Annotated in this window: 61 protein-coding genes (2 of these 61 cut by a window edge); 31 read left to right on the forward strand and 30 right to left on the reverse strand. The window is 68.6% G+C overall.

All coding sequences use genetic code 11. From position 1 onward, the window contains the following. Positions 1-949 carry the 3' portion of an ABC transporter ATP-binding protein gene (locus ACFQ4H_RS12370; protein ID WP_377570248.1) on the forward strand. Its footprint begins 866 nt before the window's first position, so the window shows 949 of its 1815 coding nt (coding positions 867-1815); the start codon falls outside the window, past its left edge; its stop codon occupies positions 947-949. 31 nt (positions 950-980) lie between these two features. Here ACFQ4H_RS12370 and ACFQ4H_RS12375 read toward each other — a convergent pair whose 3' ends face one another. Both ACFQ4H_RS12375 and ACFQ4H_RS12380 read right to left on the reverse strand, forming a co-directional pair. Then, the gene (locus ACFQ4H_RS12375) at positions 981-1613 is read right to left on the reverse strand and encodes an alpha-ketoglutarate-dependent dioxygenase AlkB (RefSeq protein WP_377570249.1); all 633 of its coding nucleotides are present in this window, start codon (positions 1611-1613) and stop codon (positions 981-983) included. Positions 1614-1784: 171 nt separating this feature from the next. Continuing rightward, positions 1785-3950: a carbohydrate-binding module family 20 domain-containing protein gene (locus tag ACFQ4H_RS12380; RefSeq protein ID WP_377570251.1), complete on the reverse strand. Its 2166-nt coding sequence runs from the start codon at positions 3948-3950 to the stop codon at positions 1785-1787. Between the two features lie 311 nt (positions 3951-4261). Here ACFQ4H_RS12380 and ACFQ4H_RS12385 point away from each other — a divergent pair, with 311 nt between their 5' ends. The 5 genes from ACFQ4H_RS12385 to ACFQ4H_RS12405 all read left to right on the forward strand — a co-directional run bounded on the left by ACFQ4H_RS12385 (position 4262) and on the right by ACFQ4H_RS12405 (position 7971). After that, on the forward strand, positions 4262-4768 hold the full coding sequence (locus tag ACFQ4H_RS12385; RefSeq protein ID WP_377570253.1) for a hypothetical protein: 507 nt from the start codon (positions 4262-4264) through the stop codon (positions 4766-4768). Between the two features lie 245 nt (positions 4769-5013). Then, positions 5014-5262, forward strand: a complete 249-nt coding sequence (locus ACFQ4H_RS12390) for a hypothetical protein (RefSeq protein ID WP_377570256.1) — start codon at positions 5014-5016, stop codon at positions 5260-5262. Further along, complete coding sequence (locus ACFQ4H_RS12395; RefSeq protein ID WP_377570258.1) at positions 5259-6218, forward strand: SPFH domain-containing protein; 960 nt, start codon at positions 5259-5261, stop codon at positions 6216-6218. Before ACFQ4H_RS12390 ends, ACFQ4H_RS12395 begins: the two co-directional genes overlap by 4 nt. 234 nt (positions 6219-6452) lie before the next feature. Further along, entirely contained in the window at positions 6453-7058 is a 606-nt protein-coding gene (locus ACFQ4H_RS12400; protein ID WP_377570260.1) for a cysteine hydrolase family protein, read from the forward strand. A 7-nt stretch (positions 7059-7065) separates the two neighbouring features. Beyond that, complete coding sequence (locus tag ACFQ4H_RS12405; RefSeq protein WP_377570262.1) at positions 7066-7971, forward strand: GlxA family transcriptional regulator; 906 nt, start codon at positions 7066-7068, stop codon at positions 7969-7971. 18 nt (positions 7972-7989) lie between these two features. Here the strand turns inward: ACFQ4H_RS12405 and ACFQ4H_RS12410 are convergent, their stop codons facing one another. From ACFQ4H_RS12410 to ACFQ4H_RS12420, 3 genes are all read right to left on the reverse strand, one after another. Beyond that, on the reverse strand, positions 7990-8781 hold the full coding sequence (locus ACFQ4H_RS12410; protein ID WP_377570264.1) for a lysophospholipid acyltransferase family protein: 792 nt from the start codon (positions 8779-8781) through the stop codon (positions 7990-7992). Positions 8782-8867: 86 nt separating this feature from the next. Next, positions 8868-9794, reverse strand: a complete 927-nt coding sequence (locus ACFQ4H_RS12415) for an alpha/beta fold hydrolase (protein ID WP_377570266.1) — start codon at positions 9792-9794, stop codon at positions 8868-8870. Beyond that, positions 9787-10260: a hypothetical protein gene (locus tag ACFQ4H_RS12420; protein ID WP_377570268.1), complete on the reverse strand. Its 474-nt coding sequence runs from the start codon at positions 10258-10260 to the stop codon at positions 9787-9789. Before ACFQ4H_RS12420 ends, ACFQ4H_RS12415 begins: the two co-directional genes overlap by 8 nt. A gap of 202 nt (positions 10261-10462) precedes the next feature. Between ACFQ4H_RS12420 and ACFQ4H_RS12425 the strand changes: the two genes are divergently transcribed. Together ACFQ4H_RS12425 and ACFQ4H_RS12430 are read left to right on the forward strand one after the other, a co-directional pair. After that, the gene (locus ACFQ4H_RS12425; protein WP_377570269.1) at positions 10463-10909 is read left to right on the forward strand and encodes a VOC family protein; all 447 of its coding nucleotides are present in this window, start codon (positions 10463-10465) and stop codon (positions 10907-10909) included. A 73-nt stretch (positions 10910-10982) separates the two neighbouring features. Continuing rightward, positions 10983-11873, forward strand: a complete 891-nt coding sequence (locus ACFQ4H_RS12430; RefSeq protein WP_377570270.1) for a pyridoxamine 5'-phosphate oxidase family protein — start codon at positions 10983-10985, stop codon at positions 11871-11873. A 48-nt stretch (positions 11874-11921) separates the two neighbouring features. Here the strand turns inward: ACFQ4H_RS12430 and ACFQ4H_RS12435 are convergent, their stop codons facing one another. Together ACFQ4H_RS12435 and ACFQ4H_RS12440 are read right to left on the reverse strand one after the other, a co-directional pair. Beyond that, positions 11922-12587, reverse strand: coding sequence for a response regulator transcription factor (locus tag ACFQ4H_RS12435; RefSeq protein WP_377570271.1), 666 nt, complete (start codon positions 12585-12587; stop codon positions 11922-11924). Next, the gene (locus tag ACFQ4H_RS12440) at positions 12584-13756 is read right to left on the reverse strand and encodes a sensor histidine kinase (RefSeq protein ID WP_377570272.1); all 1173 of its coding nucleotides are present in this window, start codon (positions 13754-13756) and stop codon (positions 12584-12586) included. Before ACFQ4H_RS12440 ends, ACFQ4H_RS12435 begins: the two co-directional genes overlap by 4 nt. A gap of 242 nt (positions 13757-13998) precedes the next feature. On the opposite strand from ACFQ4H_RS12440, the gene ACFQ4H_RS12445 reads away from it, so the two are divergent. Together ACFQ4H_RS12445 and ACFQ4H_RS12450 are read left to right on the forward strand one after the other, a co-directional pair. Further along, complete coding sequence (locus ACFQ4H_RS12445; RefSeq protein ID WP_377570274.1) at positions 13999-14937, forward strand: ABC transporter ATP-binding protein; 939 nt, start codon at positions 13999-14001, stop codon at positions 14935-14937. Then, positions 14934-15809, forward strand: coding sequence for an ABC transporter permease (locus tag ACFQ4H_RS12450; RefSeq protein ID WP_377570275.1), 876 nt, complete (start codon positions 14934-14936; stop codon positions 15807-15809). The genes ACFQ4H_RS12445 and ACFQ4H_RS12450 overlap by 4 nt, the downstream gene beginning before the upstream one ends. A gap of 3 nt (positions 15810-15812) precedes the next feature. Here ACFQ4H_RS12450 and ACFQ4H_RS12455 read toward each other — a convergent pair whose 3' ends face one another. After that, entirely contained in the window at positions 15813-16412 is a 600-nt protein-coding gene (locus ACFQ4H_RS12455) for a CGNR zinc finger domain-containing protein (protein ID WP_377570277.1), read from the reverse strand. A gap of 260 nt (positions 16413-16672) precedes the next feature. On the opposite strand from ACFQ4H_RS12455, the gene ACFQ4H_RS12460 reads away from it, so the two are divergent. Together ACFQ4H_RS12460 and ACFQ4H_RS12465 are read left to right on the forward strand one after the other, a co-directional pair. Next, positions 16673-17878: an MFS transporter gene (locus tag ACFQ4H_RS12460; protein ID WP_377570280.1), complete on the forward strand. Its 1206-nt coding sequence runs from the start codon at positions 16673-16675 to the stop codon at positions 17876-17878. A gap of 13 nt (positions 17879-17891) precedes the next feature. After that, the gene (locus ACFQ4H_RS12465; RefSeq protein ID WP_377570282.1) at positions 17892-18983 is read left to right on the forward strand and encodes a winged helix DNA-binding domain-containing protein; all 1092 of its coding nucleotides are present in this window, start codon (positions 17892-17894) and stop codon (positions 18981-18983) included. Between the two features lie 117 nt (positions 18984-19100). On the opposite strand, the gene ACFQ4H_RS12470 is transcribed toward ACFQ4H_RS12465, so the two are convergent. The 4 genes from ACFQ4H_RS12470 to ACFQ4H_RS12485 all read right to left on the reverse strand — a co-directional run bounded on the left by ACFQ4H_RS12470 (position 19101) and on the right by ACFQ4H_RS12485 (position 22871). Then, positions 19101-19517, reverse strand: a complete 417-nt coding sequence (locus ACFQ4H_RS12470; protein ID WP_377570283.1) for a CBS domain-containing protein — start codon at positions 19515-19517, stop codon at positions 19101-19103. 113 nt (positions 19518-19630) lie between these two features. Then, positions 19631-21202 (reverse strand): TfuA-like protein, encoded by a 1572-nt coding sequence (locus tag ACFQ4H_RS12475; RefSeq protein ID WP_377570285.1) that lies wholly within the window; start codon positions 21200-21202, stop codon positions 19631-19633. After that, on the reverse strand, positions 21181-22539 hold the full coding sequence (locus ACFQ4H_RS12480; protein WP_377570288.1) for a YcaO-like family protein: 1359 nt from the start codon (positions 22537-22539) through the stop codon (positions 21181-21183). The genes ACFQ4H_RS12475 and ACFQ4H_RS12480 overlap by 22 nt, the downstream gene beginning before the upstream one ends. Beyond that, positions 22536-22871, reverse strand: a complete 336-nt coding sequence (locus tag ACFQ4H_RS12485; protein ID WP_377570289.1) for a hypothetical protein — start codon at positions 22869-22871, stop codon at positions 22536-22538. The genes ACFQ4H_RS12480 and ACFQ4H_RS12485 overlap by 4 nt, the downstream gene beginning before the upstream one ends. A gap of 336 nt (positions 22872-23207) precedes the next feature. On the opposite strand from ACFQ4H_RS12485, the gene ACFQ4H_RS12490 reads away from it, so the two are divergent. Beyond that, positions 23208-24059 (forward strand): SDR family oxidoreductase, encoded by an 852-nt coding sequence (locus tag ACFQ4H_RS12490; RefSeq protein WP_377570291.1) that lies wholly within the window; start codon positions 23208-23210, stop codon positions 24057-24059. Between the two features lie 79 nt (positions 24060-24138). Here the strand turns inward: ACFQ4H_RS12490 and ACFQ4H_RS12495 are convergent, their stop codons facing one another. The 5 genes from ACFQ4H_RS12495 to ACFQ4H_RS12515 form a co-directional block, all read right to left on the reverse strand. Further along, positions 24139-24579 carry a PPOX class F420-dependent oxidoreductase gene (locus ACFQ4H_RS12495; protein ID WP_377570292.1) on the reverse strand — a complete coding sequence of 147 codons (441 nt, stop codon included), beginning with the start codon at positions 24577-24579 and terminating at the stop codon, positions 24139-24141. Positions 24580-24706: 127 nt separating this feature from the next. Beyond that, positions 24707-25732, reverse strand: coding sequence for an aspartate-semialdehyde dehydrogenase (locus tag ACFQ4H_RS12500; RefSeq protein WP_377570295.1), 1026 nt, complete (start codon positions 25730-25732; stop codon positions 24707-24709). A gap of 169 nt (positions 25733-25901) precedes the next feature. Next, positions 25902-27248, reverse strand: a complete 1347-nt coding sequence (locus ACFQ4H_RS12505) for a M16 family metallopeptidase (RefSeq protein ID WP_377570297.1) — start codon at positions 27246-27248, stop codon at positions 25902-25904. Between the two features lie 114 nt (positions 27249-27362). Beyond that, complete coding sequence (locus tag ACFQ4H_RS12510) at positions 27363-28673, reverse strand: M16 family metallopeptidase (RefSeq protein WP_377570299.1); 1311 nt, start codon at positions 28671-28673, stop codon at positions 27363-27365. A gap of 45 nt (positions 28674-28718) precedes the next feature. After that, a complete protein-coding gene (locus ACFQ4H_RS12515) occupies positions 28719-28949 on the reverse strand; it encodes a hypothetical protein (RefSeq protein ID WP_377570300.1) in 231 nt (76 codons plus the stop codon). Between the two features lie 276 nt (positions 28950-29225). Between ACFQ4H_RS12515 and ACFQ4H_RS12520 the strand changes: the two genes are divergently transcribed. From ACFQ4H_RS12520 to ACFQ4H_RS12530, 3 genes are all read left to right on the forward strand, one after another. Next, positions 29226-30320 carry a 3-deoxy-7-phosphoheptulonate synthase gene (locus tag ACFQ4H_RS12520; protein ID WP_377570303.1) on the forward strand — a complete coding sequence of 365 codons (1095 nt, stop codon included), beginning with the start codon at positions 29226-29228 and terminating at the stop codon, positions 30318-30320. A 336-nt stretch (positions 30321-30656) separates the two neighbouring features. Continuing rightward, complete coding sequence (locus tag ACFQ4H_RS12525) at positions 30657-30875, forward strand: hypothetical protein (protein WP_377570387.1); 219 nt, start codon at positions 30657-30659, stop codon at positions 30873-30875. Positions 30876-30896: 21 nt separating this feature from the next. After that, complete coding sequence (locus tag ACFQ4H_RS12530) at positions 30897-31100, forward strand: hypothetical protein (protein ID WP_377570304.1); 204 nt, start codon at positions 30897-30899, stop codon at positions 31098-31100. Positions 31101-31142: 42 nt separating this feature from the next. Here the strand turns inward: ACFQ4H_RS12530 and ACFQ4H_RS12535 are convergent, their stop codons facing one another. The 3 genes from ACFQ4H_RS12535 to ACFQ4H_RS12545 are packed head-to-tail and all read right to left on the reverse strand — an operon-like array spanning position 31143 to position 32431. Continuing rightward, positions 31143-31697, reverse strand: a complete 555-nt coding sequence (locus tag ACFQ4H_RS12535) for a DUF1360 domain-containing protein (RefSeq protein ID WP_377570305.1) — start codon at positions 31695-31697, stop codon at positions 31143-31145. Positions 31698-31713: 16 nt separating this feature from the next. Next, positions 31714-32028, reverse strand: a complete 315-nt coding sequence (locus ACFQ4H_RS12540; RefSeq protein ID WP_377570389.1) for a hypothetical protein — start codon at positions 32026-32028, stop codon at positions 31714-31716. A 25-nt stretch (positions 32029-32053) separates the two neighbouring features. After that, positions 32054-32431 carry a DUF6158 family protein gene (locus ACFQ4H_RS12545; protein ID WP_377570307.1) on the reverse strand — a complete coding sequence of 126 codons (378 nt, stop codon included), beginning with the start codon at positions 32429-32431 and terminating at the stop codon, positions 32054-32056. Positions 32432-32610: 179 nt separating this feature from the next. On the opposite strand from ACFQ4H_RS12545, the gene ACFQ4H_RS12550 reads away from it, so the two are divergent. Both ACFQ4H_RS12550 and ACFQ4H_RS12555 read left to right on the forward strand, forming a co-directional pair. Next, on the forward strand, positions 32611-33027 hold the full coding sequence (locus ACFQ4H_RS12550; RefSeq protein ID WP_377570309.1) for a hypothetical protein: 417 nt from the start codon (positions 32611-32613) through the stop codon (positions 33025-33027). Between the two features lie 27 nt (positions 33028-33054). Continuing rightward, the gene (locus tag ACFQ4H_RS12555; RefSeq protein WP_377570310.1) at positions 33055-33396 is read left to right on the forward strand and encodes a DUF3817 domain-containing protein; all 342 of its coding nucleotides are present in this window, start codon (positions 33055-33057) and stop codon (positions 33394-33396) included. 35 nt (positions 33397-33431) lie between these two features. Here the strand turns inward: ACFQ4H_RS12555 and ACFQ4H_RS12560 are convergent, their stop codons facing one another. Then, positions 33432-33626 (reverse strand): DUF397 domain-containing protein, encoded by a 195-nt coding sequence (locus ACFQ4H_RS12560; protein ID WP_377570312.1) that lies wholly within the window; start codon positions 33624-33626, stop codon positions 33432-33434. A 314-nt stretch (positions 33627-33940) separates the two neighbouring features. Then, positions 33941-34141 carry a DUF397 domain-containing protein gene (locus ACFQ4H_RS12565; protein ID WP_377570313.1) on the reverse strand — a complete coding sequence of 67 codons (201 nt, stop codon included), beginning with the start codon at positions 34139-34141 and terminating at the stop codon, positions 33941-33943. A 306-nt stretch (positions 34142-34447) separates the two neighbouring features. Here ACFQ4H_RS12565 and ACFQ4H_RS12570 point away from each other — a divergent pair, with 306 nt between their 5' ends. Beyond that, positions 34448-35311, forward strand: coding sequence for a helix-turn-helix domain-containing protein (locus ACFQ4H_RS12570; RefSeq protein ID WP_377570314.1), 864 nt, complete (start codon positions 34448-34450; stop codon positions 35309-35311). Between the two features lie 23 nt (positions 35312-35334). On the opposite strand, the gene ACFQ4H_RS12575 is transcribed toward ACFQ4H_RS12570, so the two are convergent. Then, positions 35335-35814: a DUF6232 family protein gene (locus tag ACFQ4H_RS12575; protein ID WP_377570317.1), complete on the reverse strand. Its 480-nt coding sequence runs from the start codon at positions 35812-35814 to the stop codon at positions 35335-35337. 626 nt (positions 35815-36440) lie between these two features. On the opposite strand from ACFQ4H_RS12575, the gene ACFQ4H_RS12580 reads away from it, so the two are divergent. Beyond that, complete coding sequence (locus tag ACFQ4H_RS12580) at positions 36441-37409, forward strand: C40 family peptidase (protein ID WP_377570319.1); 969 nt, start codon at positions 36441-36443, stop codon at positions 37407-37409. Positions 37410-37570: 161 nt separating this feature from the next. Here ACFQ4H_RS12580 and ACFQ4H_RS12585 read toward each other — a convergent pair whose 3' ends face one another. From ACFQ4H_RS12585 to ACFQ4H_RS12595, 3 genes are all read right to left on the reverse strand, one after another. Further along, positions 37571-38572: a sigma-70 family RNA polymerase sigma factor gene (locus tag ACFQ4H_RS12585; protein WP_377570320.1), complete on the reverse strand. Its 1002-nt coding sequence runs from the start codon at positions 38570-38572 to the stop codon at positions 37571-37573. A gap of 493 nt (positions 38573-39065) precedes the next feature. After that, entirely contained in the window at positions 39066-40010 is a 945-nt protein-coding gene (murQ, locus tag ACFQ4H_RS12590) for an N-acetylmuramic acid 6-phosphate etherase (protein ID WP_377570321.1), read from the reverse strand. Continuing rightward, entirely contained in the window at positions 40007-40927 is a 921-nt protein-coding gene (locus tag ACFQ4H_RS12595) for a MurR/RpiR family transcriptional regulator (RefSeq protein WP_377570323.1), read from the reverse strand. Before ACFQ4H_RS12595 ends, murQ begins: the two co-directional genes overlap by 4 nt. A gap of 230 nt (positions 40928-41157) precedes the next feature. On the opposite strand from ACFQ4H_RS12595, the gene ACFQ4H_RS12600 reads away from it, so the two are divergent. Continuing rightward, positions 41158-41850: an SDR family NAD(P)-dependent oxidoreductase gene (locus tag ACFQ4H_RS12600; protein WP_377570326.1), complete on the forward strand. Its 693-nt coding sequence runs from the start codon at positions 41158-41160 to the stop codon at positions 41848-41850. On the opposite strand, the gene ACFQ4H_RS12605 is transcribed toward ACFQ4H_RS12600, so the two are convergent. Beyond that, positions 41847-42545, reverse strand: coding sequence for a dTMP kinase (locus ACFQ4H_RS12605; RefSeq protein WP_377570328.1), 699 nt, complete (start codon positions 42543-42545; stop codon positions 41847-41849). The two genes, ACFQ4H_RS12600 and ACFQ4H_RS12605, sit on opposite strands and share 4 nt — an antisense overlap. A 167-nt stretch (positions 42546-42712) precedes the next feature. Here ACFQ4H_RS12605 and ACFQ4H_RS12610 point away from each other — a divergent pair, with 167 nt between their 5' ends. Genes ACFQ4H_RS12610 through ACFQ4H_RS12625 form a run of 4 tightly spaced genes read left to right on the forward strand, consistent with a single transcriptional unit; the run spans position 42713 to position 44488 of the window. After that, entirely contained in the window at positions 42713-43285 is a 573-nt protein-coding gene (locus tag ACFQ4H_RS12610) for a nucleotidyltransferase family protein (RefSeq protein WP_377570330.1), read from the forward strand. A gap of 13 nt (positions 43286-43298) precedes the next feature. Continuing rightward, positions 43299-43568 carry a BON domain-containing protein gene (locus ACFQ4H_RS12615; RefSeq protein WP_377570332.1) on the forward strand — a complete coding sequence of 90 codons (270 nt, stop codon included), beginning with the start codon at positions 43299-43301 and terminating at the stop codon, positions 43566-43568. Positions 43569-43578: 10 nt separating this feature from the next. Next, on the forward strand, positions 43579-44307 hold the full coding sequence (locus ACFQ4H_RS12620) for a metallophosphoesterase family protein (protein WP_377570334.1): 729 nt from the start codon (positions 43579-43581) through the stop codon (positions 44305-44307). Positions 44308-44344: 37 nt separating this feature from the next. Further along, positions 44345-44488 (forward strand): GPGG-motif small membrane protein, encoded by a 144-nt coding sequence (locus tag ACFQ4H_RS12625; RefSeq protein ID WP_165823086.1) that lies wholly within the window; start codon positions 44345-44347, stop codon positions 44486-44488. 156 nt (positions 44489-44644) lie between these two features. Here ACFQ4H_RS12625 and ACFQ4H_RS12630 read toward each other — a convergent pair whose 3' ends face one another. Further along, on the reverse strand, positions 44645-45430 hold the full coding sequence (locus ACFQ4H_RS12630; RefSeq protein ID WP_377570336.1) for a M23 family metallopeptidase: 786 nt from the start codon (positions 45428-45430) through the stop codon (positions 44645-44647). A gap of 306 nt (positions 45431-45736) precedes the next feature. Here ACFQ4H_RS12630 and ACFQ4H_RS12635 point away from each other — a divergent pair, with 306 nt between their 5' ends. The 5 genes from ACFQ4H_RS12635 to ACFQ4H_RS12655 all read left to right on the forward strand — a co-directional run bounded on the left by ACFQ4H_RS12635 (position 45737) and on the right by ACFQ4H_RS12655 (position 51968). Then, positions 45737-47080, forward strand: coding sequence for an ABC transporter substrate-binding protein (locus tag ACFQ4H_RS12635; RefSeq protein ID WP_377570338.1), 1344 nt, complete (start codon positions 45737-45739; stop codon positions 47078-47080). A 76-nt stretch (positions 47081-47156) separates the two neighbouring features. Further along, the gene (locus tag ACFQ4H_RS12640) at positions 47157-48209 is read left to right on the forward strand and encodes a carbohydrate ABC transporter permease (RefSeq protein WP_377570340.1); all 1053 of its coding nucleotides are present in this window, start codon (positions 47157-47159) and stop codon (positions 48207-48209) included. Position 48210: 1 nt separating this feature from the next. After that, a complete protein-coding gene (locus tag ACFQ4H_RS12645; RefSeq protein ID WP_377570342.1) occupies positions 48211-49173 on the forward strand; it encodes a carbohydrate ABC transporter permease in 963 nt (320 codons plus the stop codon). 57 nt (positions 49174-49230) lie between these two features. Then, the gene (locus tag ACFQ4H_RS12650; protein ID WP_377570343.1) at positions 49231-50292 is read left to right on the forward strand and encodes a LacI family DNA-binding transcriptional regulator; all 1062 of its coding nucleotides are present in this window, start codon (positions 49231-49233) and stop codon (positions 50290-50292) included. Between the two features lie 2 nt (positions 50293-50294). Continuing rightward, entirely contained in the window at positions 50295-51968 is a 1674-nt protein-coding gene (locus ACFQ4H_RS12655; protein ID WP_377570345.1) for a glycoside hydrolase family 13 protein, read from the forward strand. A 31-nt stretch (positions 51969-51999) separates the two neighbouring features. Here ACFQ4H_RS12655 and ACFQ4H_RS12660 read toward each other — a convergent pair whose 3' ends face one another. After that, positions 52000-53463: an MFS transporter gene (locus ACFQ4H_RS12660; RefSeq protein ID WP_377570347.1), complete on the reverse strand. Its 1464-nt coding sequence runs from the start codon at positions 53461-53463 to the stop codon at positions 52000-52002. Between the two features lie 167 nt (positions 53464-53630). On the opposite strand from ACFQ4H_RS12660, the gene ACFQ4H_RS12665 reads away from it, so the two are divergent. After that, complete coding sequence (locus ACFQ4H_RS12665; RefSeq protein ID WP_377570350.1) at positions 53631-54374, forward strand: SDR family NAD(P)-dependent oxidoreductase; 744 nt, start codon at positions 53631-53633, stop codon at positions 54372-54374. An 80-nt stretch (positions 54375-54454) separates the two neighbouring features. On the opposite strand, the gene xylB is transcribed toward ACFQ4H_RS12665, so the two are convergent. Beyond that, positions 54455-54524, reverse strand: partial view of a xylulokinase gene (xylB, locus tag ACFQ4H_RS12670; protein WP_377570353.1) — the final stretch only. The gene runs 1391 nt beyond the window's last position; 70 of the gene's 1461 nt are visible here — the last part of the coding sequence; its start codon lies beyond the right edge, outside the window — the gene reads right to left on this strand; it ends in the stop codon at positions 54455-54457.

Raw genomic sequence — 54524 nt, forward strand, 5'->3', positions numbered from 1 at the left:
GCTGATGGGCCCGATCAGCGAGCTGACCCAGAACGTCACCGCCCTACAGGCCGGCATCGCGGCCGCGTCACGGATCCGGGAGATCGAGGCCATCGACGTCGAGCCGCGCCAGCCGGCCACGCCCACGGACACCTCCGCCACCGGGCCGGCCCGGACCGACGACCTGCCGGTGCTGGTCTTCCGCAACGTCACCGCCCGGTACGCACCGGACACCCCACCCGCCGTACGGGGCATCAACCTGGAGATCCCGCGACGTGGGCACACCGCGATCGTCGGCCCCTCCGGCGCCGGCAAGACGACGCTCTTCTCACTCATCCTGCGGTTCCTCGAACCCCGGGACGGTGAGCTGCTGCTCGACGGCCGGCCGTACTCGACCTACACGCACGACGAGATCCGGGCCAGGTTGGCGTACGTCGAACAGGAGACGCCGGTCGTACCCGGCACCATCCGCGACAACCTGCTCTTCACCCATCCGGACGCCACCGACGACGAACTGCGTACGGTTCTGACAGCGGTCCGGCTGGACGAGAAGATCGACTCCCTCGACGAGGGCCTGGACACGTCGCTCTCCTCCAGCGAGGTCTCCGGCGGTCAGCGGCAGCGGATCGCCCTGGCCCGCGCGATCCTGCGTACTCCGGACGTGTTGCTACTGGACGAGGCGACCGCGCAGGTCGACGGGCTCACCGAGGCCGCCCTGCACGACTGCATCCGCCAGCGTGCCGCCACGGGTGCCGTCGTCACCATCGCCCACCGGCTCTCCACCGTGCTCGACGCGGACAGCATCGCGGTCATGGAGGACGGACGGATCCGCGCCCAGGGCACCCATTCCGAACTGCTGGCCAGCGACGAGCTCTACCGCCAGCTCATCGAGGCGCTGCGGATCGCGGACTCCCGGGAGCCGGACCAGCAGTCGACGGACGACCTCGCGATGGCGGCTGCCCGACGCTGACCACTGACGACACCGGCCGCCCGGCTGGGGGTCAGGCGACCCCGGCCGGGCGGAACTGAACGCTGACCCGCGGTCCGACCGGCCGGGCGGTCTTCGGAACGGCGTGCTCCCACGTACGCTGACAGGAACCGCCCATCACGACGAGGTCGCCGTGCCCCAGCGGAAAACGCACACTCGCGCCGCCGTCCCTGGGGCGTAGCAGCAGCGGCCGGGGCGACCCGAACGAGACGATCGCCACCATCGTGTCGACCGTCGACGACCGGCCCCGGGTGTCGCCGTGCCAGGCGACGCTGTCCCGTCCGTCGCGGTACAGACACATGCCGGCGGTGACGAACGGCTCGCCCAGCTCAGCGGCGTAGTGGTCGGTGAGCTGCCGACGCGCCCGGGTCAGCAGTTCGTGGGGCAGCGGCTCGTGCCCGGCGTACCAACGCAGCAGGCGGGGTACGTCGACCTCCCGCTCGTACATCTCCCGGCGTTCGGCCCGCCAGTCGACGTCCCGCAGCAACGTCCGGAGCACGGTGTCGGAGCCGCTCACCCAGCCGGGCAGGTGGTCCACCCAGGCACCACGGGTCAGTTCGTGGCGTCGGACGCGTCCGGCCAGCCGACCCAGTGTGGGTTCGTCTGCCAGATCCAGCATCGAGGGCTGGTACACGACGTCGGCCATCCAGACAGCCTACGCCCGTCTCGAACACGCGTTCGAGACGGGGCGACCGGACAACGGGAGCGCAGCCGGGGCAGCTCGACAGCCTGGACGACGCACCCATGTCGTGGCCGGCACGGCAGAACCCCGCCGGCGCGTACGGGTCGGTACGCACCGGCGGGGCCGGCCGCTCGGTCAGCGCCAGTTGTCGCTGAGGGTCACCGCACCGGTGGGGGTGTAGTGGCGGTTATCGCCGGACTCCCAGGTCACGGTGCCGTTCGGGTCCTTCTTGAGGAACTTGTACTCGAACTGCTGGCCCATCGGCAGGTCGACGGTGCCCTTCCAGATCGGGTAACTGCTCGCGTCGGTGGTCAGGCGAACCGCGTTGGCCGGGTTCCACGAGCCCAACTCCGGGGTCGAACCGACCACGTACACCTCCTGGCCGTACCAGGTGGTCACGTTGGCATGGAAGGAGACCGGCACGACACCGGTACCGCCGCCTGGCTGGTTCCAGGTGACGTTGAAGGAGCTGCCCCCCGTACCGGTCCGGTTCGGGTCGTTCTCCCACTGGGCCGAGCCGTCCGGCGAGACCTTGACGAGCTTCCACTCGAAGGACGTCTCCGCCGGGATGTCGACCGAGCCGGACCAGGCGGGGTAGGTGGTCGCGTCGGTGGTCAGGTGCAGGCCGTTGACGGGGTTCCACGAGCCCAGCTCCGGGATCGAACCAACCACGTACACCCCCTGGCCGTAGGAGGTCTCCACGGTGGCGGCGAAGGAGGTGTCCCCCACCGGCTGCTCGCCCGGGTCGCACCCCTCGGGGTCGTCGCACTCGGTCATCGCCTCGACGTGCAGGGCGACGCCCCGGTTGGCCGGGATACTGGTGGTGAAGCTGCCGCCGGTCACCGCGATCACGCCACCGGTGCACTCGTCGGTGTCCGCGCGGTACGTGCCCCGGGCGACGTTGCAGTATTCACCGTCGGGCAGGTTGGTGGTGAAGGTCCTGCTCCACGCGCTACCGGTGGCGTTGAAGGCCGCGTAGCCCCGGCTGCCCCGGGCGAAGCCGAGCCGACCGTTGCCCTCGGTGACGGTGTTGCCGATGCCGGTGCCCTCGGTGGCGTTACGGAAGCTCGGCATGCCGGCCACCTGCTCGTTACGGTGCTCGCAGATCCACGCGGCACTGGCACAGTCGGTGGCGTTGGTGGTGCCGTTGGCCGAGCTGGGCGGCCCCTGCGCCACCACCGAACCGAAGGCGTAGCTGGACATCAGCTGTGGCGTGCCGTACGGGTGCGCCATCATGAACGCGTCCGCCAGGTAGTAACGGTCGCCGTTCTTGTAGGTCAGCGTCGGCGTCGACCGCTGGGTGTCGTGGTTGTCGACGAAGACCACGGCTTTGGCACTGGTCAACCCCCCGTAGTTGGGCATGTTGGCGAACTGGGCGATGTTGCCGTCCTTGAAGCCCGAGGAGACCGCGCGCTGGTAGTCGAAGTTGGTGACTCCGCCGTACGGGGCATAGGCCGTGTACGGAACGGTCGCATCGCCGTAGACCTCGTGGAACAGGTCGGGCTTTCCACCGAAGCCGGGTACGTCGTGCAGCTTGGCGATGATGTCGGCCAGGTGTGCCTCCTGGACGTGCTTGGCGGCGTCCACCCGGAACCCGGCGACGCCCAGGTCGATCACCGAGTTCATGTACTTGGCGATCTTGCGACGGACGTCGGGGTCGGCGGTGTTGAGGTCGGCCAGGTCGAGCAGTTCGCAGTCCTGGACCTCGCTCTTGCTGTTCCAGTTGCTGATTTTGCGGTAACAGGGGCCGAAGTCGGCGTAACCGTAGCTGTCCCCGGAGCCGTCGTTGAACAGGTTGGGGTAGCTGTACTTGCTGAAGACGGTTCCCGCGCTACCCGGTCCACTGCCGACCGAACCGGTCCCACTCATGTGGTTCAGCACGACGTCGACGTAGATCTTCACCCCGACGTTGCGGCAGCGCTCCACCATGTCGACGAACTCGGCGCGGGTGCCGCGCCGGGTCTGGTCCAACCGGTACGACACCGGCTGGTAGTCCTGCCACCAGGGGTACGTCGCACCTTCGGCACTGGGCAGGACCACGTGTTCCTGCGGCGGCGAGACCTGGACCCCGCCCCAGCCGTTCGGACCGAGGTTGGTCTCACACTCCTGGGCGACCGAGCTCCAGCGCCACTGGAACAGGTGGACGATCGAGTTTCCGTTGCTCTCGACCACCGCCGTCGTGGTCGTCGGTTCGGGAAGTGGTGCGGCGCTGGCGGTGGGGGTGGCCATCAGCGAGACGAGGGACAGGGGGAATCCGATCACGGCCGCCAATGTGGCGGCCAACGGTCTACGGACGGTCATCGCGCTCTCCAAAGCGGGGCGGGGGAACTCCCGGGTGGACGGACGCCGCAGGACTTGCAAATTTCTTGCATGTTTCGCAAGTGCTTCCACGGTGAGACGAGGGTAACAACTCACGGTCGGACTGGGAACCACGTACTTCGATGCTCCACTGCCCAATGAAGACAGATTATTTACCGCTATCTCTATATTTTTCGACCGGCAACCTCGGCAGCTACCAAGAAAAATCTGCAAAGCCTTTCAGTCGATTGGCCGATGTAGCCGATCGCTAAAGTTGTCGATGCGTACCCCTAACAACCGAAGGGACCCTTTTGATGAGTTCGGTAGCTGGCCTTCGAACCGGCGCGACGGTGAGCCTGGCTGCGTTGCTGGCCTTCGGCATCGGCGCCTGCGGATCCTCCGAGGCTCCCCGCGCGAAGTCGCCCACGCCGGAGGCCACCACCAGCGCCACGGCTTCCGCGAGCCCGATCCCGAGCCCGATCCCGAGCCCGACCCCGAGCAGCAACCCGATCCTGCTGTTGAAGGGAAGGTGGGAATCCGTCGGCGAGTTCCCGACCGACGTGTCCTCGGTGAAGGTGGAGGCCGACGGTTCCGCGGTCTACTTCGCCGAAGGCGACCCCCGCACCTACCGGGGCAAGCTCGAGTACACCGGCACCGGCGGCACCCACCGCTACCGGCTCGCCCTGACCGGCAGGGAGGACGGGTCGACCGAGAAGGAACAGAAGTTCACGATGCAGATCGAGCTACTCGAAGGCGGACAGAAGTTCGCCGCCCTGGCCGAGGGCAGCTTCCCGAAGCGGATCTTCCGTAAGAAGTCGTAGCCGGACGTCGGCGCGGCCGGGTGGCCGGCGGATCCCGTACCAGCCGGCCGCCCGACGCATCGACAGTCACCGAATACCAGCGGGCACCAGAGGTTGACGGTGGCGACTATGGTCGTGGGCGTGTCGCTCAGGGTCCGCCGGCAGCGTGACGCCACATCGGACGGTCCCCCCTGTCCCTCCCGGGATCGTGGAGCGGATGCAGCGGCACGACCCATGGGACGCACGCCTCGGACGGAGCCGGGCCGATGATCAAAGGAATTGTCACCGTCACAGTCGTCGCCCTGATCGTGCTCGGCGTCGTGTTGATCGCCGCGTTCTTCCGGCCCCGCCAGCGGGTGCCCCGCAACGCGGGCGAGTTGTGCGACCGCGCCGCCCGGATCATGACTCAACTTCGCAATCCCACTGATCTGGACCAGGTCACGGTGTTGCCACCACAAGCCAACGAGGCCATCCGCCGGTGGCTGGACGACTACCGCAAGGAGTTCAAGCAATGAGCACCAGACGCTCGCGCCCGGCGCGGGCCCTCGCCGGGCTGCTGGCTCTCGCCGCTGCGGCGTCGACCCTGTCGGCCTGCGCCACCCGCTCCGATCCGGACCAGATCATCCTGTACTACAAGTCCGGCGTCGGCGACAACAGGGAGTTCGTCGAGTGCATCGAGCCGGGCGGCTCCGGCTCCTACCCGATCGACGACGTGACCTATCCCCTACCGACCTCCCTACGGACCTGGAACATCCGCCCGGACGGCGGGGACACCGACCAGCCGATCCGGTCTTCGTCGAAGCCCGGCCCCGACGGTCAACCCGGCCCCGACGTGATCGTGCACGCCACGGCCGAGTTCTATCTGAACACCAACTGCGACGACGGTAAGGACTCACCGATCGTGCAGTTCTGGGAGAAGACCGGACGCCGGTACGAGGTGGCGACCGACGGCGAGTTCTCCGACGAGAACTGGCGCAAGATGCTGCTGAACACGTTGGTCCCGGCTGAGGAGAAGGCGATCCGGGAGGCGACGAGGACCTACTCCGCCGACGATCTGGATGCCAACGCCAACGGCATCTGGAAGCAGATCGAGGAGCAGCTCGGGCAGTCGTTCCTGGCCGAGCTGAGGACCAAGACCGGTGGTGACTACTTCTGCGGTCCGACCTTCGACCGTACGAACGGAAGCTGCCCGCCGATCCGGATCTCGATCACCGACATCGGTTTCGCCGACCCCAAGATCGCTGAGGCGCGGGCTGCCGTGTTCGCCGCCCGGCAACAGGCCGCGGCCGACCTGATCAGGGCGGAGGCGAAGGTACGCGAGGCCCAACTGCTGGCCCAGGCGAACAAGACCCCCGGCTACCTGGAGTTGGAGAAGGCCAAGTTGCAGTTGCAGGCCGCCCAGGCCTGCGCGGCGAACCCCAACTGCACCCTCATCGTCGGCGGCGCCGGCGTGAACGTGAACACCAAGTAGTCCCTGGCTCTCCCTCGCCGCCTCCCTGGGGCCGGCGATCTGGCTGGTGGCCGGTCTCGGGTGGCGGTGGCTGGGTGCCGCCGTCGCGTGGGTGGTGCTGGCCGCGCTTGCGGCGTACGGCTGGTCGACAACGGCGAACGACCTGCCCGGCACCGAACCTCGGTGACCGGATCGGTCCGGGTCGGGGCATGATGGTGCCTTACCTCCGGGTAGTCGCCGGACCAGGATCGGAGCATGACCAAAGCACTTGTCGTCATCGACGTCCAGGAGTCCTTCCGGCAACAGCCGATCTGGTCGGCCATCTCCAACCCCGACCTCGTCACCCAGGTGGACCGCCTCGTGACCGCGGCCCGGGACTCGGGTGACCTCGTCGTCTGGGTTCTGCACACCGCACCGGGCAGCAACACCCCCTTCGACCCGACCAGCGGCTACGTCCGCTTGATCGACGGGCTGGTACCGGCCGAGGACGAACCGGTCATCACCAAGACCTCGCGCAATTCCTTCACCACCACCAACCTGCAACAACTGCTCACCGCCCGGGGTATCCGCGAGTTGGTCGTCTGCGGTATCCAGACCGAACAGTGCTGTGAGACGACCGCCCGGGTGGCCGCTGATCTCGGCTTCGACGTCACCTTCGTGACCGACGCGACCGCGACCTTCCCCATCCCGCACCGGGACGCGCCGCAGGGGCTCACCCCGGCCGAGATCCTGGCCGATCCGAGGACGTTGCAGACCACCGACATCGTCACCCGGACCGAGTACGCCCTGGCCGGTCGGTTCGCGACGATCCGTACCGTCGCGGAACTCACCAGTCAGCTGGCCGCACCGGTGAACGGCTGACCACAACGTGCTCCAGGTCGTCTTCCTGCTCGTCCCGCAACTGCACCTGCTGGACCTCGCCGGGCCCGCCCAGGTGTTCTACACCGCTGCGGAGTTCGGGTACGACTACCGGCTCGTCTACGTGGCCGAACAGGAGGAGGTGCCGACCGCCCAGGGCCTACCGGTGCGGGCCACGCTGAACTGGCCGGACCTCGCACCGGGGGACCTCGTCGTCGTACCCGGTTGGCGGGCGCCGAGTCTCGCCCGCACCGGGCCTCTCGGCGCGGACAGCCTGCGCCGGTTGGCCGTCCACCACGCGGCCGGGGGCACGGTGGCCAGCGTGTGTGCCGGCGCGGACGTGCTGGGCCGGGCCGGTCTGCTCGACGGCCGGCGGTGCACCACCCACCACGGGGTGCAGAACGAGTTGGCCCGGCGCTACCCGAGGGCGACCGTGGTGCGCGACATGTTGTACGTCGTGGACGACCGGGTGGTCACCTCGGCCGGCATCGCCAGCGGCATCGACCTCGCGTTGCACCTCGTCGCGGTCCGGCACGGGCCTGCCGTCGCCGCCCGGATCGCCCGGGCGATGGTCGTCTACGCCCGCCGCAACGGCGACGAGCAGCAGGCCAGCGCCATGCTGTGGCACCGGGCGCACCTGCATGACGTGGTGCACCGGGTTCAGGATCTGATCGACGCGCGGTTCACCGAGCGGCTGCCGCTGAGCCGGCTGGCGGCAGCCGGTGGGGTGAGCCAGCGGACCCTGACCCGGCTGTTCGGCAGGGCGACCGGCATGACACCGCTGCGTTACCAGCACCTGCTCCGGGTCGAGCGCGCCGAACACCTGATCGGGCACGGTACGACGGTGGAGTCGGCCGCCCGGGCGGTCGGCTTCGAGGACGCCCGGATGCTCCGCCGGCTCCGATCCCGTTCCTGACCGTCAGGCTCGGGTTCGCTACGGATTCGCCTCGGGATGCGCCTCGGAGTTCGTCTCGGTCCGCTCCGAGGTGGCCGGGGTACGCCGTCCCCGGCCGTCCAGGATCGCCGCCTCTTCCGGGGTGGGAGCCGATCCGCCGAGGTGCGCCGGCTGCCACCAGTCGTCGTCCGGTCCGGCGGGCTGGTCGGGGTATTCCTGCTGGGCCTGGTCGACCAGCGCGGACAACCGGCGTCGCAGCTCGATCGTGGTTCTGCCGGCCTTGTCCGTCGCCTCGAGCGGTTCACCGACCAGGATGGTGATCGGGGTGTGCCGGCGGGTCAGCGTGCGGGGCCGACCCTTGGTCCAGAGTCGCTGGGTGCCCCAGAGCGCAACCGGGATGATCGGCAGGCTGGCCTCCCGGGCCATCCGGGCCGCACCGAGCTTGAGTTCCTTGACCGTGAACGACCGACTGATCGTGGCCTCGGGGAAGATGCCGACAACCTCGCCCCGGCGCAACGCGTCGACCGCAGTCACGAACGCCTTCGCGCCGTCCTGGCGGTCCACCGGGATGTGCCGCATCCCGCGCATCAGCGGCCCGGAGATCCGGTGGGTGAAGACCTCCTTCTTGGCCATGAACCGGACCAGCCTCCGCGACTCGTGCGCGCCGAGGCCGGCGAAGATGAAGTCGAGATAGCTGATGTGGTTGCTGGCCAGCACGGCGCCGCCGCTGGTCGGAACGTGTTCTCCACCGACCACCTTCAGGCGCAGGTCCAGCACTCGAAACATGGTCTTGGCCGCGGCGATGACGGGTGGATACACGATCTCTGGCACGTCCGGACTCTACCCAGTGCCCGGGGTGCCTTAACGGCCACCGTCGGTGTTTCTCCCCGGCCGAGCGAGTCCGCTTCGACTGCCGCTTACCGGTCGGCAGTGAGTGGGGTGGCGAAGAACCCGGTGACGAGTTCGGCGAGCTGCTCCGGCCGCTCCGCGACCATGGCGTGGCTGGCCCCCGCCAACTCCACCACGCGCAGGTGCGGGTTCTCCGCCCGGACCTCGTTGATCCGGGCGAACAGCCCTCGCCGGTACGCCTCGTACAGCTCGTGGAAGGGTTGCTGCTCCGGCAGGTTCTCGGTGGCGAGCACCAGCAGCAGTGGGCAGCGGGTCGCCCGGTAGTCCGGGATCAGATCGAGCGCCGCCATGGCCACCCGCAACTGCTCGGTGGTTTCGGGGCGTGGGCGCAGCAGGGTCCCATCGTCGCGGACGTGCAGGTTCCGCTCGAAGGTCGCCACCCAGGCCTGGCCGGACGGCCCGCCGTAGCGCTCGGCCATCATGCGCTGCCCGGACCGTGCCGCGGTGAGCTGTTCTGTGCTAAGCGGCTCCGCCATCGCCCCGGCCATCATCGCAAAGAGCGTGTGTAGCCGGTCCAGTTCGGCGACCGCCCGTTCGTGGTCCATTCCGGCCAGTTGCTCGGGCCGACTGGGGGGCGGGTTGCCGTCCAGGCTCACCGCTCCCGGACCCTCCGGGTGCCGCTGCGCCCACTGGGCAGCGATCATGCCGCCGAGGGAGACCCCCACCACGGCGGGCGTACCGAGTCCGAGTCCGTCGGCCACGGCATCGAGGTCTCCGAGTACGTCGTCCCAGTTCCAGGGCCCGTCGCCGGACCGGCCGTGGCCGCGCAGGTCGACGGTGACCACCCGGTGTGCTGGCCGCAGCGCCTCGGCCAGCACCTGCATGCTTTCGAGGTTGGCACCGGCACCATGGATCAGCAGCATCGGCGCTCCGTCGCCGCCGAGGTCACGGGCCGCGATCGGGACAGTTGTCGAGTCGATCAGCAGGTCAGGCACGTTTCGACGCTCCCTTGAGTTGGACGAGGCGGTCACGGACCGAGGCCGGCACGACGCCGCCGTCCGGGTGGCGGGCCAGTTTTCCCCGGTTGACCAGGTCGTGGACCCCCTGCCGGGTGATGCCGAGCATCGCTCCGGCCACCGCGTACGACACCGACTCGGCGGTGGGGTGGCCGACCCGCCACGCCACGGCCTGCCCCAGCGGGGTCCCCCACCAGTCGGCGGGTGGCTCGAACGGACCGTCGCCGGGGTACAGCGTGGACATCATCCGGATGATCGTCATGGTCGCTTCCCGCTCGTCGCCGTCGACGATCCGGGCCGCCCACGTCCTGGCCCGGTTCCGGACGACCGTACGCAGCGCGTCGACCGCATCGTCGCCGTCGAGCAGGATCTCCATCGGGTCGAGCAACCGGATGTCGACGAGTCGGATCAGGTGTTCGGTGAGCTGGTCCCGGCTTGGCAGCATCGGCCGACCTCCTCTACTTGACAGCAAGTATCAAGTACTTGACGTCGAGCGTCAAGGAGCAATCGGTACCGCTCATGGCCACCCGACGCGACCAACGCCACCCGAGCCCCTTCTAACGGCAATCGCACTTGCTTCCATGAGAAGTCGTATCCTAATCTTCTCACGACTAAGGGCCGTTTCATCCATTAGAAATGGGGCAACCGTGACCACCTTCCAGACTGGACACGTCGGGCTGAACGTGACCGACCTCGACCGCTCGATCGCCTTCTATCGCCGGGTCTTCGACTTCGAGACCCTCGGCGAATCACGTGACGGCGACCGACGGTTCGCCCTCCTCGGCCTCGACGGCAAGCTGGTGCTCACCCTCTGGCAGCAGAGCACCGGCGAGTTCGCCACCAACCTGCCCGGTCTGCACCACCTCTCGTTCCAGGTGCCCGACATCGACGCGGTACGCCGGGCCGAGACGGTCCTGCGCGAGATCGGCGCCCCCCTGGCGTACGACGGGGTCGTCTCACACGGCGAGGGTGCCTCCTCGGGTGGCGTCTTCTTCACCGACCCCGACGGCATCCGCCTGGAGATCTACGCCCCGTCGGGCGCGCAGGACGCCCCCGCCCCCACCCAGGCCGCGCCCACCTGCGGCTTCTTCTGAGCCGACCCGCCACCGCTGCGGGCCACGGTCGGTGCGCCCGCAGCGGGACCACCCGACACATCGGAGGGAACTGATGAACCACGAAGGCGAACGCGCGGTGCAACGCCGAGCCGGAGTGGCCGCCAAGAACTGGGGCTCGGCCAGGGTGAACGCCACCATTCCCCCGGTGGCGATGGACTTCCTTCGCCAACAGCGGATGCTCATGATCGGCGCGGCGGACGACACGGGTGCGGTATGGGCGAGCCTGCTGGCCGGCGCACCGGGATTCGCCGAGCCGGTGACCGAGCGCAGCATCGTGATCAGCAGTCGACCGACCCCTCAGGACCCCCTGGCCGGCCTCTTCGAGACCGGGCGGGACCTCGGCATGCTCGCGATCGAGCCGCAGAGCCGCCGCCGGATGCGGGTCAACGGCCGGGCCGTCCGGGACGGTGACCGACTCGTGGTCCATACCGAGCAGGTCTACGCCAACTGTCCGAAGTACATCCAGACCCGCGACGTACTGGCCGACGCGCCGGCATCCCCGGGTGGACAGGCCCGTACCGCACCGGAACTCAACGACCGGCAGCGTCGCTGGATCGCCGACGCGGACACCTTCTTCGTGGCCAGTCACTCCCGGCACGGCACCGACACGTCCCACCGGGGTGGCAATCCCGGCTTCGTCACGGTCACCGGTCCCCGCGGTCTCACCTGGCCCGACTACGTCGGCAACTCCATGTACATGACCCTGGGCAACCTCGAACTCGACCCGCGCTGCGGGCTGCTCTTCCTGGACTGGGAACGGGGTCACACCCTGCACCTGACCGGCCGGGCCCGTACCGACTGGGACCCGGACCGGGCCGCGCGGATACCCGGCGCCCGACGGGTGGTCGACTTCGAGGTCGACCGGGTGGTCCAGGTCGACCAGGCCAGTCCGCTGCGATGGACGTTCGGGGGCTACTCCCGCTTCAACCCCCCGGTGTCCTGAACTGCCGCGCACGGTGCAGGGCAGCCCGGCTGACTGGCGGACATCCGGTCAGCCGGGCCCGGGCCGGGTCAGTCCGGACTGGACGGCGATGACGACCAGTTGGGCACGGCTGCGGGCATTGAGCTTCACCATCGCACGGCTCACGTGGGTCCGTACGGTCGCCGGGCTGACCACCAGCTCTGCGGCGATCTCGTCGTTGGAGCGGCCGGTGGCCACCCAACCGACGATCTCACGTTCCCGGTCGGTGAGCCGTTCCAGCTCCGGCTGGGATACGCCGGACGGCGTACCACGGGCGCTGAACTGTTGGATGACCCGACGGGTGACCGAGGGTGACAGCAACGATGCGCCGCCGGCGACCACCCGCACCGCCTGCAGCAGTTCGTCGGGTGGGGAGTCCTTGAGCACGAATCCGCTGGCCCCGTCGCGCAGTGCCGCGAAGATGTACTCGTCCAGTTCGAACGTCGTAAGCATGACGATACGGACCATGGCGAGCGCCGGGTCCGAGGTGATCTCGCGTAGGGCGGCCAGCCCGTCGGAACGCGGCATCCGGATGTCCATCAGCACCACGTCCGGCAGGGTGCTCCGGACCAGTTGCACAGCGGCCCACCCGTCGGCGGCCTCGCCCACGAACTCGGTGTCGTCTTCGCTCTCCAGTAACGTACGCAACCCCATCCGGACCAGGGCCTGGTCGTCGACGACCACGACCCGGATCATGACCGCTGTCCCGGTACGTCGGCGGCACCGGATCGGTCAGTCAGCGGCAGCCGGGCCCGAACGGCGAATCCGCCCCGGGGTCGTGGACCCGCGTCGAGCCGGCCACCGAGGGCCTCCGCACGGGCCCGCATTCCGGCGATGCCACTGCCCGGACGGCTGTCGTCCCCCTGCCCCGTACCGGTGCCGCCGGCGCGACCGTCGTCGGTGACCTCCAGTACCAGGTCGCCAGCGTCCCGGCTGGCCCGCACCCGAGCCCGCGTCGCGCCAGCGTGTCGCAGCACGTTCGTCAGTGACTCCTGCATGATGCGGTACGCGGCGACGTCGACCTCGGGCGGCAGGTCACCGGCCCGGAGATCGGCGGCCACCACCAGTCCGCCGCCACGGATCCGGCGCAGTAGCCGCTCCGCGTCGGCCAGGCCGGGGGCCGGCTCCCGGGGAGCGTCCCCGCCCTCGGGTCCACGTAACACACCGAGTTGGGCCCGCAGCCCGTGCAACGACTCACGGCTCGCTGCCTGGATCGCCTCCAGCGACTCGCGAACCCGGTCTGGACTACGCTCCAGCACGTGCAACGCGACTCCGGCCTGCATCGCGATCACCGCAAGACCGTGTCCCACCGAGTCGTGCAGTTCCTGCGCCATCCGTAGCCGCTCCTCCGAGACCGCCTGACGCGCCTGCGCCACCCGCACGCTGGCCTCCGACTCCCGGCGGATCCGGACCGCCGCGCCGATGGCGGTGAACACGGCCACCAACGTGAACGAGGTCGCCAGCCAGTCCAGATCCGGCTTCCCGCCGAACCGTATGCCGCCGGCCAGGTACACCGCCACCCCCAACCCGCCGGTCCAGGTCAACGCCCGGCGCAGCGGCCACGCCGCAGCGACCCCGGCGGCGGCGACCGGAACCGCGATGAGGATCGGCCCGACGGGGTACCCGACGGCCAGATAGGTCACGACCGCCCCGGCGCAGCAGGCGAACGTGACCAGTGGAAACCTCCACAGCACGGCTGCGGAGAGCGCCGCGGACACGACCAGGGAGTACGCGAACAGGTCCGGCTCCCGGCTCCATCCGACCTCGTCCGCGCCGGCCGAACCGGTACCCACCAGTCCGGGGATCATGATGAGCAGCACCGGCCAGGTGTTGCCCCAGTGACGTTTCAGGTCGTCGGAACGCACCCGCCCACTCCCATGTCCCCTTGGTGACCCAACCGGACGGTTGATGCGGCACCGCTCCCGGTGGACGCCACGTACCGGGGCGGTACGTGCTGCAAGGGAGCGGTACGTGCTGCAGAGGATAGGCGTTGCCGGCGAGGTACCGGATCGGTTCGCCGACGCACCCGCGGTACGTCGTTCTACGTACGCGAGGGACCGTACCGGGCCGACGCGTGACAGCCCCGTCGGCTGTGACTCTGTCCGGCATGACCGAACCAATCGTGACCACCGATGGGCTGACCAAGCGGTACGGCACGCGCGTCGCTGTCGACGGTGTCGGCCTGACTGTCCACCGGGGAGAGGTGTACGGGTTCCTCGGTCCCAACGGCGCAGGCAAGACGACGACACTGCGCATGCTCCTCGGCTTGACCCGGCCGACCAGCGGGACCGCACGCGTCCTGGGATGCCGGCCCGGTGACCCAGCCGCGACCGCCCGAACCGGTGCTCTCATCGAGGCTCCCGGCTTCTACCCTTACCTGTCCGGGCGGAACAACCTGCGGGTGATGGCTCGGTACCAGGGGCTCACGGATACCGCAGCGGACGTGGCGCTCACCCGGGTCGGGCTGGGTGACCGTGGCGGACATGCCTTCCGTTCCTACTCGCTGGGCATGAAGCAGCGTCTGGGTGTGGCATCCGCCCTGCTCGGCGATCCGGACCTGTTGGTACTCGACGAGCCGACCAACGGCCTGGATCCGGCGGGTATGGCCGACATGCGGCAGTTGCTCGTCGACCTCGCCGGGCAGGGGCAGACCGTGCTCCTCTCCAGCCATCTGCTCAGCGAGGTGCAGGAGGTCTGCGACCGGGTAGCGGTGATCTCGCAGGGACGGTTGATCACGGAGAGCACCGTCGCCGACATCCGGGGCAGCAGTTCGCTGTGGGTCCGCGCCGAGCCGGTCGACGTCGCCCTGGCCATCGCGATGGGAATCGCCGGCGACGACCTGGTGCGACTCACCGGCGGGGGTGTCCAGATCGACGCGGACGCTGGTGTTGCTCCGGAACTCGCCCGGGCGCTCGTCGAGGCGGGGGTTCTTCTCCACGAGCTCCGTGTCCGCGAGCGCTCCCTCGAAGAGGTCTTCTTCGAGATCACCTCCCCGGAACCGGCTACCGGATCAGGCCCGGCCAGTGAAAGGACCAGACAACCATGAACGCCCGGTACGGACCGGTGCCGCTGTACCGCAGCACCCGGGCCGAGCTGTTCCGGCTACTTCGGTGGCCAGCAATGTGGGTGATGCTGGGGGTCGGAATGACCCTCAACATCTTGTTCGGTTACGTCTTCGACTACCTCGGCTACCGCACCGAGAGCGGTTCGGCGATCAACGAGGGCTTGCCACCCGAGCAGCTACTCGATGGGCTGCTGCCGGTCGGCGTACCGGAGACCACCGTGCAGGGGATGCCCATGTTCGGTGGGGCGATCCTGCTGATTCTCGGTGCGCTGGCGACCGGCAGTGGGTACGGCTGGGGAACGTTGAAGACCGTCTTCACCCAGGGCCCGTCCCGGGCATCGACCTACGGCGGTACGCTGACCGCCCTCGCCGTGGTGGTCGTCGCCCTGGTCACCGCCACGTTCCTGGTCAACTTCGGGATCGCCGCACTCGTCTGTGCCGTCGAGTCCGTACCGCTCGGTTGGCCTCCGGTGGCCGAGGTCGCACGGGCGTTCGGCGGCGGGCTCCTGATCCACGGAATGTGGACCGCTGGCGGGGTCATGGTCGGGGCTCTGGCCCGTAGCCCGGCGCTCGCCGTCGGTCTCGGCCTGGTGTGGGCACTCGCGGTCGAGAACCTGTTGCGGGGAGTCGCGAATGTGTTCGAACCGCTCGAAGCCGTGACCAGACTGCTGCCCGGCACGGCAGCCGGCTCGCTCGCCGGTGCGATGGGCGCACGTGTCTTCAGCACCGAGGGTGGCACGCCAGGGGTACTGACCACGCTCGACGGTGGCCCGGCTGCGTTGCTGCTCGTCGCCTACCTGGCGGTGTTCGCCGTCACCGCCGGCCTACTGGTCACCCGGCGGGACACCGTCTGACGGCTATCCGGCCCGGGCCTTCGTCCGTTCGTAGTAACGGGCGGCCCGGGCCCGGTTGCCGCAGCCACCGGAGCACCACTCCCGTCGGGGGTGGTGCTTGACGAAGTAGAGCACACAGCCGGGGCCGTGGCAGATCCGCAGGGCGGCCAGGTCCGGGCCGGTGAAGAGGTCGACGGCGGCCATCGCGATCTCGGCCAGGGCGGTGGCCACCAACGGATGGCCGCTCACCGTGACTGTCGACGGTCCGGCCGCCCAACGCAGTTCCCGCCACGGAGGTGCGGTACGGATCACCCGGTTGACCGTGTCGATCGCGGCCGAGGGCGGCTGATCGCCGATCACCACCGCCTGCGCGATCAGCCGTACCGCCTGGCGGAGATCCCGGGCGGCGGCCAGGTCGAGTGGACCCGCCTGGGCCAGGTCGGCGTCACGCAACGGCGTACCGAGTCGCTCCCGCACGTCACGCAACCAGCCGACCAACTGCTCGACCGTCTCCAGACCGTCGCGCAACTGGCCCCGTACGGCATAGGTCGTGTTGGCAAGTTCCACCGGCAGCGGCTCACCGAGCATCGGGGCACCGCCCGCAGAGAACCGCACCGAATCCACGTTTCTAATGCTATCGCGCGATCTTCCCTGGCAGCTCTCGCCAAAGATCCGGGTTTGTCCAGGCGCGCCGTCCGGCTCCCCCGTCGTAGGGTGGCGCTGTGATCCCGGTGGAGGCGGTTGCCGTCGCGTACGGCCAGTGGATCACGCCTGACCTACCGCTCTACGGCAACGATCACGAACGCTCCGACTTCGCTCCCTGACCAGCCCGGGTTCCCTCCGCCGGTCCGGTCCTCTTCCCCCACCACTGGGAGCGTTCTTCAATGTCCGAAATCTCCACAACTCCCCCTGATTCCAGCACGCAGTCCGGTACCGGCGCGTTGGCCGTACTCCGGGCACCGCAGACCGCCCGGGTACTGGTCGCCGCCCTGCTCGGCCGCCTTCCGCAGGGATCGGCTCCGCTGGCCCTGCTGATCTTCGCGCGGGAGACGATGACCCTCGCCGCAGCGGGTCTGCTGGTGGCGGCCTACACCGCAGGCATGGCCGTGGGCCAGCCGCTGCTCGCCCGGATCGCCGACCGGTGGCGGCAGCCGCCGGTGATGTGGGGCGGCGTCGCAATCTCCACCGTCGGGTTCGCCCTGGCCGCCGCCCAGTTCGGGCTGCCGGTCACCCTGCTGGCCGCCGCCCTGGCCGGGCTCGGCGCACCACCGTTCGAGGCCGGTCTGCGGGTGCTCTGGCGCGACCTGCTCCCGGAGCACCAGGTGCACACCGCGTACACACTGGACACCGCGACCCAGGAGATCATCTTCGTGGCCGGTCCGGTGGTGACCCTGGCCGCGACCCAGGTCGCCGGGCCGACCGGCGGCCTGGCCGCCGCCGCGCTGTTCCAGGCGCTGGGCACCGCGTTGTTCGCGACCGCGCCGGTGGTCCGACGTTGGCGTGGTGAGCCAGCCGTACGCCACTGGGCCGGCCCCCTGCGCGCCAGCCGACTCCGGCTGATCCTGGTTGCGCTGCTCCTCGTCGGATCCGGAGTGGGCAGTGTCGCCGTGGCGGCGACCAGCTACGCCGAGGCGGCCGGTGCCCGGTCGCTGGCAGGCTGGCTGCTGGCTGCCCAGGCCGGCGGAGCACTGATCGGTGGCCTGCTCTACATCCGCTTCTCCGGTCTCCGTAGCCGCAACACGCTGCCCCGGGCACTCGGCGTCTACGCCCTGGGATTCCTGCCGCTGGTGCTCACCCCCGCGCTACCCGGCATGTTGGCGCTGATGGTGGTCAGCGGTCTGGCGCTGTCGCCGCTACTGACGGTCGCGTTCGTCTCGATCGACGAGGTCGCCCCGGCTGGTACGGTCGCTGAGGGCTTCGCCTGGGCGGCAACCGCCTTCTCGGTCGGCAGCGCGATCGGGTCGGCGGTCAACGGCGTACTGCTGGACACCACCGGACACGTCTTCGTCGGATTCCTGTTGGCTCCGGTCGCCGTGGCGCTGGCCTGCGTACCGTTCCTGTTCAGCCCCGCTCGACGCGGCTCTTCGTAAGGGGATCGTCCGAATGGATGTCGACCGGAGCCAGGTTCTGGCCTACCGGGTGGCGGCACATCAACTCGACCGGGTCGAGCAGGCCCCCGTCGATCTCGCCGTCCTCGACCTGGGTGTGCCGGACACCCCGTACGGCTCGGCCCGGCTGGCGCTCGCCGCCCGTACCTCGGCGTCGCTGGACGACGACTCGCTGGCCCTGGTCTGGGCGGCCCGGGGTGCGCCGCACCTGCACCGCCGGGACGACCTGCCCCGACTGGCCGCTGCACTGTGGCCGCTCAGTGACGCCGACGCGACGAAGCGGTTCGTCAGCACGCAGATACGGGACGCCGCGAAGCTCGGAACGGGGGCGTTCGCAGCGACCGCCGAGGCCTTCGCGGCCGTGGTGACCGGGCCGCTGCCCAAGGGCGAGGTGAGCGGCGCGGTCAGCGCGCGGGTGCCGGCCGAGGTCACCTACCCGTGCCGGACCTGCCGGTCCACCCACATCTCGGGCAGCCTGTTCCAACAGGCCGGGCTGGCCGGCGGGGTGGAGTTGTCCGTCGTCGGTGGGAAGACCGTCATCGGACCCGTCGACGGCTGGCCCGGCCGCCCGGAGGCCGCCTCGGGCACCGACTCGCTGATACGGACGTACCTGCGGCTGCTCGGCCCGGCCACGCCAGCGGAGGCGGCCAGATACGTCGGCACGAACCAGGCCGAGCTACGCCGGGTCTGGCCGGACGGACTGGCCGAGGTACGCCTCGACGGCCGGGCCGTGTGGCTTCCCGCAGACCAGGTCGACGCGTTGCAGGCCACGGCACCGCCCCGACTGGTTCGGCTGCTGCCGCCGTCGGACCCGTACCTCCAGGCCCGCGACCGTGACCTCCTCGTGCCCGACCGGACCCGACAGGCGCAGGTGTGGCGGGTCCTCGGCAACCCCGGTGCACTGCTGGTGGATGGTGAGATCCTCGGCGTCTGGCGGGCCAAGATGGCCGGACGGTCCCGGCTGCAGATCACGGTGACGCCGTTCGAGCCGTTGAACGCCCGCATCCGGTCGGCCGTCGCCGACGAGGCACAACTTGTCGCCACCGCGCGGGGTGCCACCGACGTACGCGTCGACGTGGAGGCGTAGACCGTACGGACCCGGCGTCGGGGCATGGACGTGGACCCGGCCTCGACTGCGTCGAGCACGGCAGACAGACTCGCGCCGGCCCCGTTCGGGGCCGGCGCGAGCACAGCGGTCGCTGGATCAGTTGTTCGGCTCGTCCGCGCTGATGTCGGCCAGCACGGACTGCGGTTCCCGCTCGACGGCGAGGTCACCCAGTGATACGAGGCCCACCAGTCGTCCGTCCTCCAGGACCGGCAGCCGCCGGACGCCGTACGTCCGCATCAGGTCCGCCGCTGCCACCGCGTCGTCGTACTGCGTCACGGTCACGACGTCCTGACTGATGACCTGGTTGAGCGAGGTACTGTCGACGTCCAGTCCCTCTGCGACGCCGCGTACCGTAATGTCCCGGTCGGTAACGATACCCAGCACACTGTCACCTTCAGTGACAATCACGTCGCCAATGGCCCGGTCGCGCATCTCCTGCGCGGCGGCGGTGAGCGTGTCGGTGCCGTTCATGGTCACCAACCGGGTCGTCATGAACTCTCCGACGGTCGTCATCCTGCTCCCCTCTCGTGTCGGGCACCCTGCGTCTACCCGAGCCGGCCGGGAAGGTAACCGCGCCGGGCAGTCGGGTGACCGGGCAATGCCGACGGGGTGACCGGGCAGGTGGCCTAGCTGGAAACGACCGGCGGTTCAGTTACCGGACGGGACTGCTCGGCCGGACGGGACAGCTCGGCCGGACGCGACAGCTCGGCCGCACGGGACTGCTCGGCCGGACGCGACAGCTCGGCCGGACGGGACAGCTCAGGACAGGCCTGCTCCACCGGGCGGGACGGCTCGGCCGGGTACGACCGGGACAGACGGAGCAGAACGTCCTCGACCCGGCGTTGCACCCGTCGGTAGAGATGGGCCCGGAGCAGTTCCAATTCGAGGTCCTGCGCGGTGTGGAAGCCGAAGTCCTCACACCAGGAGACCAGATCGGTGTGCTCGGCCCACTCCGTATGGGCCAGGTGCTCCCTGATCAACTCGGCCAGCGGCGGAGTATCCCCGACGCCGTCCGGAAACTCCGGGTAGTGACGCTGGATGGTCAGCTCCTGGTCGGCGGCCCGCTCGGCCCACTCCCGATAGGTGCCGGTCAACCGCAGGTGATCGAGTACGAAACGGGTGTTGCGGTCCAGGTTCCGGTTCGTCATCAACCATCGGTGCAGCTTCCGGCCGACGGCCGACGCATGCATCAACAACCGGAACTCGCTGGCATTGACGTCGTTACCGGCACACCAGTGCGTCAACGCAGCGTCGTCACCTGCGATGCCGTTACAACGCCGGAACCGTTCGCACTCGTCGTCGATCTCGGATTCGCTGGGAGTGACCCCGATGATCGCGCCCAGGATCGAGGCCATCGTACGGTTGAACGCGTTGACGTTGAGTTCGTCGAAGTCGGGATGGTGCAGGGCGACGTAGTTGGCGACCTGCGAGAGCGGAATGTCCGTGCCCAGATGACGGACATCGCGATCCCGGTTGTAGAGCGTCTCGAAGACGTAGCTCGGCTCGAAGGTGAAGCTCGGCTGCGCGGCGGGGGTCTCGTCGGGCAGCGCTGCCAGTGTCTCCAGCAGCGTGATGGCGTCCCGCCGTTTGAGGTCGACGTAGTGGTCCCGGAAGGTCCGGCGCAGGTTGACGACGTCGGCGTCCGGTACGCCGTGCCGGCGCACCCGGTCCAACATCTCGGGGATCGTGCGTTCCGGGAAGTAGATCGCCTTGGCCAGGGTGGTCACGGTCTCGGCGAGGTCCGGGTCCAGCCGGCCCCGCCGTACCGCCTCGGCCAGGGTCGCCCGGACGTTGACCATGGGTACGGACGACGCGACGTACCCGATCTCCGGACCGCCGTACCCGTAGGTCAGGGCGACCTCGTCGTCGTCCTCCAACGTGCCGTCGGCGTACCAGCGGTAGATCTCGCCGATTCCCACCGTGCCGAAGGCGGCCGTCTCCGCGGCCCGTAACGCGCCCATGCTGCTGGCCCCGAAGATCCGTACCCCGCGTTGCAGGGCGTAGAGGATCTCGTTGTGCCAGACGGACAGGGACTGCATGAACACGCCGTCGATCAGGGCGATGACGTCCGGCCGGTCGTCGCGGGCCGCCAGCGTGGCGATGTCCGCCTGCCGGGCCGGGGGCAGGTAGTCCGCGTCCAGGATCAGCCTGGCCTCCGCGACGGGCAGCGACGGCCCTAGAAATACCGAAATTCGCATCCGCTCTCCGTGGTCGCCGCCGCCCTGGCCTTCGGAGCCAGGAAGCTCAGTGCCCGAGGGCCGGGGGCGTAGTTGCCGAGCATGTAACCCTCCAGCCCGGGAACGATCACCTTGACGACATTGATCGGAAAGTCGTCCCGGCTGAGGTCCAGCACCAGGACCTGGTCCAGCCCGAGCCGCCCGAGCCCCTGGACGACGAGTTGGATGTCACCCTCGAAGGTGGAGGTGGCCCGGTTCAGCGCGATCGAGGCGTCGACGGTCTCGGGTACGGCGGTCAGCCGGGCGATCATCGCGGCATCGTCCTGGCGCTTCAACCGCGCGAACATGTCCCGGAACATGTCGTCCCGGGAGCCGGCGATGTAGACGACCCGCCCCTGCGCGGCCTCGGTCAACGCGCGGATCATGGCGATGGCCGGGTCGAGGTGTGCACCCTGGCCCCGGTAGATGCCGAACTGGCGGGCCTGCTCGTCGTAGATGATCGCCAGATAGACGGGTACGCCGGTGTCGACGGTGCAGTCGAAGATCACCGGTACGACCCGGGCAGCTCGGAAGCGTTCCAGCAGGTCACAGACCAGCGGATCGGTGATCGTCTCCAGCCGTACCCTCGGTGGTGCCGCCCCGAAACTGGCCCAGGCCAGCCGCTGACAGGTGACGGCGTCACGTTCGATCACCTCGTACAGCGCGGCGGTGACCGCCTCCAGGGTGTGGTTGCCGGAAGCCAGTCCGTTCGAGCTGAGCTGGAACGAGCCGAGTTCGTGCAGTGACCGACGCCCGGCCAGGTCCACCGCTGCGACCGGCACCGGCACCTGGACCTGGTTGACGATGTCCCAGGCCATCGTCCACCGGTAGGGCCAGGAGGTGTTGAACAACGAGTTGCGGGCCAGCGCCAGCCGGTCGCGCGGGATTACGTGGTGACCGTTGGCGATCTCGTCGTACGTGGCTCTGATCTCCGGCAACCTGACGTTCTCGGCATGCCAGATCTCGATGGCCTCCATCGCCGCCGAGGTCTTCGCCGCCGCCAGGGTGAACCCCTTGCCAGAGGAGTTGGACATGGTCGGGCTGTTGGGGCGGATGGCGAGGGTGACCGGGATGCCGATCCGGTCGAGATGCGTGATGGTGGCGACGCGGGTCAGTCCAACCCGGGCGAAGTGCGGCCGTATCCCGTTCAGGGTCTCTTCCGGCTCGACGACGCGATGCGTGCCGTACCGGAACTGTTTCCGGGCCCGGTACGCGGCACCGGACAGTACGACCGGGTCGGCCACCTCCCCACCGGGACAGTCCGTGGCCGTCACGCCGGTGGCTGCGGCCCCGGTGGCCGTCACGTCGGCGGCGGTCACACCAGCGCTGCCGCAGCGGTGGAGGCGGCAGCTGCGACGATGGCGGCGGCGACGCCGTTCTGTAGTGCGTCCTCCGACCTGGGCATCAGGGCAGCGAGTTCCTTGCCGTCGAGCCGCTCGGTCTTCGCCGCCCGCTGGATGTCCAGCAGCGCCTCGATCACGTCCCGCCGACTGAACAGCACGGTGAAGGCAGAGAGGTCGATGCGCTCGTTCCGCTGACTGTCGTTGATGATTCCTTCGACGTTCTCCAGGAACTCCGGATCGTGGCGTAGCCGCTGTGCCAACGCCAGAATCTGCTCACGGGCTTCCGCGTTGCTGGGCTTCGTCGCCATCTCTGCCTCCACGAGCACTCACGGGCCGGCGTACCAGGAGCACTACGGCTGGCGCACCGAACGGGGACGCCAACGCGCCAGACCGGGGCGGCTGACCGGTGCCATTCGACTGCCCGGCACCAACCGAGCCTACCCAAAATATCCCCTTAGTCCGGCAAGTCATTGTTTTCTCCACATTTACGGCTACCCTCATCCATCACCCGTCGAGTCCGGCTGCCGTCTGCCCGGAAACCACCCGGGAACTGCACGGGAACCGCACGGGAACGAACCCGCACGGGAACCGCACGGCAAACGGATACCGGACAGCCGGGCGGGCGGCAGCACTAGGGTTTCCACATGGTCCTGCCGACACCCGCCCTGGCCGTCACCGGTGCCACCGGACGCCTCGGTGGCCGGGTCGCCCGCCGGCTGGCCGCCGCCGGCACAGCCCAACGACTCGTCGTACGGGATCCGGCCCGTGCCCCCGACCTGGCCGACGCCGAGGTCGTCCCGGCCGACTACGCCGACCCGACCGCCGCACGTCACGCCCTGGCCGGCATCTCGACCGTGTTCATGGTCTCCGCGACGGAATCGGCGGACCGGGTGTCACAACATCAATCGTTCATCGATTCGGCCGTCGCCGCCGGAGTCGACCGGATCGTCTACGTCTCGTTCGTCGGCGCGGCCCCGGACGCCACCTTCACCCTCGCCCGCGACCACTGGGCCACCGAGGAACACCTCCGGGCCAGCGGCCTGCGCCACACCATCCTGCGCGACAACCTCTACCTGGACTTCCTCTCCCTGCTGGCCGGCGACGACGGGGTGATCCGCGGCCCGGCCGGGAACGGGCGGGTCGCCGCCGTCGCGCAGGACGACATCGCTGACGTCGCCGCGGTGGTGCTGGGTCGACCCGAGGCGCACGACGGTGCCTGTTACGACCTCACCGGACCTGATTCGCTCACCCTCACCGAGGTTGCGGCCAAACTCAGCAGCGCCATGGGACGTACGGTCAGCTACCACCCGGAGAGCATCGAAGAGGCGTACGCCTCGCGGGCACGCTACGGTGCGCCCGACTGGCAGGTGGAGGCGTGGGTGAGCACCTACCTGGCCATCGCCGCAGGTGAGCTGGCCACGGTCAGCGACACGGTCCAGCGGCTGACCGGCCATCCACCGATCAGCCTGGACGACTATCTGCACCGCCTGCGTTGACTGGTGCACCGCCGACGTCGAGCGTCACCCGAAGCCGTACCGCCGGGACGTCGCCGGGGCGGGTGGCTCGATCCCGGTCTCAGCTGCGGGGCGGCATCCCGTAGACCCGGTCGACGTGCAGGTGCAGGGCGATCCGCCGGTCGGCGACCATCGCCCGACGGTAGTCGTCCCAGTCCGGGTGCTCGCCCTGGACGGCCCGGTAGACGTCGATCAACTCCTCGACCGTGGCGTCGTACGGGTCGGCTGCGACCGGAGTGAGCTCGGCGGCGGCCTCCGCCACCACGTACGACCAGCCGTCCTCGCTGCTGACATGGAAGCTGGCACGCGGATCACGCCGTAGGTTGGCGGTCTTCGCCCGGTCGTCGGTGATCGAGACCCGGATCAGGCCCCGCTCCCGGTCGAAGGCATAACTGACGTTGGACAGTTGCGGCCGACCGTCCCGTTTGATGGTCGCCAGCACCCCCAGGTGCCGACTACCCAACAGGTCGAGCAACGCGTCCCGGCTCCGGTCCCCCGCCATCACGAACCTCCGTCCGACCTGTCGCGATTCGACGACTGCGGGCACTCTTTCACGGAAAATGGGGCTGTGCCAGCCGGCACAGCCCCATTTCGAGTGGATAGCTGATGGTCTGACTGACCGACCCCGGTCAGCGGGCCTCCGCCGCCACCAGCTCGGCGATCTGTATGGCGTTGAGCGCCGCGCCCTTACGCAGGTTGTCGTTCGAGCAGAAGAACGCCAATCCGTGCTCGTTGGTCTCGTCCACCCGGATCCGACCCACGTACGTCGGGTCCTGACCAGCGGCCAGCAACGGCGTCGGTACGTCGGCAAGTGCCACCCCAGGCGCCCCGGTCAGCAGCTCGCGGGCCCGCTGCGGCGACAGCGGCCGGGCGAACGCGGCGTTGACCTGCAACGAGTGACCGGTGAAGACCGGCACTCGGACACAGGTGCCGGAAACCTTGAGATCGGGGATCTCCAGGATCTTGCGGCTCTCGTTCCGGAGCTTCTGCTCCTCGTCGGTCTCCTCGGAACCGTCATCAACGATCGAGCCGGCCAGCGGGAGGACGTTGAACGCGATCGGCTGGGCAAATGAACGCGGAGCCGGGAACTCGACGGCCGACCCGTCGAACGCCAACTCGGTGGCGTGCTCGGCGACCTTGCGTACCTGCTCGTCCAGTTCGGCGACGCCGGCCAGACCGGCCCCGGACACCGCCTGGTAGGTCGCGACGACCAGGCTGACCAGCCCAGCCTCGGCATGCAACGGGCGCAGGATCGGCATCGCCGCCATCGTGGTGCAGTTGGGGTTGGCGATGATGCCCTTGGGGCGTACCGCGGCGGCATGCGGGTTGACCTCGGAAACCACCAGCGGTACGTCCGGGTCCATCCGCCAGGCCGACGAGTTGTCGATCACCACTGCGCCCGCTTCCGCGACCTTGGGCGCCAGCGCCTTCGACGTCGTCTTTCCCGCCGAGAAGAGCACGATGTCCAGTCCCCGGTAATCCGAGGTTTCCGCATCCTCGACGGTGATCTCGCTGCCCTGCCAGGACAGCGTCCGCCCAGCCGAACGCGCCGAAGCGAACAGCCGCACCTGCTCTGCCGGAAACTGCCGCTCGGCCAGCAGTCGGCGCATCACGCCACCGACCTGTCCGGTGGCCCCCACAATGCCGATCCTCATACTCGCGAGGCTACCCAGTTCGGGGCGTTGACCAGCAAATCAATTCCCATCCTGCGGCACTGGCCGTTCGGCGACGGCTGACGCCCGGACCGACGGCAGGCGACGAACCCGCACCTGTTCGGCCGGTCGACGACCATGAGAACGTCGACCGGCCGAACAGGTGGCGGCGTCACGGCGCGGCGTCGACCACCTCACCAAGGCCCGTGGCGACCAACTCGTCGCGGATCAGCGCCGCATCCCCCTCCACCACCAGGGTCAGGCCGCCCGGGCGCAGGTACCTGCCGGCCGCCGCAGACACCTCGGCCTCGGTGGCGGAGAGCAGCTGGCTGCGCAGCGTGGCGTGGTAGTCATCGGGTAGCCCGTGCACGACCAGGGTGGCCAGTGCGGCGGCGATGGCCCGCGGACTCTGCAACTCCACCGAGAGCTGCCCGGCCCGCCAGGCGCGGGCCACCGCCAACTCCGCCTCGGTCACCCCATCGGCCCGGGTACGGGCGATCTCGCCCACCGCGTCGACCAGCGCCGGGGCCGTCACACCGGTCTGCACACCGGAACTGACGGTGAACCGCCCGAATCGGCGGGACGACCCGAAGTCGGCCCGGATCCCGTACGTGTAGCCACGAACCTCGCGGATCAGATGGTTGAGCCGGGACGTGAAGGCCCCACCGAGTACGGTGCCGGCCAGCACCATCGACACGTGGTCCGGGTGGGCGCGGTGCGGTGCGGTATGCCCGAGCCGGAGTGTCGACTGCACCGAACCGGGCCGGTCGACAAGGATGATCCGCCGTTCGGTTCGGGCCTCGACCTCGATCGGGGCACCCACCTCGACCGGGCCACCCGCAGCACCGGCGAACGCCGCCGCGCCGAGCGCATCCAGATCGAGTCGGTCCAGGTCACCGGCGACCAGCAACGTGCCGGGTCGGGTCATCCACTCGGCGTGGAAAGCGATCACGTCGTCGACGGTGAGCGTCGCCACCGAGTCGGGATCGCCGTCCATCGGGCGGCCGTGCCGGTGTGCAATGCCGAAGAGGTCGGCCCGCAACGCCGCATCGGCCCTGGGCCCGGGATGCGCCCAGTCCATCCGCAGCGCGGTCACCTCGTCGTCGCGTACCCGGATCACGTCGGCCGGGTCCAGCCGGGGCGTACGGACCCCCTCGGCCAGCAGTTCCACGGCGGGCAGCAGCCGCTCCACCGGCACCTGCACGCTGACCTGGAACGAATCCCAGTCGGCGGAGGTGGAGAGCTGACTGCCGAGCCCCTCCAGGGCCAGCGCGAAGGCGGTCGAGTCACGTCGGGTGGTGCCCTCTTCGAGGGCTTTGGCCACCACGACGGTCAGCCCCTCCCTGCCGACCGGTTCGCGGCCCGCGCCCGCATCGAGCAGCAGCACCGCGACGGCCAGGTTGTGGCCGGGCAGATGCGCGGCGACCACCTGCCCGTTGCCCACGGCCCGACGGACGATCTGCGGGAAGCGGTACGGTCGGGCGGCACCCGTGCCGGGACGCTCAGAGATCAGGGTCACTGTTCTGCCTTCCGTTCACGCTGCGGGGCTCGCAAACCCGGCTCACTCCTCGCGCTCACCGACCTGCCCCCCGTTCACGCTGCGGGGCTCGCAAACCCGGCTCACTCCTCGCGCTCACCGACCTGCCTCCCGTTCACGCTCTTCCTCGGGCAGATAGGTCAGCGTCGCCCGGTCCTGCGGTCGCAGTGTCTGGGCGGCCAGTTCGGCGATCCGGTCGGCGGTGACCGCCAACCAACCGGGCAACCGGTCCCCTGCCCGGGCCGGGTCACCGAACTGCGTGGCGTACCGGCCGAGAATGTCGGCGCGACCGTCGACGGTGGACATCTGCCGCCACCAGGACGTGGTGAGCAACGCACGGACCCGGTCGAGTTCGTCCTCGGTCACCCCACCGGTGGCCACCTCGTCCACCACCGTGACCAGTCCCGCCTCCAGTTCGTCCGCGGAGACCCCGGGACGGGCGGTACCGGTCACGATCAGCGGTGCCGGCGCGTGTGCCAGATCGACCCCGTAGGCCGCGACGGTGTCCGGCTGCGCCAGTCGGGCTCCATCGGCCAGCCGCTGGTAGAGCCGGCTGCCACGGCCGCCACCGAGCACCGCCGCCAGCACGGTCGCCGCGTCGTACCCGGGGCCGCCGAAGGGGTGGGTACGGTGCGCGAGGTAGATCCGGGGCGATGGCACGTCGGCGGTCACCGTCTCGCGGGCGGGCACCCCGGTCGGTACGACCGTACGACCATCCGGGGCGGCCGGGATGTCCGCCCGGGCGGGGAGCGCACCGAAGTACTTGTCGGCCAACGCGAAGACGTCACTCGGGGTGACGTCGCCGACCACGGTCAACACCGCGTTGTTGGGCGCGTAGTAGGTGGTGTGGAACGCCTGGAAGGTGGCCAGGTCGGCGGCATTGAGGTCGGCCATCGATCCGATGGTCGCGTGGTGGTACGGATGACCCGGTGGGTAGAGCAGTGGCAGCAACCGTAGCCACGCGTCACCGTACGGGACGTTCTCGTAGCGCTGCCGCCGCTCGTTCTTGACCACCTCACGCTGGTTGTCCAGCGTCTCCTGGGTCAGTGCCGGTACGAGCCCGCCCATCCGGTCGGCCTCCAGCCACAGCACCAACTCCAGGTGCTCGGCCGGCACGGTGTTGAAGTAGTTGGTGCGGTCCGGGTTGGTCGTGGCGTTGAGGGAACCGCCCGCTCCCTGGACCAGCCGCATGTGTTCGGTCTTGGCCACGTTGACCGAGCCCTCGAACATGAGATGCTCGAACAGGTGGGCGAAGCCGGTCTGCCCGGCGGGTTCGTGGCGCGATCCGACGTCGTACCAGAGGTTGACGGCCACCACTGGGGCGGTCCGGTCCTCGCTGACGACCACACGTAACCCGTTGTCCAGTTCTGTGGTCTCGATCGGCCAGGGGTAACCGGTCTCGGTCATGGTCACGACGCTATCCCACGATCTTCGCCGATACCACGGTCACCCTCAGTCTGGCGGCTCTGCCACGAACGCGGCCTCATCCGACGTACGGCGTTCCACGAAGGTGTCCGGCGCGGCGGGTTGCCCGGCTTCCCGGTCGTCGGACTCCGTGAGGATCGCCTCCGCCTGGGCCGGTGGATCGGCGCTGCCGGCCCGCTGTTCCTCCGGCAACAGGTAGTCGGCACGGGACTCCGTCCGGGGCTCGGTCCGCTCATGATCGTTACTTGGTGTGCTCATGGGCCCACTTCTACCCGGTCCCGGTGCGTCGTACACGAACGTTGCCGGCGCTTCGTCAGGTCGGCGTCGGTCGGGTATGGTTGCCGGCGTGACGCGTTCGTATCTGTGGTTTAGTCAGCCGGCCCTGGGTGCCGGTGACTCAGCCATGACCTGACGTCACCACATTCGCCAGAGCCGGCTGAGGCAGGGACTTTCGTCCCTGCCTTTTTCCATGCGCAAGCAAGCCGGCTCAACCTCGGGCGCCGGCACCGGGGCCGTCGGCGAAGGGAATTCTTCGTGACCACCATTGGTACGGGGCGCGTCAGCGACCAACGCATCGACCGGGTCGTGCCGTTGACCACTCCCGCGTTGCTGGCCCACGAGCTGCCGTTGGACGAGCAGTTGACCACGGCGGTGCTCGACGGTCGGCGTGCGGTCGGTGGCGTGCTCGACCGCACGGACGACCGGTTACTCGTCGTGGTCGGCCCGTGCTCGGTCCATGATCCGGTGGCGGCGCTGGAGTACGCCACCCGACTACGGGAGGTGACCGACCGGCTGGCCGACGACCTGTTGATCGTGATGCGGGTCTACTTCGAGAAGCCGCGCTCGACGGTCGGTTGGAAGGGGCTGATCAACGACCCGAAGCTGGACGGTTCGGGCGACGTCAACGTCGGCCTGCGTACCGCCCGGTCACTGCTGGTCGACGTAATCCGGATGGGTCTGCTGGCCGGCTGCGAGTTCCTTGATCCGATCACCCCGCAGTACATCGCCGACACCGTGGCCTGGGGCGCGATCGGTGCCCGTACGGTGGAGAGCCAGGTGCACCGCCAGTTGGCCTCCGGCCTGTCGATGCCGATCGGGATGAAGAACCGCTCGGACGGCAGCCTCGGTACGGCGGTGGACGCGATCCGGGCCGCCGGGGTGCCGCACGTCTTCCCCGGTATCGACGTCTCCGGAGCACCAGCGATCATGCACACCCGGGGCAACGCGGACTGCCACCTGGTGCTACGGGGTGGCCGGTCCGGGCCGAACTACGACGCCGACTCGGTGGACGAGGCGTTGGCCCTGCTCCGGGCCGCAGGGCTCCCCGAACGACTGGTGATCGACGCCAGCCACGACAACAGCGGCAAGGACCACCGCCGGCAGCCGGTGGTGGCGGCCGACGTGGCCGGGCAGCTCGCGGCCGGTCAGCGCGGCATCGTCGGCGTGATGTTGGAGTCGTTCCTGGTGCCGGGCCGGCAGGACCTGGACCCGACCCGGGATCTGGTCTACGGGCAGTCGGTGACGGACGCCTGCCTGGGCTGGACGCAGACGGAGGCGGTGCTGACGGAGTTGGCCGGGGCCGTCCGGGCCCGTCGGGCCGTACTGCCGGCGGGTCAGGGCCGCAACTGAGTGGCCTGGTTGGGACAGGTCTCCGCCCGACGCAAAAGCGATTGGCAGAGACCTGTCCCAACCTCGCAGACGAAAAATGCGCCGCCCACGGCAGGGCCGTGGGCGGCGCGGTGTCGGTGTGCAGGTCGCCTCTCGGCGAGTGGCGCGACGCGGCTCCAGCCGGACGGTATTCCGCGAAGGCAAAATAGGTGAGGCCCGGGGACACTGGTCACACCGACCTTCATCTCAACTCGCCACCGGGTCCCGATGTTCCGGCCGTCGCCGTGCCTCAGCTCACACCCACCGGCTCCGCCGCCCGACCACCTTCGGGTGTTTGGCCACCCCACGCCCGGGTAGCTGATCGCCGTGACCGATGAGACACCTACCATCCGGGACGTCGACGACCTGCTCGATGACATCTACCTCGGCCAGGATCGGATCACCCAGTCGGAGATCCACCGTCGGGCGGTCGCCGCCGAGATGCCTGCCGAGTTCCTCACCCGGATCACCGCGATGCCACAGGGCGAGTACGCGCTGGACGAGGCCGCCGAGGTGCTCGGCGAAGCACCCGGCTGAGTGGAACGCATGGGGAGCGAGATGTCGGAGTACGACCAGCCCCAACGGCTGCCTGCCCTCGGCCGGCCAGCCGTCGAGGCCGACGAGCCGGTGGGCGATCCGGACGGCGATCCCGATTTCGCCAGCGAGCACGACAAGACGGCGGTTGCCGAGGACATCATCACCGGTACGGAACCTGATCCGGAACCGGAGTCACCCCGGGGCTGGTCAGGCATGGAACGCTGAGACGGCGGCCCCCGTCCTGCCCTCGGGCATACCGGGCGGCCCTCAGCCGGGTGAGGCGCTGACCGGTCGGGCCGGACGGTGGGCCGCCTGTTGGGCGATGGCGTACCCCATCTGGAGGAAGTCGGACGCGGCCACGGCGGTCAGGGCGGTCGCGGCCAGTCGGGTGAGCCGGGGAGCCAACACGAGACCACCGGTCAGCCCGGTGGCGATCCAGACCGCGAGGCAGAACGGGCAGCTCAGCAACTCACCGATTGCATGCCGGGTGCCGCTGCCGGAGTCCCGTACCTGCTCCATCACCTCGCCGCTGCCGATCGGCTTGTCGTACTGCGTGAAGGGTGCCCGCAGTGGGCTGGTGACCGCGTCCTTGGTGAGCACCCTGCTGAGTTTGTGGGTGGCGATCGACACCAGCACGATGTCGGCGGTCGAGGGACGTACCGGCACCGGCCGTCCGGTCACCTTCACCAGGGTCGCCAGCAGGCCGGTGACCCCGGTGTACGTTCCCATCGCCACCAGATAGCCGCCGAGTGGCCGATGATCGTGGGGTGCGTACGCCTGCCGCAGGCGGGAGATCTTCGCCCGTACGCTTCGCTCACTCATCTGGCTCCTCCCGTGGTCAGCCGGCGTTCAGGTTGTCCACGACCGCGCGGGCGAGGCTGGCCAGTGAATCGTTGGCAAGGTCGTCGAGCCGGTCTTCGGGCGGGTCGGCGACGAGTTCGAGTCGTACCCGGGCTCCGCCGGCCTCGATCGGCCGCACCTGGAGCTGGGCCATCCAGCCGGATTCCTCGCCGCAGTCCCAGCGGGCCCAGAGCGCTTCCTCGGCCAGCGACGGGCTGCGTCCGTTGGCCTTCCGCCGTAACGGCTCGGGTAGCCAACTGGACCGGGCCGGGTCGGTCGCGGTGTTGAAGACGACCTCCGGCGGGGCGGACATGCCCCGCTCAGCGTGCGCGCCCACCTCAGACACCTGGCCGCAGCCGGCTCGGGTCGACCTCCCGGCCCGGATAGCGGGCGAGGTACTCGGTCTCCAGTTCGGCGGTCCGGCGTAGGTGGGTGGCCAGCGCGTGGTCCGGGGCGTGTCGAAGAATGTCCAGTCGGGTGCGGTGCAGGCTGTGCATCTCCCGGATCAGATCTTCGTCGCTGAGTTCGGCCGGATCGATCCCGAGCAGGTCCATCTGTTCGAAACCGACGGTCTCGGTGCCGTACCGACCCGAGTCGCCGGTATCGCGCAGATGGTCGCCGTCCCACTCGCCGAGCCGCTGCTCCGGGCTGGCGTCAACGGGCACACTCGGCCTGGTGGTGGGTGGAAACTGGTCGCGGTGCACTGAACCGCTCATGGTCGCCCTCCGGGGTTCTCTTTGGGCTGGCAACTAGACGGTTGCCCGGACCGGCCACCACCAAACCCACGAGCGTGGCGTAAAGAACCCCGCTACCCGGCCACGGACGAATCCCCGACCTCGCCAAGAACTACGACGGTGCGTCGGAGAGTCGTCCGGGACACCGGTACGCTCTGAGCATGAAACGGCTGTGGACACCGGCGTGGATCGCGCGCCACGTGATCACCGTCGTCCTGGTGGCCGCGTGTCTGGCGCTGGCCTGGTGGCAGATCAGCCGGGCCTCGTCGGGAAACACGCTGAGCTGGGCGTACGCATTCGAATGGCCGATCTTCGGCGGCTTCGTGATCTTCCTGTGGGTCCGTGAGGCGCGGTACACGCTGCGCGGCGGTCGACCCGGGGCCGACACCGAGCCGGACGGTTCCGTGTCCGACACCGCACCGCCGTCCATGCCAGGGGTACGCCGGCCGGTCCGCTCGGCCCGCTTGGCTGCCCGGTCGGCGGACAGCGGCAACGATCCCGACCTGGCCGCCTATAACCAATACCTGTCGTGGTTGAACGCCAATCCGGGCGCTCGCCCCAGTGACTACCCCGGCTGATCGTCGGGCAGGAAGGGACCGATCGAGGTGGGCGCTGCCCTGACCCGCTACCGCATCATCGCCTACGTGGTGGGCGTCGTACTGATCATGCTTGTTGTGGTCGGGATGCCGCTCAAGTACATCTGGGACGAACCGATCGTCGTGGAGACCATCGGCCCGGGCCACGGTTTCCTCTACATGATCTACCTGGTGGCCGCCTTCGACCTGGGCCGCCGGGCGCACTGGCCACTGAGCCGGATGATCCTGGTGATGCTGGCCGGAACGGTGCCGTTCGTGTCGTTCTACGCCGAACGGGTGGTAGTCGGCTGGGCCCGGGCCGGACAGCGGGAGCAGGGCCAGAAGCAGGAGCGCGAGCCGGTCAAGGGCTGACGCGCCAGCCAACCAGGTGGCGGCTGACCGGGGGACTACCTGCCGGTCAGCCGGCCGGCCCTGAGCGCCGCACAGAACGCCCGCCAGGCGTCGTCACCGAACTCGAGGCCCCCTGCGGTGTTGGCCTGCGAGTCACGGACGCACACCCGATCCGGCGCGAGCGCCACCTCGACGCAGTTGTGCGACTCGCAGCGGCTGCTCCGGCACCACTGCCCTGTTCGATCCGCCATAGGATCCGCCAACTCCCGACGACTCGGTCAATGTCGGACGCGAGACACACCGGACGTCCATCGTCCCATTTCAATGTCTCACGCCCCGGCTCGTCCCAGAAGGCGACAAACTTGAATGAACGCCGGGTAGCCAACATGAATCCCGGGCAACGGCTCGATTACCGGCAGGGACACGGGCACCGGCGGGGACCGTCAGGCCCCGGCGGCGTCAGACCGTCCCGTCGGCCACACGCCGCCGGTACGGGCCGAGCAGCCGCGGCGCTGACATCGCGTCAGGGCCGACATCACGTTCAGGGCCGACATCACGTTCAGGGCTACCGACGCCCCAGCTCGCCGTCGCGGACCGAAGCCACGAACGCCTGCCAGGCCGGCGATGCGATCGTGATGTGCCAACCGGGATCGGCCGAGTCACGTACGGCCATACCAGTCGCAGTCCGGGCAACCTCGACGCACTGCTGAGATTCGCATCGGCTGCTCTTCCGCCAGACACCCACGACGGAACCCGTCTGCGACATGCGCCCTCCCCGGCACCTACTCCAACTTGCGGCAGGCGCCGCGACGCCCAGACATTAACCCGCCGAAGGACACGCCGCAATTCCTGAAAAACTGCGAAATTATGTTGTTCCGCCAGTCATGGACACTTTGCGCGATCGACCAGTTGCGCCATCATGGCGATAGCTGGTGTAAGCCAACAACGAGGTGTAGCCTGCACAAGAGCCTGGCCAATAGATAGGTAGCGGGTAGCCAGGTGGCACCCTACGACACCACCAACGTGACCCCTCGCTCGGCCGCCCTCGTGCCGTTGAAGGAAGGGTTACCTGATGGCCACTGCATATGGACCTACGGTCGGACGGCGGAAGCTCCGATCGGCCATTCGGCGGGCCCGCGAAGCCTCCGGGCTGACGCAGGAGCAGGTGGCCCAGGCCATGGACTGGTCGCTTTCAAAACTCATCCGGATAGAAGCCGGATACGTTTCGATCTCCACCAATGACGTAAAAGCCCTTTTGCACCATTACCAGGTGAGTGATCCGGCTGCGGTGGCCGAACTCGTCGGTCTGGCCCGGGTCGCCCGACAACGCACCTGGTGGTCCCAGTACCGGGACAGTGTGCCGCCGGCGTACTTCTCCTACATCGGGCTGGAGGCGGAGGCGTCGAGACTCTGCTTCTATCAGTCCGTCGGAATGCCCGGCCTGCTCCAGACCGCCGCCTACGCCCAGGCGGTAGCAAAGATCGTGATCCCGAACTTCAGCGATCCGAGCGAGGCCCAGGCCTCGGTCGCACTGCGCATGCGACGGCAGCGCGAGGTGCTGGAGCGCCCGGACCCGCCGGCAATCGACGTGGTCCTCGACGAAGCCACCCTGCATCGGCAGACCGGCGGCCGGACCGTCATCCGGGACCAGCTACGACACCTGGTCAACCTGGCCCAGGCCGACCACATAACGATCCAGGTGCTGCCCTTCACCTCCCCGCTGTACACCCCGCTCGGCCAGTTCGTGATCATCAGGTTCGCCGGGGCGGAGGACCCGGATGTGGTCTATCTGGAGAGCACCGGCCTGGAGGACGTACTCGACCAGCCAGACGCCGTCATGTCCCACGTACAGACGTTCGCCGGGCTGCAGCAGGCCGCGCTGAGCCCGGCGGATTCCCTCGCCCGGATCACACTGCTCGCGGGCGAGCTCGACTGAGCCCGCCCGCGCGCGTCCCCCCTCTACCGAGGCTTCGGATACCAGATGTCCGCCGTGGAAACCAACGGCTCCCCGAGACCACCGAGCCGGGCGACTTCCCGGGCCCGGAGCAGGGCCCGGGTCACCTGGCCGAACTCCCGTTCCTGATCACTGCTGAACAGCAGCATCGTCATTCCCCGGTAGTTGCCCCAGAGTTCGTACGCCGGTGGCCGCCACCGGTGGCCGATGATCGCCAGTAGCACCGGTACGAGCGCCGCGACGCCCAGCGTCAGATAGGCCGCCGCGGTCAGGTGGTAGAGCCCACCGGTGTATCCCAGTGCCACGCCGATTCCGGCCAGCAGCACGCCGGTGACGGCCACCGCGCGGACGGTCAACGGATCGTGCGGCCCCCGGGCGGTGTGTAGTTGGCTGAGTTCGCTCACCGAATAACGTCGGGCTCCCACCACGAACCAGCTGCCCGTAATGGAGATGCCGGGCCGCTGATAGAGAGCGACCGAATTCAAGTCTTTTGCACTGTCGGGCGCTACGGAGAGTACATCTGGTGGGCGCACAGAGGGGCGAGTAGGATTCACGCGTGCCTCCAACCACTCGTGAGGCGGGCTGGTGTGGATGGTTGTGTGGATCGGCACCTGGTGGCAGCCAGGTGCCGATCGTGTTTTCGCTACGGCGCCGCTTCCGTAGAGACCTTCCGGCCTCCCGCAGTCATTGTGCGAAGGCCGCGCCAGGAAAGGGAAGGCCCCAGTCCGCCACCTGGCAGATTTCCAGGCGGCATCCCGCTCCGTGGACGCATTTACGTACGCCTTTGTGATGTTTTGCAACCCCAAAAACTCGACGACCATCCGTGAACAGCGACCAATGGGATAAATTTCCAGCAGCGCGAACAACGGACGATCTACCCTTTCGGCAGTTTCACTGTCCGGCTTCAGTTGGACACTTTGGGTGATTCCAACATTCGCCTTATTAGCAACTTTCACCGCGTACCGCAGCGGGTCTCTGTCTCCGACACCTCGCGGCGGGATAGGTTGATCCCTGCCGGTCCCGGTCGTCAGCCATCCCCTCGTGGCGCCGGTCCGGTGCCGCAGAACCGCAGGTTCGGGTTCGGCGGCCGGGAAGAAGGGCTCTGCCACTCTTGTCGTCCGTGCGGAATCTGTTACGCGCCGTAGTGCTGTTCGGCCTGTCGATCGGTCTGATCGTCCCCGGTACGGGAGTTCGGGCCGCCCCGTCCGTCAGCGAGCTGACCCAACAGATCAACAAGTCGTCAGCCGAGTTGGAACGGATCGTCGAGTCGTACAACCGCCTCAACGAGGAGATCAAGACAACCAGGGCCGCCGTGGCCAAACTGGGCCAGCGGATCGGGCCGCTCGAGCAGCAGCTCGCCCAGGCCCGTTCGGAGGTCGGCCGGCTGGCCGTCACGGCGTACAAGACGGGTCGGCTGCGCACGGCCGACATCCTGCTCAGCCCCGGAAAGACCGACGACCTCGCCGGGCGGCTCGGCGCACTGGACCAGTTGGCCCGGGAGCGCGAGAAGCAGATCGCCGATTTCGACCAGGCACAGCGTCGGTACGTGGCGGAGAAGGCCCAACTCGAATCGGCGCTGGCCCGCCAGACCGCACAGGCCAGACAACTCGCCGCCGGCAAGAAGAAGATCGAGGCGGACCTCGCCAAGCTCTACGAGTTGCGCCGCCGGGCGTACGGCTCAGCCACGTCCACGTCCACGGGCACCGCTTACCGGGGCAGCATTCCGGCCGTCGCCGGCAGCGCCGGAGCCGCCGTACGGTTCGCGTACGGCGCGATCGGAAAGCCGTACGTCTGGGCGGCCGACGGGCCCAACGGCTACGACTGTTCCGGTCTGACGCTGGCCGCGTGGCGGGCCGCCGGCAGGTCCCTGCCGCACAACGCCGCGATGCAGTGGGAGCGGGTCGCGCACATCGGCCGCAGCGCACTGCAACCCGGTGATCTCGTGTTCTACCGGAACCTGGGGCACGTCGCGCTCTACGTGGGCGATGGCAAGGTCATCCACGCGCCCACCTTCGGTGAACACGTCAAGCTGTCCAGCGTGGACATGATGAAGCCGTACGGCTACGGCCGGGTGCGGTAGCCGACGCCGCAAGCTGCGAAGGCTTCCCTGACGGCTACGGAGATCGCGCTGGTCTCGTCCGTGGTGACCTGTCGCGTCGGGGCCGGACGACCCCCGACGACAGGACGGCCGGCGTCCCCCTATCGGACGCCGGCCGTTGCCGTATTTCCTATCAGCCGTGGTCAGGCCGCTTGTAGTCCCTCTGCCCGGGCAAGTTCGCGCAACCGGCCCAGGGCCTGGATCTCCAGCTGGCGAATCCGCTCGCGGGAGAGCGAGAAGCGCGAGGCGACCTCGGTCAGCGAGTGCTCCCGTCCATCCTCCAGGCCGTAGCGGGCCCGCATGATGCCGGCCGACCGGTCGTCGAGGTGGTTGAGCAGTCCTTCGATGCGCTGACGCTCCAGCGCGGTCAGGACGATCTCCTCGGGCGACGGGGCGTCGCTGTCGGCGACCAGGTCACCGAGGTTGGTGTCACCGTCGTCACCGACCGGGGTGTCCAGCGAAACCGTGTCCTGCGACCAGCGGACCAGTTCGCGCACCCGCTCCACGGTCACCCCCAGCGCGGTTGCGATCTGCTCGGGCTCCGGGTCGGTGCCCAGCTCGCGGGTGAGCTGACGGGCCACGTTGCGCATCCGGTTGACGTCCTCGACCAGGTGCACCGGCAGGCGTACGGTGCGCTCCTGCTGGGCGATGGCCCGGCTGATCGCCTGACGGATCCACCAGGTGGCGTACGTGGAGAACTTGTAGCCACGCTCGTAGTCGAACTTCTCCACCGCCCGGACCAGGCCGGTGTTGCCCTCCTGGATCAGGTCGAGCATCGGCATGCCGGAGCGCACGTAGCGCCGCGCGATCGAGACGACCAGCCGCAGGTTGGCACGGATGAACAGATCCTTCGCCCGTTCCCCCTCGACGACCAGCCGCTCCAGTTCCGCCCGGTCTACGCCGGTCGGGATCCGACCCGTGTCGAGCAGGTGTTCCGCGTAGAGTCCTGCCTCGATCGTCTTGGAGAGGTCGACCTCCTTGGCGGCGTCGAGCAGCGGTGTGCGGGAGATCTCGTGCAGGTAGACACCAACCAGGTCGCGCTCCTCGGCGACCTCGTCGGTACGCATCACGATATTCTTCTCCACGTTGCTCACGATCCCCTCGCTCGCGCCGGCTGCCCGGTTCCTTGCCGTCCCCACGTTCATCAGCCCTCCCCCGTGCTACCTTCGCAATGCCCTGTGGTGTCGACACCTACACAACAGTTGAGACGTGCCAGGGATTCCGTCTCGTGAGTCGAAAGTGTCACGAATGCCTGAGTAGTTGCTGAGAGCGCGATCGACGTTTGCTGTCAGCCACCCGTTTCAGGCACATCTGGTCCAGGTATCACCCGTGGCCGGCGGATCGACGCGTACTCTTTGCCCGGTTAATGGCAACATCGCGCCCCCTCCAGCCACAGCGACCGGCGTCACCACTGCACTGCGACATTCGTCACTACGGCAATACGCCCGCCAGGGCTGATCGGTTCACCCGCGATCCGGTTCACCCACGGACCGGGATTACCCCCGGGCCGGATGAACAATCCGGCCCGTCGGCGAAGTCGAACAACCCTAGCGCAGCGCCAGCGCGACGACACGGCGGGTGACGACAGGTGTCCCGGTCAGACGCCGTGTCGGCCGTACCCGTCGGACATGTCCCTGTTCACGAGGTCAGCAGGGCGAGGGCACCGCGCACCTGGTCGGCGGAGCGGGCCAGCGCCGACCGCGCGTCGGCGACATCGGCCCCGGAGACCAGCGCCACCAGGGCGGTCTTGAGATCGCCGTCGGCATCGCTCAACGCCTGGCGGGCCGCCTCCTCGGTGCAGTCGGTCGCCTCCAGCAGAATCGAGATCATCCGACCCCGGAGCTTCGCGTTGGTGGCCACCACGTCGATCATGAGGTTGGAGTAGACCCGGCCGAGCCGGACCATGACCGCCGTGGAGAAGGCGTTGAGCACCAGCTTCTGCGCGGTGGCGGCCTTCATCCGGGTGGATCCGGTGACCACCTCGGCCCCGGTGTCGACACCGATGAAGACGTCCACCGCGTCCGCCGCAGCCGCGTCCGGATTGGCGCAGAGCAGAGCGGTGTCCGCACCGAGTGCACGGGCGGTACGCAGCGCACCGAGGACGTACGGCGTGCGGCCACTGGCGGCCAGGCCGATGACCAGGTCACCCGCCTGTACGCAGTCCTTGGCCTCGACGGAACCGGCCGCCTCGTCGTCCTCGGCATCCTCGACGGCCCGCCACATCGCCGACGGCCCGCCCGCGATGTGGGCGCAGAACCAGTGCTCCGGGGAGTTGAACGTAGGGGCCAGTTCCGCCGCGTCCAGCACGGCCAGGCGGCCCGAGGTGCCCGCCCCGAAGTAGTGCACCCGTTGCCCGCCGCGCAACGCCCGTACCGCGATCTCGACCGTGGTGGCGATCTCGTCGAGCACGGCCGCCACGGCATCCGGCACCCGACGGTCGGCCTCGTTGATCACCCGCAGCACGTCCCGGGTGGGCATCAGGTCGAGGTCGGCGCTGAGCGGGTTGCGTCGCTCGGTCGGTGCCCCGACTCGGACCACCGGCCGACGGCCGTCGCTGTTGCCCGACTCTGCCCCAACGGTCATGCCCGCCTCCGAGTGCTGTTGCTGCCCAGCCGGTGCGGTGCAACGGCATCGGCGGTGGCCTCCAGGGCCTTCTTCGCCCGCGTACGGTTGCGCGCGGCCACTCCGACGAACAGGCAGTCCACGACCGTGAGTTGCGCCAGACGGCTGGCCATCGCGCCGGAACGATAGGTCGTCTCACGGGCGGCCGTGGTCAGTACGAAGTCGGCCACCTCGGTGATCGGCGACCGGGGGAAGTTGGTCAGCGCCACGGTGGTGGCTCCCCGGTCGCGGGCCTGTTCCAGCACCTCGATCACGTCGGAGGTGGTGCCAGTGTGCGAGATGCCCAGGGCCACGTCCCCCTTACCGAGCAGCGCCGCCGAGGTCAGGGCAGTGTGTATGTCGGGGAAGTAGAAGGCGGTACGGCCGATGCGGTGCAGCTTCTGCTGGAAGTCCGAGGCGACGAAACCGCTGGCACCGGCACCGTAGATCTCGATCCGACCGGCGGCGGCGACCGCCTCCACGATCCGTTCGCAGATCGCGGGATCGAGTTGCTCGGCGGTCTCCTCGACCGCCCGGGCGTCGTTGAAGGCGATGGTGGCGATGATCTGCGCCATGTCCGCACCGGGCGGAATGTCACCACCGACGACCCGCGCGTCCGGCGGCTCGATCCGGCGGGCCGCCTCGGCAGCGAGGCGGATACGCAGTTGTGGGTAGCCCTCCATGCCGACCGAACGGCAGAACCGGATGACGGTCGCCTCGGAGGTCTCGGCAGCGGTGGCAAGATCGGTGATGGTGCGCCGTGCCGCAGCCGCCGGGTCAGCCACGACGAGCCGGGCCACCCGTTGCTCGGCCGGTGACAGTGACGGAAGCAGGCCACTGATGTGGACTATCAATCCACCGGTCTCGTGATTCACAGAAACCTTCGCACTCTTCGCCACGGATGAAACTTACTTTCACATAGGCATGAGCGTCAACCATGACACGGGGTATCTGAGAAATCACGCCGGGCCGAAGGCAAGGGTCCCACCTTCCCCCCGAAGCTGCATACCGATCCGTGGTCCGATCGCCCCGACCAGGGTGGCAAGGTCATCATCCGATCGGACGACGACGGTCGGCGTACCCCGTCGGCCGGAGAGCGCCGAAATATTCGGACGTTACGGTAGGACGCATGGCCAATCGCAGCGTCCTCGTCACCGGCGGCACCGGTGGACTCGGCACCTCGGTCACCGCGAGCTTCGTCGATGCCGGCTGGCGAGTGGTCGTACCGGTGCGGGAAGGTTCCCGGTCGGCACCGCCGCCGGCCGACGGCGTGGTCCGGGTGACCGCGGACCTCACCGACCCGGATGCCGTCGAGTGGGCCGTGGCCACCGCCGCCGGCGTCGCAGAGGCACCCCTGCGGGCCGTGGTCAACCTCGTCGGCGGGTACGCCGCAGGTTCCCTGGTACACGAAACTCCGGTGGCGGAGTTCGACCGGATGCTGGCCATCAACCTGCGCCCCACCTATCTGGTGACCCGCAGCGCCCTTCCGTACCTCGTAGCGACCGGGGACGCCGCGGTGGTGTGCGTGTCGGCCCGAGCCGCCGCCGCCCCCTTCCCGGGTGCGGCGGGCTACGTGACGGCCAAGGCCGCCGTCCAGGCATTCGCCGCCGCGGTCGCGGTCGAATACCGCCGGTCGGGCGTACGCTGCAACACCGTTGCGCCGAGCGTCATCGACACCCCGGCCAACCGCGCCGCCCAGCCGGACGCCGACCATTCCCGCTGGGTGACGCCGGGCGAGATCGCCGAGGTCATCCGCTTTCTCGCCAGCCCGGAATCGGCACCGACCAGTGGCGCGACGATCCCGGTGTACGGACAGGCCTAGGCGACGAGCGGCACCGACGACGCGGGCTCCGAACCGGACACCAGACCCTGATCCACCGCCCAGGAGCGCAGTCCGTCCCGGATGGCCCGGGTGACCTCGTCCGGTGTGCCGTTGGCGTCGATCACCACGAAGGTGCCGCACTCCGGCAACGACCGGTACGCCGAATCGGCGGCGGTGAGGAACTCCATGCTCTCGTGATCGGTGCCCCGCAGGTCGATGCGCCGGTACGCCTCGGCCGGCTCCACAGCGAGGAAGAACGTGACGTCCGGCTGCGGAAAGATCCGGTAGACGAGTCGGGCCAACGGCTCCCACCGGCCGCCGCCGTGTGCCCGGATGCTGGCGTACTGACAGACCGAGTAACGGTCCATCACCGCGACCCGGCCACTGGCTGAGGAACGGACCAGCGCCCGGGCGATCGCCAACCAGCGCAGCGCCGACTCGGCGAGGAGCATCCCGTTACGGCCCAGCAGCCGCTGGGCGTCCGGTCGGCCGAGCCGCTGGGCGACCCGCCCGAACCAGCGCCGCCCACCGGCGTTCTGCCAGTAGCGCGCCGGAACGCCAAAACTGATCAACGCGTCGGCCAACCGGTGCGCCTGGGTGGTCTTGCCCGAGCCATCAATGCCGACCAGGGCCACCGCCCGCAGTCTCCGCCCGCCCAACTTGCCGTCGTGCTGCTTCCACGCAGATGTGACCACCCCGGCCACGGTACCTCCTCGTGGCACACCCGCCACCCGAGTCGAAGGCCGTCACCCGTCCGCCTGAGCCCCCACTCGCGGTACAGGTGTGAGCAACCTACGCACGGGGTACCGATAGATCGTCATCCCAACACCCGGTTGCCAATCCACGAATCAGGGGAGATTTCATGGCGTACCGCGAGGATGAGGGTCTTCTGCATACCCTCAAGCGGGTCGCCGCTGCCCTCAAACAAGCCGAAATCCCACATGCCCTGGGTGGCAGTTTTGCCGTCTACGCCCACGGAGGCCACTCCAGCGACCATGATGTCGACTTCCTCATCCGAGGTCAGGACGTGGACCGGGCGCTGGAGGCGCTCGTCGCGGAGGGGTTCACCGCCGAACGGCCCCCCGAGGACTGGCTGGTCAAGGTCTACGACGAGGGGCGACTGGTGGACCTGATCCACCGGCCGATCGAAACCCCGGTGACCGACGAGACCTTCCTCGACACGGTCATCCGCCCGGTCGACGCCATCCACATGCCGGTGCTCTCCGCCACCCAGCTCATGGTGCACAAGTTGTTGAGCTTCTCACAGCACTACTGCGACTTCGCCCGGGGACTGCCGCTGGCCCGCTCACTGCGGGAGCAAATCAACTGGGAACGGGTACGTAGGGAAACGGCGCATTCGCCGTACGCCGAGGCGTTCCTGGTGCTGCTGGACCGACTGGACGTCGTACCCGACCCGGGTACGCGCGAAGGATGAGGAGATGGTGGGTATGCCGAGCAGGACCGGAGCCGATCCGCCGGACGAGTACATCGAGGCGGCCGTACACCGGCTGCTCACCGAGAATCCCCAGATCGCGGAGCAGGGCATCGCGGTGGTCCGCCGGGACCACTCACTGGTGCTCTCCGGCGAGGTGGAGAGCCACCGCCGACGCGACGAGATCCTCCGACTGGTGACGACGGAGTTCCCGGACCTCCCGCTCCTGATGGACATCGGGGTGATTCGCGCGCAGGAACCCACCGAGGTCGAGGAACTGCCGTGAGGGGGACGAGATGGTGATCCGCATCGCGGCGGTCGGCGACGTACATGTCGACGAGGATGTCGTCGGACGGTTCCGTCCCGCCCTGGCCCGCCTGCCCGACCACGCCGACGTGCTGCTGATGGCCGGTGACCTGACCCAGCACGGTACGGAGGCCGAGGCCCGCTGCGTCGCCACCGAGTTCGGTGGACTGGGCGTACCGGTCGTGGCCGTGCTCGGCAACCATGACTACCACTGTGACGAGGTGCCACAGATCGTCTCGGTGCTGGAGGACGCCGGCATCATCGTGTTGGAGGGCACCAGCACGGTGCTCGACTGCGGAGGCGTACGGCTCGGTGTCGCCGGGGCGAAGGGCTTCGGCGGCGGGTTCGCCGGCCGCTGCGCCAGTGAGTTCGGTGAGCCGGAGATGAAGGCGTTCATCCGTACCACCGGCGCCATCGCCGACCGTCTCGGTCGGACCCTACGAGAGCTGGATTGCGACGTACGGGTGGCGTTGACGCACTACGCGCCGGTGCCGGACACGCTCGCCGGTGAACCACTGGAGATATACCCGTTCCTCGGCTCCTATCTGCTCGGCCAGGCCATCGACTCGGCCCCGACGGCGTTGGCCCTGCACGGCCACGCCCATGCCGGCTCCGAGCGTGGTACGACACCCGGTGGGGTCCGAGTCCGGAACGTCGCGCATCCGGTCATCAAGCAGGCATATAGCGTTTTCCACCTTGCTGAGTACGTCGACCGGTAAGGTTTCCGGTGTACCCGGAACGGGTATTCAACGGAACATGGAACTCATTCTTTGGATTCTCGCGGTAGTACTGGTGGTGGCCGGAATTCTCGCTCTCTTCCGGCGGCAGATCCTCTGGGGAATCGTCCTCATCATCGTCGGCCTGTTGGTTGGCCCGGGCGGCGTCAGCATCTTCACGTAGCCGCGTGAGCTTCACGTAGCCGCGTCTCTACGTAACAACGTCATCTTCGACGTAGCCGCGCCTGCCTGCCCTTGCCCCGGCCCGTAGTCCCGCCAGTCGAGGTCCGTTCCGGAGAATCGATCGGCGGTACTACGGGCCGGGTGGCGTACAGGCTGGTCAGCAGCGGGAAACGCCCGGAATGAATCCGCTGTAACCGGTGTAGGTGTACGCGTCGGCGATGAAGCGGCCCGAGCCGATCCGGTTCCAGATGTTGCTGGTGCCGTACGTGCCGGTGACCGTGGTGCCGGTGGTCTGGCAGTAGATCGTCACCCTCGTGCCGTCGGCGACGGTCCCGACCGTCGAATAGCCGGTGCCGGGGCCGGAGCGTACGTTCAGCGGCGTACCGGAGGTGTTCACCGTGCCCGAGGCGGTACCCCCGCCGGAACAGGCGTTGTCACTGGTGTAGGTCTTCGTTCCCCAGTAGAGGGCGAGCGTCCCGTTGAAGCGGATCTGGATGTCGTTACCGCCGGAACGCTGTTCGTAGTGCAGGTGCGCGCCGTAGGAGTTCCCCGTGTTGCCGACGTAGCCGATCACGGTGCCGTACCCGACGGTGTCCCCCACCGAGAGTCCGCCGGCAAAGCCGCTGAGGTGCGCGTAGTACGTCGTGTAGCCGCCGCCGTGATCGATCCGCACGTACCTGCCGTAACTGGTGTTCCCCAGATCGGTGACCCGATCGACCGTTCCCGGGGCGCTGGCCACGACCGGGTCACCCTCGTCGTTGGTCCGGTTGAGGTCGATGGCGTTGGTCGGGCTGTGATCGGAGCGAGTCTGTCCGCTCCACTGTTGACCACACGGGAACGGCAATTTGAAGGTAGGGGCCGCAAGGGCTGGACTGGCCCCGGTGAGCACCGAGGCGGCCATGACGACCACCGCACTGGCCAGCGCAAACAGACGCGATCGCATCCACTGCCTCCTATGGTGAAAATCTTCCATGGACACCTAGAGAGTGACAGAAAACTCCATCGCCGGGAAGTGGGCATCGTCGATGTGAAGCATCGAGCGGTCGTACCGAGGGCCCGGCGGGGACGCCCGACCAAACCGCCGACCGCTACGCGAGGGTTTCCGAATCGTTACGGCCCTGTGGCCACCCGAGGTATAGACGCACTTTCCTGTAAGCGCTTACATGGGTTGACGCCCATCGAGCCGGCACGGAGCCACGGGCAAGCGGGGCCACGGCTATCGGCACGCCGGCAAAGGAAGGAGGACGGCATGGCGGTCTTTTCCAGACCACGCCAAGCCTTCGCGATCGCCAGCGCGCTGGGCCTGGCACTCGCCGCTACTGCATGTGGCACCGGCAGTGACAGCAAGGCCGACAAGGACTCTCCGGAGTGTGCCGCATACAAGGAGTATCAGGGCCACGACGGCAAGAAGGTCTCGATCTATTCGTCGATCCGCGAGGTCGAGGCCGATCTGCTACAGAAGCCATGGAAGCAGTTCAGCGACTGCACCGGCATCGACATCAACTACGAGGGCAGCGCCGAGTTCGAGGCGCAGCTTCCCGTCCGGGTCGACGGCGGTAACGCACCCGACATCGCCTTCATCCCCCAGCCGGGCCTGATCGCCCGATTCGTCGAGAGCGGGAAGCTCAAGCCCGCCTCGGCGGCGACGAAGGCGATGGCGGAGAAGAACTACTCGCCGGACTGGTTGAAGTACTCCACCATCAACGGCCAGTTCTACGGCGCTCCGCTGGGCTCGAACGTCAAGTCCTTCGTGTGGTACTCGCCGAAGACCTTCAAGGAGAAGGGCTACACCGTCCCGACCACCTGGGACGAGCTGATCGCCCTCAGCGACAAGATCGCGGCCACCGGGCAGAAGCCGTGGTGCGTCGGTATCGAGTCCGGCGACGCCACCGGCTGGCCGGCCACCGACTGGATCGAAGACCTCATGCTGCGTACGCAGACACCCGAGGTCTACGACCAGTGGACCACGCACGGCATCCCGTTCAACGACCCGAAGGTCACCGAGGCGGTCGACAAGGCCGGCGCCATCCTCAAGAACGAGAAGTACGTCAACGGTGGCTTCGGCGGGGTGAAGAGCATCTCCACCACCTCGTTCATGGAGGGCGGCCTGCCCATCACCCAGGGCAAGTGCGCCATGCACCGGCAGGCGTCGTTCTACGCCAACCAGTGGCCGGAAGGCACCAAGGTGGCCGAGGACGGCGACGTCTTCGCCTTCTACTTCCCGGTCATCGACGCCTCCAAGGGCAGGCCGGTCCTGGGTGGTGGCGAGTTCGTCGCCGCCTTCGCCGACCGTCCCGAGGTCCAGGCGGTGCAGACCTTCCTCGCCTCGTCCGACTACGCCAACGGTCGCGCGAAGCTGGGCAACTGGGTCTCGGCCAACAAGGGCCTGGACATCAACAACGTGGCGAACCCGATCGACAAGCTGTCCGTACAGATCCTGCAGGACCCGAAGACCGTCTTCCGGTTCGACGGCTCCGACCTGATGCCGGCCGCCGTCGGCGCGGGCACCTTCTGGAAGGGCATGATCGACTGGATCAACGGCAAGGACACCGCGAGCACGCTCGCGTTCATCGAAAACTCCTGGCCGAAGTGACCCCATCGGTGGTCCGACCCGAACGGTCGGGTCGGACCACCACCCGGTTCCGGTAACAACCCCATAGGGAGAGCGGATGGACCTTGAGTTCGCCGACATAGCCCCGAAGCTCATGATGTTGCTGTACGGCCTGGTCGCCTTCGTCGTCGTGGTCGGCGGTCTGCTGGTGCTGCTCGACGTGGTGCCCTCCTGGTTCGCCCGCCGCCGCGAGGCACGGCTTGTCGCGGTCGCCACCGCCGGGGGTGGTGTGGCAGTACGTCGGCCCAGGTCGCGGGAGGGCGTCCTCGGGCTCTTCTTCCTCCTCCCGACGCTGCTGTTGTTGGCCATCGGGCTGGTCGTCCCGGCCATCCGAACCACGCTGCTGTCCTTCATGGACAAGAACAGCCAGAACTGGGTCGGCCTGGACAACTACACCTGGATGTTCTCGCAGGACGAGATCGTCAAGGTGCTGACCAACACCCTCGTCTGGGTGGTCCTGGTGCCGGTGGTCGCCACCGCGGTCGGGCTGATCTACGCCGTGATGGTGGACAAGGCCCGGTTCGAAGCGGCCGCCAAGTCACTGATCTTCATGCCGATGGCCATCTCGTTCGTCGGCGCCGGCATCATCTGGAAGTTCGTCTACGCGTACCGCTCCGAGGAGCAGGAGCAGATCGGCCTGCTCAACCAGATCGTCGTCGCCCTCGGCGGCACGCCCCAGCAGTGGTTGCTCAACCCCCCGCTCAACACGCTGCTGTTGATCGTCGTGATGGTCTGGATCCAGGCCGGCTTCGCCATGGTCGTGCTCTCGGCGGCGATCAAGGCGATTCCCGCCGACATCGTCGAGGCCGCCCGGCTCGACGGGGTGACCCCGTGGCAGATGTTCTGGAAGGTCACCCTGCCGAGCATCCGGCCCGCGCTGATCGTCGTCGTGGTCACCATCTCGATCGCCACGCTCAAGGTGTTCGACATCGTCCGGACGATGACCAACGGCAACTACGAGACCGGTGTGGTCGCGAACCAGATGTACGACCAGGCATTCCGATTCGGGGAGACCGGCCAGGGATCGGCGCTGGCGGTGTTCCTCTTCGTGCTGGTGATCCCGATCGTGATCTACCAGATCCGCAACCTGCGCCAGCAGCGGGAGATATGAGATGACGACCACCACGCCCCCGCTCACCGCTGCGGGCACCACCAGCGACCAGCCGAAGACCGTCGCCGGCCGGGTACGCAAGCGGCTCAACACCCGTACCGCCACGTTGGTCTCGATCGTCATCGCGGTGGTCTGGACCGTCCCGACCTTCGGCCTGTTCGTCTCTTCGCTCCGGCCCGAGGAACAGATCAAGACCAGCGGCTGGTGGACGTTCTTCAGCGACCCGCAGATCACCCTGGACAACTACCAGGAGGTGCTCTTCGGCCAGTCGTCGTCCGGCCAACTCGCCAACTACTTCATCAACTCGCTGGTCATCACCATCCCGTCGGTGCTGTTCCCGCTGGCCCTCGCCACCCTCGCGGCGTACGCGCTGGCCTGGATCAACTTCCGGGGACGCGACTGGATCTACATCGGCATCTTCGCCCTCCAGATCGTGCCGTTGCAGATGGCCCTGGTCCCGCTCCTGCGGTTCTTCTCCACCGGCGTGACCGTCAACGGCGTGACCCTGATGCCCGCCTGGCAACTGGAGGACGAGCAGAAGTTCATCCAGGTCTGGTTCGCGCACACCTGCTTCGCGTTGCCGCTGGCCATCTTCCTGCTGCACAACTTCGTCTCCCAGTTGCCCAGGGAGCTGATGGAGGCGGCCCGGGTGGACGGTGCCAGCCACCCGAAGATCTTCCGGACGATCGTGCTCCCGCTGATCACCCCGGCACTCGCCGCGTTCGGCATCTTCCAGTTCCTCTGGGTCTGGAACGACCTGCTGGTCGCGCTGATCTTCGCGGGCGGTGGCACCGAGACGGCACCACTGACCGTACGACTGGCCGAAATGGCCGGTACGCGAGGCAACGAGTGGCAGCGGTTGACCGCTGGGGCATTCATCTCGATCCTCGTACCGTTGATCGTGTTCCTGTCCCTACAGCGATACTTCGTGCGCGGCCTGCTCGCGGGCAGCGTCAAGGGATAACTTCTCGTCACGCGCCGATGGCGGTGGCGGCACGGACCAAGCGGAGCGAGTAACACTGTGACCAGGATCGACGATGTCGCTCGCCTCGCCGGGGTCTCCACCGCCACCGTCTCCCGGGCGCTACGCGGGCTACCGACCGTATCCGCATCCACCCGGGACCGGGTGCTGCTGGCCGCCGCCGAACTCGGCTACACCGTGTCTCCCAGCGCATCCCGGCTGGCCGGTGGAAGGACCGGAACCATCGGCGTGGTGGTGCCCTGGATCACCCGGTGGTTCTTCAGCACGGTGGTCGAGGCCGCCGAGAGCACCCTGCACCTGGCCGGCTACGACCTGCTGCTCTACACCCTCGGTGGCCGGGAGCATGTCCGAAAGCGACTGTTCCGTACCGCCGACCTGCACAAGCGGGTGGATGCGGTGATGCTGGTCGCGACGAACGTACAGGCTGCCGACTTCGCGACCATCACCCGCCGTGCCATACCCGGGGTGACGGTCAGCTCCGGCACGGTGGTGCCGGGTTGGCCGGGCATCCGCATCGACGACGTGGCCGCCGCCCGTACGGCGGTCGCCCACCTGTTGTCCCTCGGACACCGCCGCGTCGCGCACATCTCCGGGTCCCCCACGGCCGAACTGACCCACACCGCACACGTCGACCGACGACAGGGCTACCGCCAGGAACTCCTGGCCGCCGGCGTCACCCCCGACCCCCGGCTCGACGTCAACGACGAGTTCACCATCAGCGGAGGCACCCGGGCCACCGAGGAACTGCTGCGCCGGGGCAACATCCCCACCGCCATCTTCGCCGCCTGCGACGAGATGGCGATGGGGGCGATGAGCGCACTACGCCTGGCCGGTCTGCGGGTCCCGCAGGACGTCAGCGTGATCGGCATCGACGACCACGCCCTCGCCGCCGTCGTCGGGCTCACCACGGTCGCCCAACCCGCCGCCGAACAGGGCCGGCTGGCCGCCACCGTACTGCTCGACCAACTCTGCGGCCAATCGGACGAATCCCTGTTCACCGCACCGCTGATCCTGCCGACCCGGCTGGTCGTACGGGAATCGACCGGCCCGCCACGGGGGAAGTTGGAACCTGACCGGCTGACGACGACAGAAGCGGGATGAGCATGCACGAGACGAACCCCCCGGCACCAACTCCCCCGACCACGTCGAGCAGATGGTGGGAGGACGCTGTCATCTACCAGGTCTATCCCCGCTCGTTCGCCGACGCCAACGGCGACGGCATCGGCGACCTGCCCGGCATCACCGCCCGACTCGACCACCTCGTCGAACTGGGCGTCGACGCCGTCTGGCTGTCGCCGTTCTACCCCTCACCGCAGGCCGACGCCGGCTACGACGTAGCCGACTACCGGGACGTTGACCCGATCTTCGGGCGGTTGACCGACGCCGACAGGCTCCTCACCGAGGCCCGGTCGCGCGGGCTCCGGGTCATCGTCGACCTGGTACCCAACCACACCTCGGCCGAGCACCGGTGGTTCCGTGCGGCGCTGGCCAGCGCCCCCGGCAGCGTCGCGCGACAGCGCTACATATTCCGCGACGGCCGGGGGCCCGGGGGCGACGAGCCACCGAACGGGTGGCAGAGCGTCTTCGGCGGCAACGCGTGGACCCGGATCACCGAGCCCGACGGCCGACCGGGACAGTGGTACCTGCACCTGTTCGACGCTGGACAGCCCGACCTGAACTGGGACCACCCCGAGGTACGTGCCGAGTTCCTGGACATCCTCCGGTTCTGGCTCGACCGGGGCGTCGACGGTTTCCGGGTGGATGTCGCCCACGGGCTGGTGAAGCAGGCCGACCTGGCCGACTGGCACTACCCGCAGGAACCCCTCTCCGGTGAGGGGGTCGAAGGCCAACGACCACCCATGTGGGACCAGGACGGGGTGCACGAGATCTACCGGGACTGGCGGCGGCTCCTGGACAGCTACCCGGACGACCGGATCCTCGTCGCCGAGGCCTGGGTCCAACCTGCCGAGCGACTGGCCGCGTACGTCCGCCCGGACGAGATGCACCAGGCGTTCAACTTCGAGTACCTGGAGGCGGCCTGGACCGCCCCCGCCCAGTACGCGGTGATCACCCGTTCGCTGGCCGCCACCGACGCCGTCGGCGCGCCGACCACCTGGGTCCTGTCCAACCACGACGTGCTGCGGCACGCCTCCCGCCTCGGGCTGCCGATCGGCCAGCCCCGGCCCAACGGCATCGGAATCGGCGACCCGCAGCCGGACGCCGCACTCGGGTTGCGTCGGGCCCGGGCGGCCACCCTGCTGATGCTCGCCCTGCCCGGCTCGGCCTACCTCTACCAGGGTGAGGAGCTGGGCCTGCCCGAACACATGGCCCTGCCCGACGAGGTGCGACAGGACCCGACCTGGTTCCGCAGTGGCGGCACGATGCGGGGTCGTGACGGCTGCCGGGTGCCGATCCCGTGGCAGGCGGACGCGCCGTCGTACGGCTTCGGCCCCGCCGACGCCAGTTGGCTGCCCCAGCCCGCGAGCTGGGCCGAGTACGCCGTGGACCGGCAGCGTGGGGTGCCCGGCTCGACGTACGAGACGTACCGCACGGCGCTGCGGCTACGCCGCGAACTGGCGCTCGGTGCCGGGACGCTGCGCTGGCTGGAGAGCCCCGACGAGGTGCTCGCGTTCCGCAACGGCAGGTTGCGGGTGTTGACCAACTTCGGGGACGCCCCGGTCCCGCTGCCCGAGGGCGCGGAGCTGCTGCATGCCAGCGCCCCGCTCGACACGGACGGCAGCGTACCTACCGACGTCACGGTCTGGCTGCTCGGCTGAGCTGTCAGGAAGGGTCCCTTCCCATCGCTTCCTACGTGGGAAGGGTCCCTTCCTGACGGGTGGCGGTGGCCCGATCGGCCAACAGCTCGTGCACGTCCTCGATGTCACGCGGGGAGGAACGTGAAGCCAGCCAGTACATGATGCCGGTCGGCACGAAGAAGAGCTGGAACACGGCCAGCCCGACCGCAAAGTTCAGCGGTGGCGGGAACGCCCCGCGCAGCCCCTGGAACACCGCGCCGACCAGACCGTTGCCCGTGGCCCGACCGACCCCGTTCACCAGGTTGCCGAGGCTGTAGACGGTGCCCCGGTGCTCGGGCGGGTTGACGTCGGCGATCAGCGCGAACCAGTTCGGCGAATTGGCCGAGGTCAACGCAAGCGCCAGGATGGCTGTCAGCAGGCTGAGCCCGACGGTCGGCTCGGTGAACACGCTACCGAGCACCGCGCTGATGATCGTGCCCGCGCCGGCTCCGTCCGGCACGTCGATGCGGATCGGCACGAAGAACAACACCACATAGAACGGTACGGCCGCGAGGATACCGACCGCCGCGACCAGCGCCCGCCCCCGGGGCGTACGGCGTTGTAGCGCGTCACCGACGAGCCCGCCGACGATGGACAGTGCCCCACCGAGTTGGAACAGGGTGGCGAAGACACTGCCCACCACGATCGCCGTGGCGGTGGAGTAGCCCTGGTCCTCGGCCCGCTGCTGGAACAGCACGGGCAGCCAGACCAGCGACCCGAAGGCCGCCTGTGCGGGCAGCCCCTGGAGGACGAGCCAGACGTTCGTCCGCCGGCCGAGGATCCTGGGCAGGTCACGTCGACTGATCCGATGGTCGTAGTCCGCTCCGGCGGCCAGCACCGCAGCGAGTTCAGGCTCGCTCTGGCCGCGGCGTACGTCGTACGTGAACAGGTAGGCGATCGTGGCGACGATTCCGGTGACGCTCAGCAGCAGAAACGGGCGACGCCAGTCGGCCGCGCCGAGCACACCGCCGAGCAGGGTGCCGGCCAGGGTGCCGATCCCCTGGGACAGTCCCCAGAAGCTCATCACCAGACCCCGACGACGGGGTGAGATCAGGTCGGTGACCACCGAGAATCCGACCGAGCCGACCGCTCCGAGGCCGATGGCGGCCAGCACCTGCGCGCCGAAGAACGTCAGGTAGTTGCCGGCGAGAGCGCTGCCGGCCGTGCCGGCCGCCCAGAGCACCGTACCGATCATGAGCAGTGGTTTTCGGTTGGTGCGATCACCGACGTACGCCCAGCCCACCGCCGCCACCGCGCTGACCAGGAAGCTGACTGCGGTGACCAGCCCGATCACGGATTCGCCCACCCCGAGCGCCCCGCTGATCGGCTGGTACAGCGGCGGGACCAGGCCGATGGCCACGTTGTCCAGTGAGGCGAGCACGACGAAGACCACCACGCTGTAGACGCGGTGCACGGCCGCTCCGCCGCCCTGGGCACCCCGACCATCCGGGGTCACCCTTCTGCCACTCTCGGTCATCCTCGATACCCAACCATGTCGGGCACTGAACCAGGGCCAGATAACGACCAGGTGACGGGCGATGCCAGAGCCTGTGGCCAACGGCAAGCACCAACGCTGTTCGGAACGGAAACGCGATGTCCAATTTGCGCCAGACGTACGACTGACAGCTGACCATGCTGCTTGTCATGAGCAAAGTTCTTGATGGCAAGGTCGCACTGGTGACGGGCGGTGCCCGGGGAATCGGTGCGGCGGTGGCGTTGCGGCTGGCCCAGGATGGGGCCGATGTCGCGTTCACCTATCGGCGTCGGGCCGACCAGGCTGCCGAGGTGGTCGAGCGGATCAAGGCGGTCGGCCGCCGGGCGATGGCGGTCCAGGCGGACAACGCCGACGCCGACGGCCTCACCGCCGTCGTTGACCGGGTCGCCGAGGAGTTCGGTCGGCTCGACATCCTGGTCAACAACGCAGGCGCCTTCATCGTGGCACCAATCGAGGAACTCGGTCTGGAGCAGTTCGACTACACGATGGCGGTCAACGTGCGGGCGCCGTTCGTCGCCTCGAAGGCGGCGGTCCGGCACATGACCGACGGCGGGCGGATCATCAGCATCGGCAGCAACGTGGCCGAGCATGTCGCGTTCCCGGGATTCGCCGCGTACTCGACAAGCAAGACCGCCCTGATCGGGCTCACCAAGGGGCTCGGTCGTGAGCTGGGCCCGCGAGGCATCACCGTCAACATCGTCAACCCGGGTCCGACCGACACGGACGCGAATCCGGCCGACGGTCCCACCGCCGAGACGATCAAGGGCTTCACTGCCCTCGGTCGGTACGCGGAGCCGGCGGACATCGCCGCTGCGGTCGCCTTCCTCGCTGGCGAGCAGGGCCGGTACGTGACCGGCGCGTCGATCAACGTGGACGGGGGCTTCAACATCTAGGCGTCGTCGCGCCTCACACTGTTGCCGGGACGTGCCCCTTGTCATACGCAAAGCAACGACAAGGGGCACTTCCTTACCCCTCAGACGGTGAGGCGGTCCACGGTCAGGTCACGGACCTCGGCGTACCGCTCGCGAACGGCCGGGACGGGC

The organism is Micromonospora sonneratiae (assembly GCF_042679305.1).
GTDB lineage: Bacteria > Actinomycetota > Actinomycetes > Mycobacteriales > Micromonosporaceae > Micromonospora_H > Micromonospora_H sonneratiae.

Bases quoted from the DNA above. Each gene is read 5' to 3' on its own strand.
- ACFQ4H_RS12500 (WP_377570295.1), bottom strand. From the start codon at position 25,732: ATGAGGATCGGCATTGTGGGGGCCACCGGACAGGTCGGTGGCGTGATG.
- ACFQ4H_RS12375 (WP_377570249.1), bottom strand. From the start codon at position 1,613: ATGGCCGACGTCGTGTACCAGCCCTCGATGCTGGATCTGGCAGACGAA.
- ACFQ4H_RS12390 (WP_377570256.1), top strand. From the start codon at position 5,014: ATGATCAAAGGAATTGTCACCGTCACAGTCGTCGCCCTGATCGTGCTC.
- ACFQ4H_RS12485 (WP_377570289.1), bottom strand. From the start codon at position 22,871: ATGGCGACGAAGCCCAGCAACGCGGAAGCCCGTGAGCAGATTCTGGCG.
- ACFQ4H_RS12610 (WP_377570330.1), top strand. From the start codon at position 42,713: ATGGCGTACCGCGAGGATGAGGGTCTTCTGCATACCCTCAAGCGGGTC.
- murQ (WP_377570321.1), bottom strand. From the start codon at position 40,010: ATGACCGTTGGGGCAGAGTCGGGCAACAGCGACGGCCGTCGGCCGGTG.
- ACFQ4H_RS12655 (WP_377570345.1), top strand. From the start codon at position 50,295: ATGCACGAGACGAACCCCCCGGCACCAACTCCCCCGACCACGTCGAGC.
- ACFQ4H_RS12515 (WP_377570300.1), bottom strand. From the start codon at position 28,949: ATGAGCACACCAAGTAACGATCATGAGCGGACCGAGCCCCGGACGGAG.
- ACFQ4H_RS12385 (WP_377570253.1), top strand. From the start codon at position 4,262: ATGAGTTCGGTAGCTGGCCTTCGAACCGGCGCGACGGTGAGCCTGGCT.
- ACFQ4H_RS12640 (WP_377570340.1), top strand. From the start codon at position 47,157: ATGGACCTTGAGTTCGCCGACATAGCCCCGAAGCTCATGATGTTGCTG.
- ACFQ4H_RS12645 (WP_377570342.1), top strand. From the start codon at position 48,211: ATGACGACCACCACGCCCCCGCTCACCGCTGCGGGCACCACCAGCGAC.
- ACFQ4H_RS12435 (WP_377570271.1), bottom strand. From the start codon at position 12,587: ATGATCCGGGTCGTGGTCGTCGACGACCAGGCCCTGGTCCGGATGGGG.
- ACFQ4H_RS12600 (WP_377570326.1), top strand. From the start codon at position 41,158: ATGGCCAATCGCAGCGTCCTCGTCACCGGCGGCACCGGTGGACTCGGC.
- ACFQ4H_RS12615 (WP_377570332.1), top strand. From the start codon at position 43,299: ATGCCGAGCAGGACCGGAGCCGATCCGCCGGACGAGTACATCGAGGCG.
- ACFQ4H_RS12585 (WP_377570320.1), bottom strand. From the start codon at position 38,572: ATGAACGTGGGGACGGCAAGGAACCGGGCAGCCGGCGCGAGCGAGGGG.
- ACFQ4H_RS12510 (WP_377570299.1), bottom strand. From the start codon at position 28,673: ATGACCGAGACCGGTTACCCCTGGCCGATCGAGACCACAGAACTGGAC.
- ACFQ4H_RS12380 (WP_377570251.1), bottom strand. From the start codon at position 3,950: ATGACCGTCCGTAGACCGTTGGCCGCCACATTGGCGGCCGTGATCGGA.
- ACFQ4H_RS12395 (WP_377570258.1), top strand. From the start codon at position 5,259: ATGAGCACCAGACGCTCGCGCCCGGCGCGGGCCCTCGCCGGGCTGCTG.
- ACFQ4H_RS12445 (WP_377570274.1), top strand. From the start codon at position 13,999: ATGACCGAACCAATCGTGACCACCGATGGGCTGACCAAGCGGTACGGC.
- ACFQ4H_RS12545 (WP_377570307.1), bottom strand. From the start codon at position 32,431: ATGAGCGGTTCAGTGCACCGCGACCAGTTTCCACCCACCACCAGGCCG.
- ACFQ4H_RS12570 (WP_377570314.1), top strand. From the start codon at position 34,448: ATGGCCACTGCATATGGACCTACGGTCGGACGGCGGAAGCTCCGATCG.
- ACFQ4H_RS12660 (WP_377570347.1), bottom strand. From the start codon at position 53,463: ATGACCGAGAGTGGCAGAAGGGTGACCCCGGATGGTCGGGGTGCCCAG.
- ACFQ4H_RS12620 (WP_377570334.1), top strand. From the start codon at position 43,579: ATGGTGATCCGCATCGCGGCGGTCGGCGACGTACATGTCGACGAGGAT.
- ACFQ4H_RS12665 (WP_377570350.1), top strand. From the start codon at position 53,631: ATGAGCAAAGTTCTTGATGGCAAGGTCGCACTGGTGACGGGCGGTGCC.
- ACFQ4H_RS12420 (WP_377570268.1), bottom strand. From the start codon at position 10,260: ATGCTGCCAAGCCGGGACCAGCTCACCGAACACCTGATCCGACTCGTC.
- ACFQ4H_RS12475 (WP_377570285.1), bottom strand. From the start codon at position 21,202: ATGCGAATTTCGGTATTTCTAGGGCCGTCGCTGCCCGTCGCGGAGGCC.
- ACFQ4H_RS12550 (WP_377570309.1), top strand. From the start codon at position 32,611: ATGAAACGGCTGTGGACACCGGCGTGGATCGCGCGCCACGTGATCACC.
- ACFQ4H_RS12530 (WP_377570304.1), top strand. From the start codon at position 30,897: ATGTCGGAGTACGACCAGCCCCAACGGCTGCCTGCCCTCGGCCGGCCA.
- ACFQ4H_RS12400 (WP_377570260.1), top strand. From the start codon at position 6,453: ATGACCAAAGCACTTGTCGTCATCGACGTCCAGGAGTCCTTCCGGCAA.
- ACFQ4H_RS12565 (WP_377570313.1), bottom strand. From the start codon at position 34,141: ATGTCGCAGACGGGTTCCGTCGTGGGTGTCTGGCGGAAGAGCAGCCGA.
- ACFQ4H_RS12540 (WP_377570389.1), bottom strand. From the start codon at position 32,028: ATGTCCGCCCCGCCGGAGGTCGTCTTCAACACCGCGACCGACCCGGCC.
- ACFQ4H_RS12465 (WP_377570282.1), top strand. From the start codon at position 17,892: ATGGATGTCGACCGGAGCCAGGTTCTGGCCTACCGGGTGGCGGCACAT.
- ACFQ4H_RS12490 (WP_377570291.1), top strand. From the start codon at position 23,208: ATGGTCCTGCCGACACCCGCCCTGGCCGTCACCGGTGCCACCGGACGC.
- ACFQ4H_RS12630 (WP_377570336.1), bottom strand. From the start codon at position 45,430: ATGCGATCGCGTCTGTTTGCGCTGGCCAGTGCGGTGGTCGTCATGGCC.
- ACFQ4H_RS12450 (WP_377570275.1), top strand. From the start codon at position 14,934: ATGAACGCCCGGTACGGACCGGTGCCGCTGTACCGCAGCACCCGGGCC.
- ACFQ4H_RS12430 (WP_377570270.1), top strand. From the start codon at position 10,983: ATGAACCACGAAGGCGAACGCGCGGTGCAACGCCGAGCCGGAGTGGCC.
- ACFQ4H_RS12560 (WP_377570312.1), bottom strand. From the start codon at position 33,626: ATGGCGGATCGAACAGGGCAGTGGTGCCGGAGCAGCCGCTGCGAGTCG.
- ACFQ4H_RS12635 (WP_377570338.1), top strand. From the start codon at position 45,737: ATGGCGGTCTTTTCCAGACCACGCCAAGCCTTCGCGATCGCCAGCGCG.
- ACFQ4H_RS12495 (WP_377570292.1), bottom strand. From the start codon at position 24,579: ATGGCGGGGGACCGGAGCCGGGACGCGTTGCTCGACCTGTTGGGTAGT.
- ACFQ4H_RS12535 (WP_377570305.1), bottom strand. From the start codon at position 31,697: ATGAGTGAGCGAAGCGTACGGGCGAAGATCTCCCGCCTGCGGCAGGCG.
- ACFQ4H_RS12470 (WP_377570283.1), bottom strand. From the start codon at position 19,517: ATGACGACCGTCGGAGAGTTCATGACGACCCGGTTGGTGACCATGAAC.
- ACFQ4H_RS12460 (WP_377570280.1), top strand. From the start codon at position 16,673: ATGTCCGAAATCTCCACAACTCCCCCTGATTCCAGCACGCAGTCCGGT.
- ACFQ4H_RS12625 (WP_165823086.1), top strand. From the start codon at position 44,345: ATGGAACTCATTCTTTGGATTCTCGCGGTAGTACTGGTGGTGGCCGGA.